The organism is Campylobacter concisus (assembly GCF_002914195.1).
GTDB lineage: Bacteria > Campylobacterota > Campylobacteria > Campylobacterales > Campylobacteraceae > Campylobacter_A > Campylobacter_A concisus_M.
In genome coordinates, this window is sequence record NZ_PPAU01000108.1 from 229,053 (window position 1) to 286,723 (window position 57,671).

The 57,671-nt window shown below is 38.8% G+C and carries 51 protein-coding genes (2 of these 51 cut by a window edge); 23 read left to right on the plus strand and 28 right to left on the minus strand.

What is annotated here, in order from left to right; genetic code table 11:
- Positions 1–561 carry the 5' portion of a 4Fe-4S dicluster domain-containing protein gene (locus tag CYP28_RS07205; RefSeq protein WP_021091760.1) on the minus strand. The gene continues 9 nt to the left of window position 1, outside the view, so the window shows 561 of its 570 coding nt (coding positions 1–561); it begins with the start codon at positions 559–561; its stop codon lies beyond the left edge, outside the window.
- Between the two features lie 414 nt (positions 562–975).
- On the opposite strand from CYP28_RS07205, the gene CYP28_RS07210 reads away from it, so the two are divergent.
- Positions 976–2,061: an MBL fold metallo-hydrolase gene (locus CYP28_RS07210; RefSeq protein WP_103593668.1), complete on the plus strand. Its 1,086-nt coding sequence runs from the start codon at positions 976–978 to the stop codon at positions 2,059–2,061.
- 44 nt (positions 2,062–2,105) lie between these two features.
- Complete coding sequence (locus tag CYP28_RS07215; RefSeq protein WP_103593669.1) at positions 2,106–2,393, plus strand: hypothetical protein; 288 nt, start codon at positions 2,106–2,108, stop codon at positions 2,391–2,393.
- A 711-nt stretch (positions 2,394–3,104) separates the two neighbouring features.
- On the opposite strand, the gene CYP28_RS07220 is transcribed toward CYP28_RS07215, so the two are convergent.
- From CYP28_RS07220 to mnmG, 4 genes are all read right to left on the minus strand, one after another.
- Positions 3,105–4,148 carry a c-type cytochrome gene (locus tag CYP28_RS07220; protein WP_103593670.1) on the minus strand — a complete coding sequence of 348 codons (1,044 nt, stop codon included), beginning with the start codon at positions 4,146–4,148 and terminating at the stop codon, positions 3,105–3,107.
- Positions 4,149–4,150: 2 nt separating this feature from the next.
- Entirely contained in the window at positions 4,151–5,395 is a 1,245-nt protein-coding gene (locus tag CYP28_RS07225) for a cytochrome b (RefSeq protein WP_084041924.1), read from the minus strand.
- A 10-nt stretch (positions 5,396–5,405) separates the two neighbouring features.
- Positions 5,406–5,909, minus strand: coding sequence for a ubiquinol-cytochrome c reductase iron-sulfur subunit (gene petA / locus CYP28_RS07230; RefSeq protein ID WP_021091707.1), 504 nt, complete (start codon positions 5,907–5,909; stop codon positions 5,406–5,408).
- Positions 5,910–6,083: 174 nt separating this feature from the next.
- Entirely contained in the window at positions 6,084–7,949 is a 1,866-nt protein-coding gene (gene mnmG, locus CYP28_RS07235; RefSeq protein WP_103593671.1) for a tRNA uridine-5-carboxymethylaminomethyl(34) synthesis enzyme MnmG, read from the minus strand.
- Between the two features lie 168 nt (positions 7,950–8,117).
- On the opposite strand from mnmG, the gene CYP28_RS07240 reads away from it, so the two are divergent.
- Positions 8,118–11,570 (plus strand): acyl-[ACP]--phospholipid O-acyltransferase, encoded by a 3,453-nt coding sequence (locus tag CYP28_RS07240; RefSeq protein WP_103593672.1) that lies wholly within the window; start codon positions 8,118–8,120, stop codon positions 11,568–11,570.
- Positions 11,571–11,673: 103 nt separating this feature from the next.
- Here CYP28_RS07240 and fldA read toward each other — a convergent pair whose 3' ends face one another.
- The 4 genes from fldA to CYP28_RS07260 all read right to left on the minus strand — a co-directional run bounded on the left by fldA (position 11,674) and on the right by CYP28_RS07260 (position 14,501).
- Positions 11,674–12,165: a flavodoxin FldA gene (gene fldA / locus CYP28_RS07245; RefSeq protein WP_103593673.1), complete on the minus strand. Its 492-nt coding sequence runs from the start codon at positions 12,163–12,165 to the stop codon at positions 11,674–11,676.
- Positions 12,166–12,176: 11 nt separating this feature from the next.
- Positions 12,177–12,890, minus strand: a complete 714-nt coding sequence (locus CYP28_RS07250) for a UDP-N-acetylmuramate--alanine ligase (RefSeq protein ID WP_103593674.1) — start codon at positions 12,888–12,890, stop codon at positions 12,177–12,179.
- A gap of 3 nt (positions 12,891–12,893) precedes the next feature.
- On the minus strand, positions 12,894–13,205 hold the full coding sequence (locus CYP28_RS07255; RefSeq protein WP_002939277.1) for a DUF2325 domain-containing protein: 312 nt from the start codon (positions 13,203–13,205) through the stop codon (positions 12,894–12,896).
- Positions 13,206–13,337: 132 nt separating this feature from the next.
- The gene (locus CYP28_RS07260) at positions 13,338–14,501 is read right to left on the minus strand and encodes a sugar transporter (RefSeq protein WP_103593675.1); all 1,164 of its coding nucleotides are present in this window, start codon (positions 14,499–14,501) and stop codon (positions 13,338–13,340) included.
- Positions 14,502–14,669: 168 nt separating this feature from the next.
- Here CYP28_RS07260 and nifJ point away from each other — a divergent pair, with 168 nt between their 5' ends.
- Entirely contained in the window at positions 14,670–18,272 is a 3,603-nt protein-coding gene (nifJ, locus tag CYP28_RS07265; RefSeq protein WP_103593676.1) for a pyruvate:ferredoxin (flavodoxin) oxidoreductase, read from the plus strand.
- Between the two features lie 133 nt (positions 18,273–18,405).
- Complete coding sequence (locus tag CYP28_RS07270) at positions 18,406–18,912, plus strand: DNA-deoxyinosine glycosylase (RefSeq protein ID WP_103593677.1); 507 nt, start codon at positions 18,406–18,408, stop codon at positions 18,910–18,912.
- Positions 18,913–19,057: 145 nt separating this feature from the next.
- On the opposite strand, the gene CYP28_RS07275 is transcribed toward CYP28_RS07270, so the two are convergent.
- Positions 19,058–21,583: a pentapeptide repeat-containing protein gene (locus tag CYP28_RS07275; protein WP_103593678.1), complete on the minus strand. Its 2,526-nt coding sequence runs from the start codon at positions 21,581–21,583 to the stop codon at positions 19,058–19,060.
- A 179-nt stretch (positions 21,584–21,762) separates the two neighbouring features.
- Between CYP28_RS07275 and CYP28_RS07280 the strand changes: the two genes are divergently transcribed.
- From CYP28_RS07280 to CYP28_RS10675, 4 genes are all read left to right on the plus strand, one after another.
- Positions 21,763–22,908: a toxin-antitoxin system YwqK family antitoxin gene (locus tag CYP28_RS07280; protein ID WP_103593679.1), complete on the plus strand. Its 1,146-nt coding sequence runs from the start codon at positions 21,763–21,765 to the stop codon at positions 22,906–22,908.
- 323 nt (positions 22,909–23,231) lie between these two features.
- Positions 23,232–24,626: a C4-dicarboxylate transporter DcuC gene (dcuC, locus tag CYP28_RS07285; RefSeq protein WP_103593680.1), complete on the plus strand. Its 1,395-nt coding sequence runs from the start codon at positions 23,232–23,234 to the stop codon at positions 24,624–24,626.
- A gap of 9 nt (positions 24,627–24,635) precedes the next feature.
- Positions 24,636–25,439: a hypothetical protein gene (locus CYP28_RS10670; RefSeq protein ID WP_258034138.1), complete on the plus strand. Its 804-nt coding sequence runs from the start codon at positions 24,636–24,638 to the stop codon at positions 25,437–25,439.
- A 19-nt stretch (positions 25,440–25,458) separates the two neighbouring features.
- Positions 25,459–26,352 carry a M3 family metallopeptidase gene (locus tag CYP28_RS10675; protein WP_258034139.1) on the plus strand — a complete coding sequence of 298 codons (894 nt, stop codon included), beginning with the start codon at positions 25,459–25,461 and terminating at the stop codon, positions 26,350–26,352.
- Between the two features lie 9 nt (positions 26,353–26,361).
- Here the strand turns inward: CYP28_RS10675 and CYP28_RS07295 are convergent, their stop codons facing one another.
- From CYP28_RS07295 to CYP28_RS07335, 9 genes are all read right to left on the minus strand, one after another.
- The gene (locus CYP28_RS07295; protein ID WP_103593681.1) at positions 26,362–26,784 is read right to left on the minus strand and encodes a Sua5 YciO YrdC YwlC family protein; all 423 of its coding nucleotides are present in this window, start codon (positions 26,782–26,784) and stop codon (positions 26,362–26,364) included.
- Complete coding sequence (locus tag CYP28_RS07300; protein WP_103593682.1) at positions 26,781–27,668, minus strand: DMT family transporter; 888 nt, start codon at positions 27,666–27,668, stop codon at positions 26,781–26,783. The genes CYP28_RS07295 and CYP28_RS07300 overlap by 4 nt, the downstream gene beginning before the upstream one ends.
- A gap of 5 nt (positions 27,669–27,673) precedes the next feature.
- On the minus strand, positions 27,674–28,351 hold the full coding sequence (locus CYP28_RS07305; protein ID WP_103593683.1) for a DUF799 domain-containing protein: 678 nt from the start codon (positions 28,349–28,351) through the stop codon (positions 27,674–27,676).
- Positions 28,341–28,745 carry a DUF4810 domain-containing protein gene (locus CYP28_RS07310; RefSeq protein ID WP_103593684.1) on the minus strand — a complete coding sequence of 135 codons (405 nt, stop codon included), beginning with the start codon at positions 28,743–28,745 and terminating at the stop codon, positions 28,341–28,343. Before CYP28_RS07310 ends, CYP28_RS07305 begins: the two co-directional genes overlap by 11 nt.
- Complete coding sequence (locus CYP28_RS07315) at positions 28,730–29,398, minus strand: CsgG/HfaB family protein (RefSeq protein WP_103593685.1); 669 nt, start codon at positions 29,396–29,398, stop codon at positions 28,730–28,732. Before CYP28_RS07315 ends, CYP28_RS07310 begins: the two co-directional genes overlap by 16 nt.
- Positions 29,399–29,445: 47 nt before the next feature.
- Positions 29,446–30,804: an MATE family efflux transporter gene (locus CYP28_RS07320; RefSeq protein WP_103593686.1), complete on the minus strand. Its 1,359-nt coding sequence runs from the start codon at positions 30,802–30,804 to the stop codon at positions 29,446–29,448.
- A 78-nt stretch (positions 30,805–30,882) separates the two neighbouring features.
- A complete protein-coding gene (locus tag CYP28_RS07325) occupies positions 30,883–32,214 on the minus strand; it encodes an acetyl-CoA carboxylase biotin carboxylase subunit (RefSeq protein ID WP_054197187.1) in 1,332 nt (443 codons plus the stop codon).
- On the minus strand, positions 32,214–32,660 hold the full coding sequence (gene accB, locus CYP28_RS07330; RefSeq protein ID WP_021091650.1) for an acetyl-CoA carboxylase biotin carboxyl carrier protein: 447 nt from the start codon (positions 32,658–32,660) through the stop codon (positions 32,214–32,216). The genes CYP28_RS07325 and accB overlap by 1 nt, the downstream gene beginning before the upstream one ends.
- A gap of 109 nt (positions 32,661–32,769) precedes the next feature.
- Positions 32,770–33,612 carry a DUF3737 family protein gene (locus CYP28_RS07335; protein WP_103593687.1) on the minus strand — a complete coding sequence of 281 codons (843 nt, stop codon included), beginning with the start codon at positions 33,610–33,612 and terminating at the stop codon, positions 32,770–32,772.
- Between the two features lie 123 nt (positions 33,613–33,735).
- Between CYP28_RS07335 and dcd the strand changes: the two genes are divergently transcribed.
- The 8 genes from dcd (at position 33,736) to CYP28_RS07375 (ending at position 41,671) form a co-directional block, all read left to right on the plus strand.
- Positions 33,736–34,296 (plus strand): dCTP deaminase, encoded by a 561-nt coding sequence (gene dcd, locus CYP28_RS07340; protein ID WP_002939953.1) that lies wholly within the window; start codon positions 33,736–33,738, stop codon positions 34,294–34,296.
- A gap of 217 nt (positions 34,297–34,513) precedes the next feature.
- On the plus strand, positions 34,514–35,509 hold the full coding sequence (pseB, locus tag CYP28_RS07345; protein ID WP_103593688.1) for a UDP-N-acetylglucosamine 4,6-dehydratase (inverting): 996 nt from the start codon (positions 34,514–34,516) through the stop codon (positions 35,507–35,509).
- Positions 35,506–36,618, plus strand: coding sequence for a UDP-4-amino-4,6-dideoxy-N-acetyl-beta-L-altrosamine transaminase (gene pseC, locus CYP28_RS07350; protein WP_103593689.1), 1,113 nt, complete (start codon positions 35,506–35,508; stop codon positions 36,616–36,618). The genes pseB and pseC overlap by 4 nt, the downstream gene beginning before the upstream one ends.
- Positions 36,619–36,621: 3 nt before the next feature.
- Complete coding sequence (gene pseF, locus CYP28_RS07355) at positions 36,622–37,302, plus strand: pseudaminic acid cytidylyltransferase (protein WP_103593690.1); 681 nt, start codon at positions 36,622–36,624, stop codon at positions 37,300–37,302.
- Positions 37,303–38,175: a UDP-2,4-diacetamido-2,4,6-trideoxy-beta-L-altropyranose hydrolase gene (gene pseG, locus CYP28_RS07360; protein ID WP_103593691.1), complete on the plus strand. Its 873-nt coding sequence runs from the start codon at positions 37,303–37,305 to the stop codon at positions 38,173–38,175.
- Positions 38,160–38,618 carry a UDP-4-amino-4,6-dideoxy-N-acetyl-beta-L-altrosamine N-acetyltransferase gene (gene pseH, locus CYP28_RS07365; protein WP_103593692.1) on the plus strand — a complete coding sequence of 153 codons (459 nt, stop codon included), beginning with the start codon at positions 38,160–38,162 and terminating at the stop codon, positions 38,616–38,618. Before pseG ends, pseH begins: the two co-directional genes overlap by 16 nt.
- A gap of 3 nt (positions 38,619–38,621) precedes the next feature.
- Positions 38,622–39,653, plus strand: a complete 1,032-nt coding sequence (gene pseI, locus CYP28_RS07370) for a pseudaminic acid synthase (protein WP_103593693.1) — start codon at positions 38,622–38,624, stop codon at positions 39,651–39,653.
- On the plus strand, positions 39,650–41,671 hold the full coding sequence (locus tag CYP28_RS07375; protein WP_103593694.1) for a motility associated factor glycosyltransferase family protein: 2,022 nt from the start codon (positions 39,650–39,652) through the stop codon (positions 41,669–41,671). The genes pseI and CYP28_RS07375 overlap by 4 nt, the downstream gene beginning before the upstream one ends.
- 264 nt (positions 41,672–41,935) lie before the next feature.
- Here CYP28_RS07375 and CYP28_RS07380 read toward each other — a convergent pair whose 3' ends face one another.
- On the minus strand, positions 41,936–43,441 hold the full coding sequence (locus CYP28_RS07380) for a flagellin B (protein ID WP_103593695.1): 1,506 nt from the start codon (positions 43,439–43,441) through the stop codon (positions 41,936–41,938).
- Positions 43,442–43,628: 187 nt separating this feature from the next.
- On the opposite strand from CYP28_RS07380, the gene topA reads away from it, so the two are divergent.
- From topA to crcB, 3 genes are all read left to right on the plus strand, one after another.
- Positions 43,629–45,746, plus strand: a complete 2,118-nt coding sequence (gene topA / locus CYP28_RS07385) for a type I DNA topoisomerase (protein ID WP_180997951.1) — start codon at positions 43,629–43,631, stop codon at positions 45,744–45,746.
- A gap of 666 nt (positions 45,747–46,412) precedes the next feature.
- The gene (locus CYP28_RS07390) at positions 46,413–47,252 is read left to right on the plus strand and encodes a biotin synthase (protein WP_103593697.1); all 840 of its coding nucleotides are present in this window, start codon (positions 46,413–46,415) and stop codon (positions 47,250–47,252) included.
- Complete coding sequence (crcB, locus tag CYP28_RS07395) at positions 47,252–47,605, plus strand: fluoride efflux transporter CrcB (protein WP_103593698.1); 354 nt, start codon at positions 47,252–47,254, stop codon at positions 47,603–47,605. Before CYP28_RS07390 ends, crcB begins: the two co-directional genes overlap by 1 nt.
- 666 nt (positions 47,606–48,271) lie before the next feature.
- Here the strand turns inward: crcB and CYP28_RS07400 are convergent.
- Positions 48,272–48,754 (minus strand): hypothetical protein, encoded by a 483-nt coding sequence (locus CYP28_RS07400; protein ID WP_103593737.1) that lies wholly within the window; start codon positions 48,752–48,754, stop codon positions 48,272–48,274.
- Between the two features lie 117 nt (positions 48,755–48,871).
- Here CYP28_RS07400 and CYP28_RS07405 point away from each other — a divergent pair, with 117 nt between their 5' ends.
- From CYP28_RS07405 to CYP28_RS07415, 3 genes are read left to right on the plus strand one after another with little or no spacing between them, the layout of a single operon-like run.
- Positions 48,872–50,035 carry a cation:proton antiporter gene (locus CYP28_RS07405; RefSeq protein ID WP_072595383.1) on the plus strand — a complete coding sequence of 388 codons (1,164 nt, stop codon included), beginning with the start codon at positions 48,872–48,874 and terminating at the stop codon, positions 50,033–50,035.
- A 2-nt stretch (positions 50,036–50,037) separates the two neighbouring features.
- Positions 50,038–51,315 (plus strand): citrate synthase, encoded by a 1,278-nt coding sequence (locus CYP28_RS07410; RefSeq protein WP_103593699.1) that lies wholly within the window; start codon positions 50,038–50,040, stop codon positions 51,313–51,315.
- Positions 51,312–52,118, plus strand: coding sequence for a 3'(2'),5'-bisphosphate nucleotidase CysQ family protein (locus CYP28_RS07415; protein ID WP_103593700.1), 807 nt, complete (start codon positions 51,312–51,314; stop codon positions 52,116–52,118). The genes CYP28_RS07410 and CYP28_RS07415 overlap by 4 nt, the downstream gene beginning before the upstream one ends.
- 3 nt (positions 52,119–52,121) lie before the next feature.
- Here CYP28_RS07415 and CYP28_RS07420 read toward each other — a convergent pair whose 3' ends face one another.
- The 7 genes in view from CYP28_RS07420 to CYP28_RS07450 are tightly spaced (at most 48 nt apart) and all read right to left on the minus strand, a layout consistent with a single transcriptional unit that may run on beyond the window.
- A complete protein-coding gene (locus CYP28_RS07420) occupies positions 52,122–53,678 on the minus strand; it encodes a class I SAM-dependent methyltransferase (RefSeq protein WP_103593701.1) in 1,557 nt (518 codons plus the stop codon).
- 8 nt (positions 53,679–53,686) lie between these two features.
- Entirely contained in the window at positions 53,687–54,184 is a 498-nt protein-coding gene (locus tag CYP28_RS07425; RefSeq protein WP_103593702.1) for a redoxin family protein, read from the minus strand.
- A 48-nt stretch (positions 54,185–54,232) separates the two neighbouring features.
- Positions 54,233–54,910 (minus strand): molybdate ABC transporter permease subunit, encoded by a 678-nt coding sequence (modB, locus tag CYP28_RS07430; protein WP_084109623.1) that lies wholly within the window; start codon positions 54,908–54,910, stop codon positions 54,233–54,235.
- The gene (locus CYP28_RS07435) at positions 54,907–55,764 is read right to left on the minus strand and encodes a sulfate/molybdate ABC transporter ATP-binding protein (protein WP_103593703.1); all 858 of its coding nucleotides are present in this window, start codon (positions 55,762–55,764) and stop codon (positions 54,907–54,909) included. The genes modB and CYP28_RS07435 overlap by 4 nt, the downstream gene beginning before the upstream one ends.
- Positions 55,761–56,156 (minus strand): TOBE domain-containing protein, encoded by a 396-nt coding sequence (locus CYP28_RS07440; protein ID WP_103593704.1) that lies wholly within the window; start codon positions 56,154–56,156, stop codon positions 55,761–55,763. Before CYP28_RS07440 ends, CYP28_RS07435 begins: the two co-directional genes overlap by 4 nt.
- Complete coding sequence (gene modA / locus CYP28_RS07445) at positions 56,153–56,908, minus strand: molybdate ABC transporter substrate-binding protein (RefSeq protein ID WP_103593705.1); 756 nt, start codon at positions 56,906–56,908, stop codon at positions 56,153–56,155. Before modA ends, CYP28_RS07440 begins: the two co-directional genes overlap by 4 nt.
- Positions 56,909–57,671 carry the 3' portion of a TOBE domain-containing protein gene (locus CYP28_RS07450; protein WP_103593706.1) on the minus strand. The gene runs 20 nt beyond the window's last position, so the window shows 763 of its 783 coding nt (coding positions 21–783); the start codon falls outside the window, past its right edge; its stop codon occupies positions 56,909–56,911. It lies immediately after the preceding gene.

Below are 57,671 nucleotides of genomic sequence, written 5' to 3' on the forward strand. Positions count from 1 at the left end.
TTGTCCGTTTAAAATTTTAGTAGCAAATTTATTCGCTGCTTCATAATCTATCCTCTTGCCAAGTTTATGTTTACCCTCTTCAGGATCAATCATAACAAGAGCACTCGTTGGACAGACATCAACGCAAGCTGGTCCATTTTCACGACCAAAGCACATATCGCATTTAACAGCGATATTTTTTGCACCTGATTGTGACTCTATCTCAAGGTTGTACTTTGGCTCGACAGCGTAATTTACTGAAGGCATAAGCTCTGCACTTGAGCTTATTGCACCGTAAGGACAAGCGATCGTGCACATCTTACAGCCTATACAAATTTCCTCGTGAAGCTCGATGCAATTATCATTAAATCGCAATGCCCCAGTTGGACACACATTCGCACAAGGACCATCGTCGCATTGTCTGCACTGAGTTGGCATAACGCCAGTAGCTTCTCTTAGCACACTTAGCCTTGCACGTGACAGCTTGCCGCGTTCATAAGCGCTCTTAAAACATGCAGCCATGCAGGTCGCACATCCTATACAGCGTTTATAATCGGCAATCACAAATTTATGTTTTTTCATAAATTCCTCCCATTAAACAAGGCTAAACTGCCCTGCACACTTTTAAAGTGATGGTTAGTCACCAAAATAGAGATAGTTAAATTTTTATTTAACATCTCAAACGCTCCTTCCTAATTTTTGTAATAATTCTATAACTTACAATGAATAAATTCCGTCATCTATCTGACAAATTTTGTATTTTTAGAATTAAATTTTTATTTTATATATCTTTAAGATTATCTACTTAATATCGATTTTTAGGTATGTTTATTTGCTAAAGGATAATATTTATTAATAAAATTTTCCTATAAAGAGTAAAAATATCTTAATTAAGTTTAAATTTACAAGTTAATTATTTAGGCTCGGGTTAATTAAATAAAGCTGAAATTTAAAAATCTAAAATATAATCCGACCTTTAAATTTAAAAGGCTTTTTATGGGAATTTTTATAGTTATACTTTTGCTTATTGTTGCAGTTTTTGTATTTATGAGATTTGCCCCAGTTTTTGGTGGCGTGCCAGATATTAAAAGCCAAAAGCTGATAGAATCTTCGCCAAATTTTAACGGCAAAGTTTTTATAAATTTAGAGCCCACTATTGATATGGTAAAGAATAATCCGCAAGCATCTATGTTAAATTACATTCCGCAAGCACTCTTTCCACCAAAAGGCAAGCTACCAACTAAGCCTTTGCCAAATTTAAAATTTGACGCAAATGCACTCAAAAACGGCGAGTTTATCTGGCTTGGACACGTTAGCCTCATCTGCAAGCTTGATGATAAAACTATCATCACTGACCCAGTTTTGCACCGAGCATTTCCACTGCCAATTGGCGGTAAGCCCTTTGCCTACGAGCATGCTATCACCACTAGTGACTACCCAGATGTGATCGATATCGCTCTCATCTCGCACGATCACTACGATCATCTTGATCATAAAACGATACTTGAGCTAAAGGATAGAATTTGTAAATTTCTAGTGCCACTTGGCGTAAAAGCTCACCTTGTAAAATGGGGCGTTGATGAAGACAAAATTTATGAGTTTGACTGGTTTGGTGATCAAAAAATAGGAAATTTAAACTTCACGTTTTGTCCTTCAAGGCACTTTAGTGGGCGCACATTTAAAAGAAACACGACGCTTTGGGGTGGCTGGGCGGTTGAAGAGACTGGCTTTAGCTTTTATTTTAGCGGAGATGGCGGATACGGCAAGCATTTTAAGATGATAAATGAGAAATTTGGCTCCTTTGATCTAGTTTTTATCGAAAATGGTGCTTATGGCGATGGCTGGCCTTACGTGCATATGAAGCCAGAGGAGTCAGCGCAAGCACTAAAAGATATTGGGGCAAAGCTTGGCGTGCCGGTGCACTGGGGCAAATTTGATCTATCTTATCACGCTTGGGATGAGCCGATCAAGCGTTTTGAAAAGGCAGCGACAAAACTTGGGCTAAACTATGCAACGCCGATGATTGGAGAAGTTTTCACTACCCAAAATCCGCCTAGAAAAAAGTGGTGGGAGAAAATTTAGGAATAAATTTTGCTCTAAATTTTAAAATCCAAAAGGAAATGCAGATGAAAATTTCTGAAAATTTAGCAAATCTAAAAAATGTCATCGATAAAGCTGCAAAAAATGATCTTGATATGAGTGCAACTGGAAGCTTTTTACAAAATTTAGAAAAAGCAAATAAAGAGACTGAAAAAATTTATAAACAGCTAGAAAAAGAGCTAAAAAGCGATGTGCAAATGTTTAAACAATTTGACTTCATGCAGATGATAACAAAGCTTCAATACGGCAACCTAAAGCCAAATGAACGTGAAAAACTACTCAATAAAATGAGCAAGATCGCTAAGGAAATTTAATTTTAAATAGACTTGATGCGGAGCTAAATTTTACTATTTTTGTGAAATTTGGTGGGTTTTAGTGAGTGATTTACTTAAAAATAAATTTATTTAAATAGCGACCGTTAAAACTCAGATATATTTCTATTTTCTACCGAAACGCTTATATATTCATAGCTTACATGGCAGCATAGACATACTACTGCTTTAGGTTTTTAGGCAAATTTTTAAAATTTCATAAACGAGTAATTTCGGCTTTGATTTTAGTAGCAAGCCTTGCGGGACCTAAAATCAATAGTGGATTCTTACGAGAAAATGAAAGTTTAAAAATTGTAAAGCATATAGACCATACAACTCCTATTCTTTTATTAAGGGAGAAGGGAGCTTAAATTACGGTCTGCTTGCAGTTGCGAGCTAGCAAAGCAAAAGAACTTCCTTCTCCCTTAACAATCCCTCTTCCCTGACACGTTCAAAGGGCATGCTCTAGTGCTAAAGCACTGCATGCAGTTTTGTTAATTTCGATCAAACTTTAATGAGTAATTTCGGTTCTAAATTTTGAGCTAAGCGGTAAGTGAAACCAGATTTTAGCAGTCAGCTCTTGCGAGTGAATGAAAGTTTTAAAATTTGCAAGACTGCTTGATTAAATTTTGTAAAAGAATAAATTTAAAGAATACCTACTGATATATGTAAATTTACCAGAGAAGATTTAAGAGCCAAAAAGGCTCTTAAATTTTAGTGTAGTTCGCTCCAAACTTTGCGTTTCCAAAGCCAAGCAAAAATTCCTAATATAAAGAAGTAGATCATCGTGTAAAGACCTTTGCTCTCGCGCTCAGCCTTTTTCTTGTCACCTACTTTTTGGATATAAGCTACCACATCGTCTTCAGCAGCTTTATTTAAACCAACTCTTGGCATTGCGGTACCTGGTAGCATCTTTTGAGTATCGTTTATAAATTTATGTAAATACTCATCGCCTTTTGAACGAATCATCATAGATAGATCAGGCGGGTTTGAGCCCATATAAGCGGCAAGGCTTACTTTGTTGCTAAATGCATATTTTTTGTCATATTTTATATCATGACATCTTTGACATGCATCAGCGAAAATCTTTTCTTCAGTGATCTTATTATTTGCCTTTTCATAATCAGCAGATACCTTTTTCAAATAAGCTACTATATCGGCAGTCTCAGCATTTATATCGCCACCAGCACCCATAAATGCGGTCATCGGAAATGGATGCTCGTCGTTAAATTTATGAGTTAGCTTTAAAGCCATATTTGGATTTTTAATGAGTGCAGCCAAGAATTTATCGTCATAAATTTTACCAGCGGTACTAAGATCTGGTGGCACTACCCCAAAGCTTTGACTAGCTGTCTCGGCATCCATACTAGCTGGCATACCTGCTGCCTCTATACCGTGGCATCCTGTACATCCAGCTGCTACAAAAGTGTCAGCACCCTTTATAGCGTCACCTTTTGTAAGATCGATAGAGTTAATGTCATTCCAAAATGCTGTATAGTCATCAAGAATTTTTTGTGCTACTTCTACATCTTTTGTAGCCGCATCTATACTTGCCTTATTTCCGCTAGCCTTAGCAGTCTCAAGTGCTGCCTTTTTTTGCTCTAAAAAGTGCTTTGCATAGTCAGTATCTTCTTTTGAGAAGTTATACTCAGCATTTGCAGTATGAGGGTGAAGCTTTGTGTGAGCATAAGGCTCGATACCCCAATATAAAACACCTGAAAGAATAACAACAATGGCAAAAATTTTAAGCTCTTTCATAATTAGCCCCTCTTTCTTTCAAGTATTGTTATAACTGGCAACGCAATTATAAATAAGAACAAGAATAGCAATGATGAATAAAATCCTATCCAGTCATTATAACCACCTGTTGGGAGTTTGCCATATATAGATAAAACGATAAGATCGACAACTAAGACCCAAAACCATATAAAAAATAGTGGTCTTTTGTGAGCTGGAGCTACAAGGTCGCTTCTATCAAGAAGAGGTATAAGCATAAATGCAACACCCGCAAATGCAAATGCGATAAGACCGATGTTGTAAGCTGAAATTCCAGCGATATCGAAGAAGAAGCCACGTAAAATTTCATATTGCCACAAGAAATACCACTCTGGATAGATATGTGGTGGGGTTTTTAGTGGATTTGCTGGCTCAAAGTTGATAGGATCCATTGCAAAGTTGAAGTGATAGCAAACAAGATAGATGACAAATATCATAAAGAATGATACATACATAAAGTCTTTTGCCAAAAATCCTGGCCAAAATGGTATAACTTTAGATTTTGCTCTATCGCCGTGTAGATACTCTTGTGCCTCTACTTCAAAGTCTATATCTTCGCTTGTTAGGTTATTAACATGCGGAACTCTTAAAGAGTAGAAGTGAATAACCAAAACAGCTATCGTTACAAGTGGCAATAAACAAACATGAAGCATAAAAAATCTAGTAAGTGTTGAGTCACCAACTGCATAATCACCTCTAATCCACTCAACTAAAGCGTCACCAATAACTGGCACACCGCCAAAAAGCTGAGTAATAACAGTTGCCGCCCAGTAGCTCATCTGTCCCCATGGGAGCATATAACCACTAAATGCCTCTGCTGAAAAACAGATAAATAGCACCATACCACTTATCCAAATGACCTCTCTACCTCTTTTGTATGAACCATAGTAAAGTCCAGTAAGCAAGTGAATATACATAATAAGAAATATCGTAGAGGCTGAAACTGCGTGAATGTGACGCCAAAGCCAGCCATACTCGACCTCTTGCATGATAGTATAATTTACACTATCAAATGCTAAATTTACATCTGGTTTGTAATACATTAAAAGTAAAAAACCAGTAACGATTAAGAGCATAAAAAGCGTTGTTAAAATAACGCCCATTGCCCAAAGGAAATTTATATTTTTTGGTATCCAGTATTCGCTAACTAGAACCTTCATAAGTTTTGTAAAAGCTAGGCGTTGATCAAGCCAGTCAATAACGCCAGTTGATTTATGAGCTAAAGACATTGCTATCCTCCTAAGCTTTTGCTACTAATTTTTCGTATTCTGGGCTTGTTTCGCCTAGAACTAGCTTGGTTCCATCGATCTTAAATGGTGGTATATCAAGTGGTCTTGGAGGAGGTCCGTATGTTTGCATTCCGTCGGCATTAAATTCGCCGCCATGACAGGCACATACAAACATTTGTTTACTTGCTTTATACTCAGGTATACAGCCAAGATGCGTGCAAAGTCCGATAAGAACTACGTATCTAGCATCCCCTACGACAACATCTCTTTTGTCATTTTTAGCCATATCAGGACTTTTTTTGAGGATGAAAATAGGCTTTTTACGCCATTCAACCTGCCTCATTTCTCCATCTTTGATCGGACTTAGATCAACTGTTGTAAAACCAGCAGCTTTTACGCTTGGAAGCGGATCCCAAGTCTTTTTAACAGCCACTAGTGACATAGCGCCGCCGACAGCTGCCACAGCACCAAACGCAAGGCCGATAAAGCTACGTCTTTCTTGCTTTACTGACATTAAATTCCTTTCTATAAATAAATTCTTAACGATTATACTCTCAAAAAATTAAAAAAGTATAATTTCTAAATATAATCTGCAAAAATAATGTTAATTTTAACTTAAACGTAAATCTTGATTCTAAGATAAAAATTTTTAGGTTTATGACTTCTTAAACTAAACCAAAAATTAAAATCAGCTAAGCCTTTTCTCATTCATCTTTATATAAATATGTAAGATATCAATCGCGGCTGGCGTGATACCTGAAATTTCACTCGCAGCAAAAAGCGTAGGCGGTGCAAATTTCTCAAGCTTTTCGACCACTTCATTACTAAGACCACTCACACCTCTAAAGTCAAAATTTTCAGGAATTTTTACATCCATCATATCTTTCATTTTTTCTATCTGATTTTTTTGCTCATTTATGTAGTGCTGATACTTGCACTCGGTTAAAATTTGATCCACACTCGTATCATCTAAATTTGCAAATTTCTCATCAAGCTTTCTTAGTTTCTCAGCTGTAAAGCTTTTGCGTGCGACAATCTTTTGAAGGCTCACATTTTGGCTTATTGGCTCTTCATCAAGGCTAGCTAAAAGCTCTAAATTTTGCTTGCTCGGCGTAATTTGAGTATTGTTAAGGTAAGCAAGCCCATCTTTTAAATTTTGCCTGATAGCTTCAATTTCATTAAAAGTCTCATCATCAAGAAGTCCAAGCTCATGGCCATATCCACCAAGCCTTAAAATGGCATTTTCCTCACGCAAAAGCAAGCGATACTCCGCCCTACTCGTAAACATCCTATATGGCTCTTTTGTCCCTTTTGTGACAAGATCATCTATTAAAACGCCGATATACGCCTCATCGCGGCGCAAGACAAGTGGCTCTTTATTATCAAGTGAAAGCGCTGCATTTATGCCAGCCATTAGCCCCTGAGCGCCAGCCTCCTCGTATCCAGTCGTGCCGTTTATCTGCCCAGCTAGATAAAGACCTTTTACCTTTTTTGTCTCCAGACTATGTTTTAGTTGCGTTGGCTCGACGTAGTCGTATTCGATAGCGTATCCATGCCTTACGATTTTTGCATTTTCAAAGCCCTTTACGGAGCGCAACATCTGCACTTGCACTTCATAAGGCAGGCTCGTTGAAAAGCCATTTATGTAGTACTCTGTAGCTTCAAGTGTTTGAGGCTCGATAAAAAGATGGTGTCTGTCGCGGTCGCCAAAGCGGTTTATCTTATCCTCGATACTTGGACAATATCTTGGCCCAATGCCCTCGATCTGACCTGTAAAAAGTGGCGCTTTGTCGAAATTTGAGCGGATTATCTCATGCGTAGTTTCGTTTGTATAGGCGATGTAGCATGGCAGCTGCGTTGGTGAGAAATTTTTAGTTCTAAAGCTAAATGCAACTGGCTTTGTATCGCCATCTTGCTTTTCTAAAATTTTAAAATTTATCGTTTTTGCATCAATCCTTGGACATGTTCCAGTCTTTAGCCTACCTAAATTTAGTCCAAGCTCTCTTAGACTAGAGCTAAGATCTTTTGCGCTTAGTTCGCCCACGCGGCCAGCTTCTAGCTTATTAAATCCAACATGAATTAGTCCATTTAAAAAAGTGCCAGTGGTGATTATCACCTTTTTTGCATTATAGATGTTATTTAGGTGGGTTTTAACGCCCGTTACTTCGCCATTTTCGCTTAAAATTTCAGTGGCGATCTCTTGAGAAATTTCTAAATTTGGCGTGTTTAAAAGCAAATTTCTCATATAAACGCGGTATCTATCCATATCGATCTGAGCGCGGCTACCACGCACTGCTGGGCCTTTGCTCTCATTTAGCACGCGAAACTGGATACCAACAGCATCAGTTGTAAGTCCCATTTGGCCACCAAGCGCGTCGATCTCTTTTACAAGATGTCCCTTTGCAAGGCCACCGATAGCTGGATTACAGCTTGCAGCGCCTATTTGCTCGGCTAAGATCGTGATAAGTAAAGTTTGCTTGCCCATTCTGGCAGCTGCAAGACTTGCCTCAATGCCTGCATGTCCGCCGCCAATGACGATTATTTCATAGTTCATGATAAAATTTTCCTATTTTTTGATTGCGTGATTTTATCCAAAAGCATATAAAATTTAAATTTTTTAAAAATTTTTATTACCAAATTTAATGTAGAGTTTTTTATTAATAATATTTTAAATATTTTGCTGTTAGATTTACAAAATTTTTAAAATCACAAAGGTATTTCTATGATGAGTTTATTAAAAGTTGCTGGCTTTTTGCCATATCTTGCGATCGCATTTTTAAATGCAAGCGTCGATCTAGCACACAAAATCACCATACAAAATGTTCTTTTAAAAACATACGATGGCGACATACTTTTTATTCTAACAGCCGTCATAAACGCAATGATCTTGCTACCATTTATCTTTTTATTTTCACCCTCAAGCTTTATAAACGACAAATTCGCAAAAATAAAGGTCATAAGAATTTGTGCCATTTTTGGCGTTATTATCAGCGTCGCGGTGCTTTTTAGCTATCTTGCGGGCGCTTTTGGCGTAGCCTTTGCTTTAACGCTCATACTAGCCGCTCAAAGTGCGATCTACTCACCAGCAAAATATGGCATCATCAAAGCCCTAGTCGGCCCTGAGCGCCTTGGCACAGCAAATGGCATCATCCAAGCGCTCACCATCGTTGCGATACTTTTTAGCTCATTTTTATTTTCATTTATATTTGAAAATTTATACATCCAAGGCGAAAACTCAGAAGAAATTTTAAAAAGCGTCTATCCTATTGGTATCTTTTTAGTGATCTTTAGCGCATTTGAAGCGTATTTTGCTTATAAGTTACCTTGCATCGATGAAAAAGACGAAACAAGCGAAAATTTTGATATTAAAAAATATATTCGCCTTAGCTATTTAAGAGAAAATTTAAAAGAGGTAAGATCAGATAAAAATATTTGGCTAAGTATCGCTGGACTTAGTATATTTTGGGGAATTTCTCAGATCATCATCGCAGCTTTCCCGGCTCATTACAAAGCCGTTTTTAACGACGACAGCTCGCTAGCGGTGCAGGCGATCCTTGCAGCAAGCGCCATTGGTATCGCATTTGGATCATACGTGGCTGGCTCTATGTCAAAGCTTCACATCGAGCTTGGTATCGTGCCGATGGGTGCTATGGGTATATTTTTCTCGCTTTTATTTTTCGCATTTGGCTCAAGTATAAGCGTAGTGAGCCTTAGTTCATTTGCATTTGGCTTTTTTGGTGGAATTTTTATAGTACCACTAAATGCGATGATCCAGTACTTTGCACCGCAAAAGACGACCGGCAAGATAATGGCGGCAAACAACTTTTTACAAAACGTCTCAATGTTGCTATTTCTAGCTATTGGCATAGGTTTAGTATATTTTAAAATTTCAACCACTGGGCTCTTTGTCTTTACAGCGCTTGTTTGCTTGATCGGTAGTTTTTACGCCATTTTGCAGCTTCCACACCTTTTTACAAGGCTACTTTTGTTGCCATTTTTAAAGACAAAGTACCGCTTTTTTGTAGAAGGACTTCAAAATTTACCGCAAAGTGGCGGCGCACTACTTCTTGGCAATCACATCAGTTGGATCGACTGGCTCGTGCTTCAAGCTGCAAGCCCAAGGGGCATAAGATTTGTCATGTATAGAACGATCTATAACAAATGGTATCTAAAGCAAATTTTTAAATTTTTTAAAGTAATCCCAATAGGCGCAGGGGCTAGCAAAGAGTCGATCGAGCTAGTTAGAGAGTGCCTAAAAAATGGCGAAGTGGTCGCACTTTTTCCAGAAGGCCACATCAGCTATAACGGTCAGATAAATGAGTTTCAAAAGGGCTTTGAGCTTATCATCAGAAATCTAGAAGAAATTTGCATCGTGCCATTTTACCTTCGTGGCCTTTGGGGATCTAGCTTTTCAAGAGCTAGTAAATTTTACAAAGACCTCACTTCTAAAAACTGCAGACGCGACATCATCGTCGCCTTTGGCAAGCCAATAACCACATTTATAAACGCTGCAAAGATGAAGCAAAAGGTGCTTGAGCTTAGCTTTTCATCGTGGGAGAGCTTTATCTCAAGGCAAAAACCGCTAACAAGCGAATGGCTAAGCAACGCAAAAGAAGAGAAATTTAAAGAGTGCGTAAGCGACAGTACTGGGCTAAATTTAAGCAACTTGAAATTTATAACAGCCGTTTTAGTCTTTATCAAAATTTTCAAACGAGAGCTAAAAGATGAGAAAAATATAGGTATCTTACTACCTAGCTCAAGCATCGCAACTATCATCAATATGGCGCTTCTTGCCATGGGCAAAGTAAGCGTCAATTTAAACTATACGCTTAATGTTACCTCGCTAAATCACGCCCTAAGAAAGGCAGATATAAACACAGTCATCACCTCTAGCAAATTTCTTGAAAAGCTCGCACTTAAGGGCTTTGATCTAAAAGATGCGATGAGCGGCAAGGCTAAATTTGCAGAAGATCTCTCAGCCAGCGTCTCAAAAAAAGAGAAATTTTTAGCGCTTTTAACTGCATTTTTTGCCCCAGTTTGGCTCATCAAGCTTTGCTATTTTAAGCGTGTAAGCTTAGAGGATACGGCTACAATTTTATTTAGTAGCGGCAGCGAAGGCGAGCCAAAAGGTATCGAGCTAAGCCACAAAAATTTACTTGCAAACATAAAGCAAATAAGCGAACTTCTAAATTTCAAAAAAGATGACGTGATCTTAAACTCACTCCCTGTTTTTCACTCATTTGGACTAACGGTCACCACGCTCATGCCACTTTGCGAGGGCATAAAAATGGTAAGTGTGCCTGATCCAACAGATGGAGCGACTATCGGCAAAATGGCCGCAAGACACAGCGCTAGCATCATTTTTGGCACCTCGACATTTTTTAGGCTCTACACCAGAAACAAAAAGCTCCATCCGCTAATGTTTCAAAGTGCCAGAATGGTCGTAGCTGGGGCTGAAAAGCTAAAACCTGAGATAAAAGATGAGTTTAGGCTCAAATTTGGCATAGAAATTTATGAAGGTTATGGTGCGACCGAAACGGCGCCTGTAGCTGCTGTAAATATGCCAAATATCCTAGAAAAAGAGAGCCTAAAAGAGCTTACATTTAATAGACCTGGTAGCGTTGGCATGCCTCTGCCTGGCACTATCATCAAGATAATCGACCCAGAAACTCTTGAAGAGCTAGAAACTGGCACCGACGGCCTCATCGTGATCGGCGGATCGCAGGTGATGAAGGGCTATCTAAACGACGAGGCCAAAACAAGCGATGTCATCACGCATATAGACGGCGTCAGATACTATAAAACTGGTGACAAAGGTCACATCGATGAAAACGGCTTTGTATTTATCGTCGATAGATACTCAAGATTCGCTAAGATTGGCGGCGAGATGATAAGCCTTGGAAGCGTCGAAGAAGAGCTTACAAAGGTACTTGGAAATGACGTCGTCTTTAGCAGTGCAAATGTACCAGATAGCAAAAAGGGTGAAGCGATCGCACTTTTAGTAAAAAGCGGCACAGAGCCCAAAAATTTAGAGCAAATTTTAAAAGAGAGTAGCCTTGCTCCTATAATGATGCCAAGCTATATCTTCATCGTTGATGATATACCAACGCTTGCAAGCGGCAAGGTTGATTTTAAGGGCGTAAAAGCTCTAGCAGTCTCACTTCTAGCGGAGTGAGGTCCTTTTTATTCAAATCGAATAATACTTTAAACAAAAAATATTTTGTTAAATTTAAAAATTGATAGAAGATTTAGCTAGAGTTTTTCTAGCTAAATTTGCATTAAGCAAAGTGAGGTTTTATCTGCTCTATCCAAGCTGAAATTCTACCCTCAGTTTTGTCACTTTGGTTATCAGCATCAAGCGCTAGACCTACAAATTTTCCATTTCTTACAGCATCAGAGCCATCAAATGTATATCCATCAGTACTAACCTCACCAACTACCTTTGCGCCAGCTTTTACGACCTCATCATAAAGCTTTGCCATGCCGTTACAGTATTCATCAGAGTAGCTCTCGCTATCACCCATACCAAAAACAGCAACTGTTTTACCACTTAAATTTAACGCTTTAAAGTCAAACGCATCCCAGTCATCTTGAAGATCGCCACTACCCCAGGTCGATGTACCAAGGATTAGCTTATCAAAGCTATTTAGTTTCGCTGTGTCTACATCAGCAACGTTTAAAAGCTCATTTTCAAGGCCTAGACCCTCACTTATAAGTTTTGCTGCATCTTCGGTATTTCCCATGCTGCTTCCATAAACTATACCTATCATTTTTATCCTTTTTAAAAAATTTTACTAATAATCGTATAAGGCACAAGCTTGATCAAACCTCTCGCACAACAGTGCCTAACCTCAACGTGTCGCCTAAATTCCTCATTTCTAGGAAAAACGATATAAACCATCTCGCACTCGTGACCAAGCACACCGACAGCTCTATCTATATCGTCGTTTAAATTTCTCATATCATCAAAGCTCACTTTTTTAAAGCTTGGCATGACGCTGAGCAAATTTTTACCATCTTTTTTGACCGAGATGACACCACCATTTAGCACGACCTCTTTATCTTGATGGCGGAGGCGTATTTTATCATAAACAAATTGACAAAACATCTGTGCCGCATCGATACAAAGCTCAAATTCTCCACTTGCATAAAGCATTTTTATCATCTTTGCAGCCGCCATTTTTGGCTCTTTTGCTATAAATTTTATCTTTGAAAAGTCACCTTTTAAATAAGCATTTATGATGATATTTGATGGAATACAAAAGCGATCTGCTGGCTTAAAATTTAGACATTTCTCACGAAGCAGGAAATTTATCCTAGCCTCAAAAATTTCTTTGAAATTTAGAAATTTAGCGTAAGAAAGTGGTATTTTTAGCTCACTTTCTACACCAGAATTATAAAGTGCAATAAAAATTTTTGCACGTGAAAGCCTATCAAGCTTTGCAAAAATATTTGGAGTTATTTCGCCAATATCTGATAAAAGCCCGAATCTCATTGATTATTCTTTGCATCCAAATTCCTTATCTAGCCCAAAGACCTTGCAGTACTCGCAAAATACGCAGCTAACGCTTCTTTTTGCACAAACAATTGGAATATTTCTCTTTTTTGCTTGAGTTTTAATAGTCTTCATAGTGTTGTGGTTTAAAAAACTAGTTAGCATCACCACGCACTCAGTATCTTGAGGGATTGGCTTGCGATTTACGCGGTTTTCATTTCTAGCATCCCAGTGTTCTATCTTCTCAGCTCCCAAATCATGTAAAACTGCCTTGATAGGCGTTATCTCATCTGCACCGATAACTAAAACTGACATAATAAGCTCCTAAAATTTATTCATTTTCTGATAATGATTATAAGGAAGCTTAACTAAAATTTTTCTTAGTTATGATATTTATTATCACTTATATGTAGAAATTTGTAACGTTTTACTTAGATATTTAAACATCTAAACTCTTTTAACCTTAGATACCGCAAACAAAAATATGATAAGTCCGCCTGCGGCAAAAAAACTACCAACATTACCGATATTTTGCTCGCCTAAATGAACTATCGTTTGATGCCCTATTAGCGCCCCTGCTCCGATACCTATGTTATAAATAGCCGAAAATATCGCCATTGCAGCATCAGTTGCGTTTGAGGCTAAATTTAGTACTTTTATTTGAAAACTCATATTTACACCAGCTATGCCAAGCCCCCAAATAAAAGCTAAGGTTAGCATTAAAACTTCATTTTTAGCAATAAAATTTAACAAAAGCAAGCAACATAAAATAAGCATGATAGAAATTGCTGAAAATGCATTTGGAATGAGCTTATAAAATTTAGAGAAAAGCAAGCTTGCAACTACACCAGCAACGCCAAATATAAGCAAGAATATTGTGATAAATTTCCCATCAAAGCCACTGATATCTTTTGCAAATGGCTCAATGTAGCTATAGGTGCTAAAATGCGCGCTTATGATAATTGCAGTTAGTAAAAATACGACCATCAAAAGGCCATTTCTTGCAAGCTCTGGCAAGCTTTTAAGCGAGCCTGAGTTTTTGCTTGGCAGAAGTGGCAAAATTTTATATAGCCAAACTCCAACACCAACAGCAAAAATTCCGATCAGTCCAAAGGTCACACGCCAACCAAGTGCGTCACCTAAAATTCTTCCAAGTGGCAGACCAAGTATCATCGCTAGCGATGTACCAAGAGCTAATAATCCAAGAGCTTGCGAACTTTTATTTATAGGAGCTAGCCTAACAGCAAGTGAAGCAGTGATAGCCCAAAAAATGGCATGAGCAATAGCTATCATCAACCGAGCAATAATTAAAATTTTAAAATTCCAAGCAAAGGCACAAAGCGTATGAGCTACAACAAATACGATAAAAACCTTTAAAAGAAGAGATCTTCGCTCTAAATTTGCAGTTAAAAGCATAAGCGGTAAAGAGAGTATAGTGACGCTCCACGCATAAATCGTGATGATAAGACCGGTATCAGCTGTGCTCATGTCAAAATCTTTCGCAATATCACTTAAAAGTGGCACTGGGACAAACTCAGTAGTGTTAAATATAAAAGCACAAAAAGCAAGAGCTATAACCCTTAAATAGGCCACCCTATGAACACTTATCAAATTTTATCCTTAATTTTTTCATTACGGTAATGGAATTTTGCTTAAAGTTAGTAATTTAAAAGGCAAAATTCTCAGAATTTATTAATGACATAGATTAATAGTAGATTTTGGAAACTATCTCTATAATAAAAGATTTTTAAAAATCGTAAGAAAAGTTAAGGCGGAAAAATGGCTAAAATAATGAAAACTATGGACGGAAACGAGGCTGCGGCGCACGCGGCTTACGGATTTACGGAGGTTGCGGGCATCTACCCGATCACCCCTAGCTCGCCGATGGCCGATTACACCGATATGTGGGCGGCTCAGGGCAAGAAAAATTTATTTGGCATGCCAGTTAAGGTAGTCGAAATGCAAAGCGAGGGCGGGGCTGCGGGCACCGTGCACGGCTCGCTGCAAGTAGGCGCACTAACCACCACATACACGGCTTCGCAAGGCCTTTTGCTAAAAATCCCGAACATGTACAAAATCGCAGGCCAGCTACTACCAGGCGTTATCCACGTGAGCGCCCGCTCTATCGCAGCTCAGGCGCTTTCTATCTTTGGCGATCATCAGGATATTTATGCCTGTCGCCAAACGGGATTTGCCATGCTAGCAAGCGGCTCCGTGCAAGAGGTCATGGATATCGCGGGCGTCGCGCATCTAGCAGCGATCAAGGGTCGCGTGCCGTTTTTGCATTTTTTTGACGGATTTCGCACTAGCCATGAGATACAAAAGGTCGAGGTGCTAGACTACGAGCACTTTGATAGGCTTCTTGACCGCGAGGCTCTGCAGAAATTTAGAGACGAGGCGCTAAGCCCCGAGAGTCCGAAGACTCGCGGTACGGCGCAAAACGACGATATCTACTTCCAGACGCGCGAGCTAGCCAACCGCTACTACGATGCGGTGCCTGATATCGTAGCGGAGTATCTAAAAGAAATTTCAAAAATCACGGGACGCGATTATAAACCGTTTAATTACTACGGCGATCCGCATGCTACGCGCGTCGTGGTCGCGATGGGCTCTGTTACGCAAACTCTCGAAGAAGTGGTCGATCACCTGCGCGCAAAGGGCGAAAAAGTAGGCGTGCTAAAAGTGCATCTATACCGCCCGTTTAGCCTAAAATACCTCTTTGACGTGATGCCTGAAACGGTAGAAAAGATCGCCGTACTAGACCGCACGAAAGAGCCAGGAAGCCTAGGCGAGCCGCTATATCTGGACGTCAAGGCGGCGTTTTACGGACGCAAAAATCAGCCCGTGATCGTGGGCGGTCGCTACGGACTAAGCTCAAAAGACGTCGATCCGGCTCAGATGCTAGCCGTCTTTGAAAATCTAAATTTAAGCGAGCCTAAAAACGGCTTTACCGTCGGTATCGAGGACGATGTGACCTTCACCTCGCTAAAAGTCGGCGAGAAAATTTCGCTAAGCGATGCAAGCGTGAAAGAGTGTCTATTTTACGGCCTTGGCGCGGACGGTACCGTGGGAGCGAATAAAAACTCCATCAAAATCATCGGCGATAAAACCGATCTTTACGCGCAGGCGTATTTTGCCTACGACAGCAAAAAATCGGGCGGCTACACGCGCTCGCACCTGCGCTTCGGTAAAAACCCGATCCGCTCGACCTACCTCGTCTCAAATCCGCACTTCGTAGCCTGCTCGGTCGCTGCGTATCTTGAAATTTACGACGTTATAGACGGTATCCGCGAGGGTGGGACGTTCCTGCTAAACTCGATCTGGGATGCCGAGCAGACGGTCGCTAAACTGCCGAATAAAGTAAAGAAAATTTTGGCCGCTAAAAAGGTAAATTTCTACATCATCAACGCTACCAAGCTAGCTCGCGAGATCGGGCTAAAAAACCGCACGAACACCATCATGCAGTCGGCGTTTTTTAAACTTGCAGACATCATCCCGTTTGCCGACGCCCAAAAATACATGAAAGAGTACGCGCACAAAGCCTACGCCAAAAAGGGCGAAGCGATCGTGGAGATGAACTACAAGGCTATCAATATGGGCGCGGACGGGCTGGTTAAGGTCGCGGTCGACCCTAGCTGGGCAAATTTGACGGATGACGTGAGTGCGGAAGAAAAATACGTCGGCGACGAATTTATAGAAAAAATCGTCAAGCCTATCAACGCCGCCAGGGGCGATAGCTTGCCCGTTTCGGCGTTTGTGGGCTTTGAGGACGGACACTTTAAATCAGGTACGACGCAATACGAAAAACGCGGCATCGGCGTGATGGTGCCTAAGTGGATCGAGGAAAATTGTATCCAGTGTAATCAGTGCGCCTTCGTTTGCCCGCACGCGGTGATCAGGCCGTTTCTCATCGACGAAAACGAGCTCGCCGCCGCGCCGCAAACCGTGCAAGATCACGTCCTAGACGCCAAAGGCAAAGAGGTAAAAGGGCTAAAATACAAAATCCAAGTTAGCCCGCTTGACTGCACAGGCTGCGAGCTGTGCGCTCAAATTTGCCCGAGCAAGGAAAAATCGCTCGTCATGGTGCCGCTAGCAGAGGAGATGGAGCGGCACGAGCAGGAAAACGCCGATTATTTATTTAAAAAGGTAACCTACAAAGACGACCTAATGAGCAAAGATAGCGTCAAGGGCGTGGGATTTGCGCAGCCGCTATTTGAGTTTCACGGCGCGTGCCCCGGATGCGGCGAGACGCCTTATATCGGGCTTGTTACGAGACTATTCGGCGACCGCATGATAGTGGCAAACGCCACCGGATGTAGCTCGATCTACGGCGGTAGCGCGCCTTCGACGCCTTACACGACGAACAAAGAGGGCAAGGGCGTAGCGTGGGCGAATTCGCTCTTTGAGGATAACGCGGAGTTTGGTATGGGTATGAACGTCGCGGTAGAGACGCTGCGCCACCGCATAGAAGACGTGATGCTACGCACCAAAGACGGCGCGCCAAATGCCCTAGCCGCGCTATACTCCGACTGGATCGCGCACAAAAACGACGGCGAGAAAACGACGCAAATCGCTAAAATTTTAACGCCGATTTTGGAGCAAAATTTAAGCGTAGAGGGCGTAAAAGAAATTTTAGAGCTAAAAAGATATCTCGTCAAAAAGTCCCAGTGGATCATCGGCGGCGACGGCTGGGCATACGACATCGGCTTTGGCGGTCTTGATCACGTGCTAGCTAGCGGCGAGAACGTAAACGTGCTCGTGCTAGATACCGAGGTGTACTCAAACACCGGCGGTCAAAGCTCAAAATCCAGCCGCGCGGGCTCGATAGCGCAGTTTACCGCTAGCGGCAAGCCGATGCAGAAAAAAGATCTGGGCTACATCGCGATGACCTACGGAAATATCTTCGTAGCTCAAATCAACTCAAACGCGAGCCAAGCAAACACGATAAAAGCCATCGCCGCAGCCGAAGCCTACGACGGACCTAGCCTCGTGATAGCGTATTCGCCGTGTATCGCGCACGGTATCAAGGGCGGTATGGCCTACTCCGGAGGTCAAGGCGAGCTAGCGACCAAATGCGGCTACTGGCCGACCTACGTCTACGATCCACGCCTAATCAAAGAGGGCAAAAATCCGCTCAAAATGACCTCAAAAGAGCCCGACTGGTCGCTTTACGAGGAGTTTTTGCTAAACGAGGTTCGCTACAACTCGCTCAAAAAGACGAATCCACAGCACGCAGACGAGCTGCTAGCTAAAAACAAGGCCGACGCGCAAAGACGCTACCGCCAGCTAAAACGCCTAAGTTTGGCTGATTTTAGCGATGAGGTCGAGTCTGGCGCGCCTGAGAGCGCCGAGGATGCCTCTGCCGATACCGTAGCCGAGTAAGGCGCAAATTTCTCTCGCCTAAATTTGACGGGCGAGGGAAAATTTCCGTAAATTTAGCCGCTCGTTCGGGCGGTTAAATTTGCTTTCAAATTTGAAATTTTAAATTTAACGCAGCAAATTTAAAAGGCGCAAAATGAGCCAAACCCATCCTTTTAAACCGATTTTCGATAAAAATTCTAAAATTTTAATCCTCGGCTCCTTTCCTTCCGTCGTTTCTCGCAAGCTGGGCTTTTACTACGCAAATCCGCAAAATCGTTTCTGGCGGGTACTGGCCAGGATTTTAAACGCTCCGTTACCTACAAGTACGGATGAAAAGATAAATTTTCTGCTTGACCACCGCATCGCTATCTACGACGCTGCGATCTCGTGCGAGATAAAGGGCTCGAGCGATGCTAAAATGACTGCCGTTGTGCCCGCAAATTTAGAGCCGATTTTTAGCGGAGCGCGCATAGCGCAAGTTTACGCAAACGGCGGCAAGGCGCACGAAATCTGCGAAAAATACCTAAAAACTCAAATTTTAAACGCTACAGGCAAAGAACCGATCAAACTACCATCGACTAGCTCAGCAAACGCAAATTTTAGTTTTGAAAGACTCGTGCAAGAGTGGACGGTCGTCGCCGAAGCGCTAAAAGACGGCTAAATTTTATCTATCTAAATTCAGCTAATTTACTTATCTGTTATCACAAGTGGCAAAATCTAAAATAAAGGCGCCTCCAAAATTTTAAGAAGCGAGCAAATTTAAAAAGGTTTGTTCGCTTTATTGCCGAAAATAGCGGCATAAACCGCTAGCTAGGTACTAAAGAATTTCTACGTGCAGTTTTTGTAAGCGAGTAAACAACAAGTAGCATAATGAAGCTATAGAGCAAGTTTGCACTTTTTTGCGTTGATTGCATTATTTCATCGTATTTTAGAGCATTTAGAGCCTTTGCATACGGCTTTTTGGTTATCTCTTGTTTTTTACTATTAGAGTTGCTATATGCGGTTTCATCGGTATTTTGGGCACATTTGTTTTTGGAGTTGATTAATAGCGTTTTTTCGCACTCTAACTCTTCTAAAATCATTTTTCTATTTTTGACTATAAAATCTAGTTTGTCGTCTTTTTTGGTGTTAGTGAGATTTGCATCTAGCAGCATATCGTCTAGGCCGTTTTCATTATATCTTGCGGCGTATTCTTTAAATTTGCTTTGAGCCGCTTGTTCTGACGTAAATACACCTATAAACGGCGCTATCAAAAATGGTTTGCTCAAAAATATAACTATGCAAATCAAGTAAGTCAAAATTTTTGCAAGTCTAAACTTGTGTAAATAAAAAAATATATAGTATAGTACTAGATACAAAAGTATAAAATCGATAGTAAAAATAGGATAATATTTGCTTATACCGTAAAAGACGCATATGAGGGTTGCTATCACTGCTACCGCACTTTGTTTAATGTCAAGATTCATATATACTATTAATCCGGCTATATAACATAGTATTATAGAAAATACTAGTGCTTTGGGATTGGCGACTATCGTTTCCAATAAAAAAATATCAAAAATATAAAAACATAGCCCATATGCTGCGATAGTTAAAACCATAAAATTTATAATTCGTAGTAAATTCGTATGATGGTCGCTGATATTTCTGTATAATTTTAGCGTTATCAAATCTAACAAAATCTCGATACGATTTTTGCTTTTAGACTTGGCTTCTACATTATCAGCAGATTTTACTTCTTTATCATTTTTACTATTTTCAGCGTCTGTACTTTTGAGAGCAAATTCTAGTTCCAACTCCTTGCAGCATAGTTCTATGCAGTGAAACAAGCTTGCGTCTAGCGCATTGCCTTTTTCGTTGAAAGCATGCTTAATGAGCCTAAAACTGTCCCTAAAATCATTTGCCGTGCTTATACATTCGTCTATATTTTTGCTTCTATTTTTGATATGCTTTTTAAGTTCTTCGTATGTAAAATCTATTTTTGCATTTATGAAATTTGAAGCGCCATTAAAAATGCTTGACGAGAAGTTAACTGGTTTTTTAAAAGCGACGCCATAAAAGCAAGCAATTTTTTTAAAATCTGTCTCATGAAAATCGACAAAATTCTCAAAAACTCTATTATTAAAATAAGCATTATCGTGAAAAGTTGCATTATTAAAATCTACATCTTTTCTGAAAGTAAGATTTTTGTCTGTTTTGAAGTCTGTTTTACCTTTAATTTCGGTATTTTCAAAAGTCGCCACATCTTTAAAGTCTGTATTGAAAAACCTTGCCTCATTGGCAAAAGTAGCAGATCTAAAGTCTGCATCTGCCTTAAAAACGGCATTTGTAAAATATGCTTTTTCGTTGACTACCGCATTTGAAAAGTCGGCTTTATTTTCAAAAGTTGTTTCTGTTAGTATTGCTCTGTTAAATTTAGTTCCGCGAAATTGCGCCTTTCCTTTAAATTTTGCTTTATCTAAATTTACTACGTCATTAAATTTGGTTTCTGTAAAAATTAAGTCACTCTCAAAACAAGCATCTTTGAAAAGCACTCCACAGTTGATTATGCTCCTATGAAAACTTAGCTTTTGGTTAAATGTGGCATTGGTAAAATTTATATTTATCCCATCAAACTGCCTTGCGTGCAAATTAAGCTCGCAATAAAATTTGGCGCTTGAGAAATCTAGAACACTAAATTTCCCTATATCCATAGCAAATTTTTGCTTAAAATGGGCGTCTTCAAATTTTACCTCTCCCAACTCATTTTTTGTATCTAATTTAAAAGATTTATTAAAGACACTACTTGCAAAGGATATATCTTGTCCAGAGTTTTGAGATATAAAATCACCGTTAAATGTGCATGAATGAAAATGTGCACGACCTTCTACGTAAACTTCTTTTGCAAATTCGCATCCGCTAAACGTGTTGCCTTTAGTAATATTATGTAAAAATACTTCATTTTCAAATTTACAAGAGCTGATGTTAGGAAGCCTGGAATTTACAATTATTACCTTCCGTTTAATCCTATTTAAATCTTCTATAGGTTTTGGATTATTTACGATATCACACAATAAAAGAACAATATTAAATTCGTCACTTTGCAGATATTTTTCTAAATTTACATGATTGATGGAGTCTGAATTTTGGTCTAAGTAAAAACCTTTAAAAAAGAAAAAAACTTGTCCATATTGCGTGCATTTTTCAATAAGACAATCTTCACTATTTTGCCCTGACGCATGCAAAGCATCTATATTGCCATTGAGAATCCCAATCTCCTGAAACCTCTCAAGTTCTTTTTGCTCGATTTCTTCTCTTGGCTCTTGCAAAATTTTATCTATATCTAAACCCATTTTTAAACCTCGCTATCATGCACATGCTAAAAATTTACGTTATGCGAAATACTATCAAAAACCAACTTGTAAATTAATTATAAATAAATAAAAACAAACAACGGATTTTATCCTCATCTTCACCTTAAATTTAGTTTCAAATTTTAAAATTGCCTAATTTAAACAAAACAGGAAAAACCATGAAAATCCTAAAATTTCTATTTTTACTTCCGCTTCTAGCCATCGGTGCGCAGGCGTTAGAGCCAAAAATCGTAATGAAGCCCGAAGCGAGCCTAAAAAACGGGCTTTACTACGTAAAAGGCAAGCTCTACGACGGCACGCTAAAGATGCTTCGATACAGCGTCGAGGACCTATATGACGTAAATGCGATGGGCATGGTCTATCCGAGGCTAAAACCTTTGCCGCCCACGCTCATACGCGAGATCGACGTGCAGGGCGGCACGGCGGTGCGATACAGGGACTATTTTGACGGCAGGGACAAGCCCTCAAACGAATACCCCCTAAAAAACGGCGTCCGCGAGGGTACGGCCAAGCACTACCACGCAGATAGCGGCGCTCTGATGGGCGAGAGCGAATACAAAAATGACGTCCGCGACGGGCGCTACCGCCGCTACTACTTTGACGAGGGCGGCGCATTAAAGCAAGAGGGCTTTTTCAAGGCGGACAAGCGAGAGGGCGTATTTACCGACTATTACGTTAGCGGCGAGGTTAGCGCACGCAGCCCCTATGTCGGCGGGCTACGAAACGGCGAGGACATCGACTACTACAAAAGCGGCAAAATCCGCGGCAAGCGAACGTATAAGGACGACAAGCGAGAAGGCGCGGAGACGTGGTACTACGAAAGCGGCGCCGTGGAGGAGACGGGCGAATACAAAAATGACAGCAAAAACGGCGTTTGGAAGCGATTTTACGAAAACGGCAAAACGCGCGTGGTAGAAAACTACAAAGACGGCGAAAAGGACGGCGTCGCGCGCGAATATTACCCAAGCGGCAAACTTAGAGGCGAATACGAGTACAAAGACGGCCGCCAAACGGGCGCGGGGTTGGACTACTACGAGAGCGGGGCGCTGGCGGCGAAAGTGATGTTTAAAAACGGGCGCTATCACGGACTGTACGAGGAGTATCATGAAAACGGCAAGCTAAAAGCCAGAGTGATGTTTGAGGACGGACTGGAGGTCGGCGAGGCGCGCCACTACTACGCAAACGGCAAACTAGAGGCCGAGGGGGAGTTTGAGCGCGGCAGGCTCATCCGCGCCAAAAAATACGACGAAGCGGGTAAGCTAATCAGCGATAAGTCTGATAAAAACGGACTGCCGAGGGAATAAATACCAAAATAAGTTGCTACTGGCATTATTTGAATTTTTACCAAACCAAATATTTGCATCTTTTATATTTTGAATATTTTAATTAGCTTTAAATCACACTACAATAGTCGCACTTAATATTAAAATTTTTATATTTATCTTTTGCATCTTAGCCATAAAAGTAGCGATCTCATTTATAAAATCGATAATATTTTTATAAATAAAAGCGAAATTTCAATATAACAAGTAGTATAATTGCAAGCATATAAATATTATTTTTTATATTTTAAGCGTATTTTTGATTTTTGTATTCTGGTTTTTAAATATCTTAATAAGGAGCAAAAATGCATACTCTTGGTCTAATCATAGCTCTACTTACGCTTTTTGTTGTAGGTTGGGCGATTTTAAAAGGCAAATACGCCACTTTCGTGCTCTTACTCTCTGGCATTATCATGCTTGTCTCTTCAGTCATTCTTGATACGGGAAAATTTTTACCAGAAAAGGTAAAGAGCACTGGAAATTCCTTACTGGATGTAGTTGAGTTTATCCGCTATATGCTCTCAAATAATTTTTCACAACTTGGACTTTTAATCATGTTAATGGTCGGTTTTGCAAGCTATATGACTCATATCGGAGCAAATCAAGCCTTTGTAGGCATCGCCACAAAAAGGTTTAAAGCCATAAAAAGCCCATATTTTATGATATTCATAGCTTTTTGCGTAGCAAAACTCATAAGCATGGTAATAACCAGTGCGGTTGGACTTGGCGTGCTTTGTCTTGCACTTCTTGGACCAGTTCTTATATCACTAGGACTAAATAAACTAAGCGTTGGTAGTATCTGTGCGATGAGTGGAGCTAGCTCAATGGTACTTCTTGGCTCATCGACAGCCGCTGCTGCAAAAGCAACTGAACTTGAGGTGCTTGATTATGTTTTTATCTATAAAATTCCAGCGGCTCTTCCAACTGCGCTCGTGATCGGCATTGCATTAGTTCTTTGGAATAGATACTTAGACAAAAAAGAAGGTTGGGTTTGTAGCGAGCATGTAGGAGAGAGTATTAGTTTTGACGATAAGTTAGATGTTCCAAAAGAGCAAGCACCTATGATCTATGCTCTTTTACCATTTTTACCGATGATTTTAGTAGTAATTTTTTCGCCATATTGTTTAAAAACCATAAAACTAAACATATCAAGCGTCATAATCCTTTCTATGATAATTGCTATGGTATTTGAAGCATTTAGATATAAATTTAGCTTTGAAAAGCTTGGTGAAGGGCTAAAAGTATTTTTTAATGCCATGGCAAAAAGCTTAAGTGGTGTTGTTATGCTAGTTGTAGCAGCTGGTATATTTGCTGAAGGTTTTAAAGCTCTTGGTATGCTTGATGCTATTGTAAATTTGGCAAAAAGCATAGGTTTTGGGGGACTTGGCATGTCTATACTTTTTGTATTTATAACAACCATCGTTACAATCATAGCTGGCTCAAATGGTGCAAGCTTTTATCCGCTTTTAAATATGGTGCCAAATATAGCTAAGAGCTTAAACATCAACTCTGTTATGCTCGTGCTTCCTATGCATCAAGCCTCCACAATAGCTAGACCACTTTCACCTGTCTCTGGCGTAGTGGTAGCCATTTCAGGCATGCTTCACATTAGCCCGCTTTCGCTAATTAAAAGATGTAGCGTGCCAGCTATTTTAGGTCTTATAAGCCACCATATATTTGTATTTTTACTATCATTTTAAGGAGAAAATATGAGATGGAGCTTTGATGATTCTTATGTAGATTTTGATAACGAAATTTTTACCTCATCGTTTGAAAATCTAAAAGCACAAAATGAAAATTTGGTTAAATTTTTAAACAATAGCGAGCTTACCAAAGCTATCATCTCATACGAAGAAGCATATAAAGAAGCAACCAGCCTACTCGCATTTTGTCGTTGCAAAAGTAGTGATAATACAAAAGATGAGCTAGCTAGTAAATTTGAGCTAAAAATAAAAGAGCAAAAAGCTAAACTTGATACGGCAAAGGAGCTACTTTTTGATAAATTTGATAGCCTAAAAAGTGATGATAAAATTTTTCAAAGCGCTCAATTTAAACATATAAAATTTCTATATTTAGAGCATAAAAATAGTAAGAGTAAAATACGAAAAAAGAGTGAAAGAGATTTTTTTGCAAATTTAGCGCTCACAAATTTTTTCCCACTTTTTACAAATTTTAGACATCTAAATAATTTAATAAATATCTCTACTACCAATAAAAATACAAAAACACAAAGCTATAATCTTGCAAAATGTATGGGTATATTAAAAGGATCAGATGATGAAATTTTACGCAAAAATGTGTTTGATGCTCTGAGTTCTCACTATGATAAATTTGCCGATCTTTATCTTGATATCTTAAATATGCTTCATGGATTTAGACTGGCTAAATTTAAGGCAGCAAAAGTTGATTTTTTAACTCCAAGCCTTGAAGAAAATAAAATGAGCCTTGACACTTTAAACGCCATGCAAGAAGCCATTAGAAAAAATAAGAGAATGCGTAAGAGTAAGAGCTAGCTTTTTAGGTGGCAAAAGTATGAGAAGTTGCGATCTTTTGGCACCTTATCCACTTAGCAAGCATAGTGAAATTTCTCATGACGATGCTATTAAAATCATCAAAAAAGCATTAAAGCCACTGGGCGAAGATAGTTTTATCGAGCTTATGATAGACAAACACTGGATAGAAAGCGATGTACGAGAAAATAAAGCTGGCGGAGCATTTTTTGTGAGTTTGCCAAAATTTAAGCAACCAAGAATTTTTACCACATACATGAATACTCTTTCGCACTTAATCCAGCAAGCTCATGAGCTCGGGCATGCTTGGCACTACTACTTGATGCGTGATCTTCCGGTTTTAAGCGCAAATTTTCCAATGAGCTTAGCCGAGAGCGCGAGTACATTTAATGAGACTCTTTTACGAAATGAGCTAAAAAAAGATGACTCACTTAGGGTAGAAATTTTATGGCAGGAGCTAAAAAGCGCTGCAAATTTTTTACTTCATATAAGCGTTAGATACGAGTTTGAGACTGGTTTTATAAAGCTGCGACAAAAAGGTCAAGTCAGCAAAAAAGATGCAAACGATCTTTTAAAACAAGCTTGGAATAAATTTTATAAAGACAGTACGAGCGATGTTGAAGAATTTTTGCCATATTTTAAGCCACATTTTTATAAAACAGATAATTATATCTACAACTATCCTTATAGTGTCGGCTATCTACTATCACAATTTTTTCTAAGTGAGTTTAAAAAAGATGAAGCAAATTTTTGCAAAATTTATAAACAATTTTTAATAGAGTGTGGCACAAAAAGCGTGGAAGAGCTAATGAAAAAACACTTTAAAAAAGATACGACAAAGTGCGAATTTTGGCTGATTGGCATAAATGAAGCGCTAAAAAATTTAGATGAGTTTAAAAAGGTAGTGGCTGTATAAATTTACTAGTTATCTTAAACGTTTTATTTTTTTTCGAGAAATTTTATAAATTTTTGATGGAGTATCTTCAAAAAAATGATCATCTACTATTTCATCAGCCACGCTCATAGCCCAAGCTTCGTTAAAATTTTGTCCATTTTTGTTTGCACTGCTTGAATAAAGCCAGTCAAATTTAGCTAAAAATTTTTCGTGCTCGCACTCTTTTACGACTCTAATAGCCTTTAAATTTGGATACAAAAATGTGGCTTTTCTTGAATGGCGTATAAAATTTTTATACTTTTTTGGCACTCTAACAAGCTCATTTAAAACGCTAAATTTCGCTGTCGTGATAAGGCAAGGTTTATTCTCATCACGCATTTTGGCTCTATTTATCTCTTTATAATCTTTACTCAAAAAGCCAGCTGTCGTATCGGTTTGTGCTAGAAATATCATAATTTTTCTCTTTTTGATAGTAAAAATATACAAGAGATTATTAGAGCAAATCCTAAAAAATCCCAAAATACAAATTTTGTCCCAAGCCAAAAGTAGCCAAAAAATGCTGCACTTAGTGGTTCTATGCAGGCTAATAAACTAGCTTTTGCTGCGCCTATGAGCTTAACACCTATCATATAAAAGCTAAATGCAAAAATGGTGCCAAGCGTAATAACAGCAATAAATGCCAGCCATTGATTTATACCATTAAGCCCAGCAAATTCCCAAACTCTCATATAGCAAGCAAGCACTACTCCACCCATAACCATGCCCCAACCAAGTGTGAGAGTGACTGAATATCTAGCATTTAGTCTTGCTGGAGCAAGATTATAAACACAAACGCAAACAGCGCTCACCAAACACCAAAACAAGGCCTTTGGTGAAATGACAAGAGATGAAATTTGAGCATGTGTGCTTAGGAAAAATACGCCAAGCATAGCTAAAAATAGAGCTAAAATTTCAAGTTTTCTTGGGGCGCGTTTTTCTTTTATACAAATGACCATTAAAATTAAAGCAGGAGCAGTGTATTGAATAACAGTCGCAACTGCGGCATTTGAAAGCTCGATGGAGTAAAAATAAGCGTACTGCGTCATCATAAGCCCAAGCAGGGCATAGACTAAAAACTCGCCAAGTAGCTTTATATCTTTAATCGGAGCAAAAACGGCACTTGGTTCTTTAAAAGCATAAAAAATCACAATAACAATGCCAGCTAGTATCAGTCTATATGGCACCAAAAAATCAGAACTTATACCAAGTGAAAATAGATACTGCCCACAAACCCCGCTAAATCCCCAAAGGATACCGCCAACTAAAGTAAGGAGTATCCCAAGACGATGAGTATTCATTAAATTTATCTATCTTTATGAAGCTGTGCATCTTTGCCATAATACGGCGAATATGGTCCATAAAGTATGCAGTTATGGCAATCTCTTGAAAATAAATAAGCATCTGCCATCACTGCTAGATCATATGATCTATCTGAGATGGTATTTGCCACCTGTGAGATGACGGCTGAGACTAACATGCCAAGTAGGCTGCTTTGGCCACTACTGCTATCTTCTGCTGCTATGGCACTGCCTTGCCAAAGAGTAGCGCCACTTTTTATATCGATAAGCTTTGCTTCAAGAATGACCTTTGTAGAGCTTGAGATGACTGCATAGCTCGTACCATAGTCTTTTATATTTATGTAAAGCACACTATCGGCATGGAAAATTTTATCAAGCTTATTTAGTGACACGGCTGCGATCTCGCTTGGCTCGGTTATACCATTTAGCTTAAAGGTATCATTTACAAGAGCCACTGGAAATACATAGTATCCTGCTTCACTTAGTGGTGCGACTGCATTTGCTAAAACAGCAGCTGGACCTGAAATTTCTGTGCTATCGTTTGTTGGCATAAGCACTAAGATAGAGTGAGGTCTTTTTTGTAAAAATTCTGAGTAGTCGTATGGCTCAGGCTCTTTTATAGAGCAACCCGTAAAAAATACTACCAAAAATATAGCGGCTATAAATTTCAGGCTATTTTTCATTATTTGCCCCCTCTTTTTGCTCTACTTTTTTTGGAGATAAATTTTTAGAGCCTTTGATGAAATTTATATACTCCCTTGACTCTGGAAAATTTTGCACTTCTTTGTCAAAATTTACATTTGCGGCGCCTAAATTTCCATTATTTAGATACAAAAGTCCAAGGTGTGCATATACGCCAGGAGCGATCTTGTAGCCCTTTTGTGTTGAGATCTGCACCAGATTTTCTAAGCGTGAAATTTGCTCGTTTGTATCGCCCTCTTCATTTAGATAACTATATAGTGAGCTACTATATGATCCATCCCAATAATAAAGTGATCTTGGACCACTTGAGTGGCCGCAACCCGCTAAAAATAGCGCAAAAAGCGCAAAGCTGGCAAGCTTTATTTTACTTGCCATGCTCCACTTTCTATGCCATTTACTAGATTATTTACCGCTTCAATAATAGCTAGACTTAAAACCTTGCCATTTAGCGTAGAGTCGTATCCTGCTGTGCCACCAAAGCCGATGATTTCTCTGTTTGAAAGGGTGTATTCGCCAGCGCCGCTAACTGAATAGACAACCTCAGCCGTTTTGGTATCAACGATATTTAAATTTACCTTTGAATAGGCAGTTTGTTGCTTGCCTTTGCCAAGTATGCCAAATAGCTGATGATCACCCGTAGTTTTTCGTCCAAACTCGGTCACATCACCAGTTATCACGTATCTTGCGCCTTTTAGATTTTGAGCAGTTTTACTTAGCTCGCTCTCTTGTTTGATCACTTTCATATTTGATCTATCAAGCACCAAAAATCTGCCACTTTGCTGTAAATTTGTGATCAAAATACTTTGAGCTTGGTTGCCAAGCCTATCCTCGCCATCAGCAAATACACCATTTTGGTAAGCTGATTGATTATTAAATCGACCTATCGAAACTGAAATTTTTTGGCCATTGTAAACTGTGCCGTAGCTTGCTACTTTTGGAGTCTCAACAACCCTTGAGCTCTCACTCGCACATCCAGCAAAAAGAGCTGCCGTAAGCAAAACTGCACCAAATTTAAATACATTTTTCATTTTTTATCCTTTGCGACAAAATCGCTTGTATATTACTAAATTTCTTTTTAAATAGCTTTAAATTTCATCCATGTGCCTTTTAAGTATCTAATCGTAAAAAGCACCGATTTTACAGCCCAGTCAGCAAACATTGCAAACCAAGTACCTATCATGCCAAGATCAAATGTAAGCGCAAAAATATAGGCCAAGATGACTCTACAAGCAAACATACAAACTAAATTTACAATCATTGGATATTTAGCATCCCCAGCTGCTCGAAAAACGGTCGGATATGTATAGGCAAGTGGCCAAACAAGGCACATCGCGATGCCGTGATACCAGACGATCTGCCTTGTTAAATTTATGGCTTCGCTTGAGAGATTATAAACAAGAAGCAATGGCTCAAGTAAAAGCAAAATTACTGCTGTGCTAAAAAGCTGGACAATATAGATGCTTATCATCGACTTTCTTACGTAAAATTTAGCCTGAGCAAAGTCGTTTGCACCAACGCACCTTGAGATAATTACACTAAGTCCTGTGCCTATCGCCATGCCAGGGAGCACTTGAAACATCACGATCGTCCCTCCCACGGCATTTGCAGCGATACTTGCTGTGCCAAAGAGTGAAACAAGGCTCAAAACGATGATGCGACCCACATAAAACATCGAATTTTCAAAGCCATAAGGCACACCGATATTTAAAATTTTCTTTATGATCTCATAGTCAAATTTATAGATAAAGCTCTTTCTTATGTGAAGTTTTAGCCTTATATCAAGAAGCAAATAGACTATGACAAAGCAAGCAAGCATCTTGGCTATAAGCGTACTGATGGCAATACCTAAAATACCAGTATGAAATGTATAAATACTAATGGCAGTGAGCAATACGTTTAATAAATTTGCAGCCGCCATAATATACATAGGTAGCTTCGCGTTTGACATTGTGCGAAAGATCGCAGCTGCTGCTGCATAGACAGCCAAAAATGGCGCGGAAATAGCTGAGAAAACAAGATAGTGACTGGCATCATGCCTCACTTGCTCTCCAATATCGCCAAAGACATAATCTAGGATAATATCTTTTAGAACTATGATGACCACTGCGATAAAAAGGGCAAAGATAAAACTAAACCAAACGAGCTGATTTGCTGTGATTTTGGCATTGCCACTTTGTTTATTACCAAGATACTGGCTAGCAACCACTGAGCCGCCAGTAGCGATAGCTGTAAATATGCTAATAAATAGCGCCATGACAAATTCCACAAGACTAATCGCACTTACAGCGCTTTCACTAACACTTGCTGCCATTAGAGAATTTGCAAGCCCTAAACTATACTCTAAAAACTGTTCAACCGCAATAGGGAAAAATAGCTTTGCAAGATCAGCATTTGAGAAAATTTTTGTATTTTGATCTTTGATTTTGTTTACCATGCTTCCCCTAAGATAAACTTAAAAAATTTTAATAGATTTAAGCCAAGATCTGCTTTTTGCAAATCCTGACTTAAAATTTTAGTGTCTTGAAAGATAATTTGTATCGTAGTTATTACTTAAAAAGTCTTTGTTTTCCATCATAGCGATGTGAAAATCTTTTGTTGTTTTTATGCCATTTATTATGAGCTGATCAAGAGCTACTTTCATCTTATGGATCGCCCTATTTCTATCGGTATCCCAAACCACAAGTTTGCCGATCATACTATCGTAATACGGTGGTATAGAGTAGTCTTGATAGATATGGCTATCCATTCTCACGTTGCGGCCGCCTGGGCAGACATATTTTGTGATCTTACCAGGACACGGCGTAAATGTATTTGGATCTTCAGCTGTTATCCTACACTCGATCGCATGACCTTTTAGCTCAATGCTCTCTTGTGATGGTAGTGCCTCGCCTTCAGCCACTTTTATCATAAGCTCGATGATATCAAGTCCGCTTACCATTTCGCTCACTGTGTGCTCAACTTGAAGTCTTGTATTCATCTCAATGAAATAAAAGTCTAAATTTTTATCAACCAAAAACTCAAACGTACCAGCTCCCTCGTAGCCAATCGCTTTTGCCGCTTTTATGGCAGTTTCGTGAAGTCTCTCTCTTGTCTTTTCGTCAAGCAGAATAGCTGGACTCTCTTCGATCAGCTTTTGGTGGCGACGCTGCATAGAGCAGTCACGCTCACCTATATGAAGTACATTGCCATGGCTATCGCCAATTACTTGAACTTCGATGTGGCGTGGGTTTAGGATATATTTTTCCATATACATTGTGCCATCACCAAATGCGCTCATAGCTTCGCTTTCAGCCGACCAAAATGCCTTTTCTAAATCCTCTTCACGTTCAACCACGCGCATGCCACGTCCACCACCACCTGCAGCAGCTTTTAATATGACTGGATAGCCTATCTTTTTAGCTAGCTCTTTTGCAGCTTTTGTGTCAGCCACAGCGCCGTCTGAGCCAGGGATGACTGGCACGCCAGCTCTTTGCATGACTTGTTTTGCCTTACTTTTATCACTCATCAAAGCCATCGCAGCGACACTTGGTCCTATAAATTTGATCTTGTGATGTGAGCAAATTTCAACAAAATTTTGATTTTCACTTAAAAAGCCATATCCGGGGAAAATAGCGTCTGCTTCGCTGATCTCAGCCGCACTTATAATAGCTGGGATGTTTAGATAGCTATCACTTGAGCGCTCTTTACCGATGCAAATGGCCACGTCGGCATATTTTACGTAAAGTGCGTCTTTATCAGCGGTTGAATAGACTACAACGGCTTCTTTACCCATCTCCTTTATCGTTCGCAAAGCACGAAGAGCGATCTCACCGCGGTTTGCGATTAAAATTCTTTTTAATTCCATTAATTTTTCTCCACGCCAAATAACGGCAATCCAAACTCAACTGGCTGCCCGTCAGAGACTAGCATCTCAGTGATCTGGCAGTCAAACTCAGCCTCGATCTCATTCATTATCTTCATAGCCTCGATGATACCTACTACATCGCCTTTTCTTACTCTTTGGCCTACTTTTACAAATGGAGCAGCGCCTGGGCTTGGAGCAGCATAGAAAGTACCTACCATAGGAGATTTTATGCTATCTTTTGGCGAGTTTGTGGCTGGTTTTACCTCTGAATTAACGACTACATTTACAGGTGCTGGAGCTGGTGCTTGTGCTGCTGGTTTAGCAGGCGCGCAATAATCTGAAAATTTTTCAAGCTCTACCTCAAAATCACCACTTTTTATTTTGATATGATTCATCTCCATATCATTAAAAAATTCGATAAGCTCTTTTATATCTTCTTTTTTCATAGAAAATTCTCCTAAATTTTTATATAAGCGTCTAATTGTAGCGAAAATTAGATAAAAAATTTTTTTATGAAGCAAAAACGAGAACTCAAAGTTACTCTTTTTTTCTAAGTTATTTTTCAGTAACAATTATCTTAATACCTTTAGTATCAACTAAATTTTCATCGATAATGATCTCATCTATCTTTGCTGCCCTTATCACGCCACTTTTTGGATTTTTTATGCTTTTTATCACTCCGCTTGTGCTCACATCGACACTTGAGTACTCAAACGCAAGACTCGTATCCATAAAAATGCAATCTTTTACGACCAAATTTTCTACATAGCAAAGGGCTTGCAAGCTCTTTATCGTGCAGTTTATAAGCGTCACATTTTTTGAGTTCCAAGCTAGATATTCGCCTGAGATGAGGCAATTTTGTGCGGTCACGTTTTCGCAGTTCCAAAAGGCGTCTTTTGAGATGAGCTTTGAGTTTGTGATGCGAAGATTCTTGCAGCCATCAAAGCAGTAGTTGCCGTCTAAGCTTAGCCCATCAACCTCCAAATTTTCGCTATTTGCCCCAAAGTAATCCCCTTTTGCAAAGACGTTTTTTATCTTCACGTCCGCACATCCCCAAAGTGTCTCGGCAGCGTCTGAGAAATTTACATTTTCAAGTGAAATTTGCGAGCTTTTTCTAAAGCTTTTTGGCGCATTTATGACCACATCTTTGAAGCTTAAATTTGTGCTGTACCACATGCCAGCCCTTGCTATAGGCTCCAAGTATCCGCCATTTAGCGTGATGTCGCTTGCGTACCAAAGTGGATATTTGTAGGCAAAAACGCACCCATTTAGCTTTAAATTTGAGCTGTGTTTTAGCGGTGACTCACCATCTTCAAAGATGCAGTTAGTAAAATTTATCCCTTTTGCCCCAAACATCGCGCGCTCGCCAGTGAAAATTTCAGCCTTTCTTTCTTGCATTTTTGTCCTTTATTAAATTTTTCTTTTAAAATTATACTGATTTTCTCAAAATTTATTACAAAGTGCCATTAAATTTACTTTAAAGACGCAAAGCGTTATAATCGCCCCAAAAAAGGAGCAAAAATGGGTTTAAAATCAGACTCTTGGATAAGGAAAATGTCGGTCGAAAAGAAGATGATCGTGCCATTTGCCGAGGAGCAAGTGGGGCGTGGCGTCGTTAGCTACGGAGTTTCTAGCTATGGCTACGATATCCGCGTGGGCGATGAGTTTAAAATTTTCACAAACATCGGCGGAACCGTCGTTGATCCAAAGAATTTTGATGAGAAAAATGTGGTTGATTTTAAGGGCGATGTCTGCATAGTGCCGCCAAATTCTTTTGCTTTGGCGCGCACGATCGAGTACTTTAACATGCCTGATAACGTACTAGCGATCTGTCTTGGCAAGAGCACATACGCAAGATGCGGTATCATCGTAAATGTGACGCCTTTTGAGCCTGGATTTAAGGGGCATATCACGATAGAGATCTCAAACACGACACCACTTCCTGCAAAAATTTATGCAAACGAGGGCATCGCACAGGTGCTATTTATCGAGGGCGATGAGCCTTGCGAGGTGACTTATGCTGATAAAAACGGCAAATACCAAGCCCAAGAAGGCATCACGCTGCCAAGAATTTTGAAGTAGTTTTTATGCCTTTGCGACCTTGCAAAGGCTAAATTTAAACGCTGCTTTTACAATTTCCTCTAAACATTAATTAAAATTTGACGAAATAGAATCTAGAAAGATAAAAAAATTTTTAATAAATTTTAAAATTTTGGCATAGCTTTTGCTTAAATTTTTATAAAATACAATTTAGATTTAGCTATTTATACCCCAAAAATAGTTAGTAAAGGGCGCAATAATGTTTAATGATAAATCAATACTAATCACCGGCGGAACAGGAAGTTTTGGTAAAAAATACACCGAAATTTTGTTAAAAAAATACAAGCCAAAAAGGCTAGTTATCTACTCACGCGATGAGCTAAAACAATACGAAATGGCACAAGTCTTTAAAGACAAGGCGATGCGTTTTTTTATAGGCGATGTGAGGGACTATAAGCGCTTAAGAACCGCGATGAATGGCATAGACTACGTCATCCACGCAGCTGCGATGAAACACGTGCCAATCGCAGAATATAACCCAATGGAGTGCATCAAAACAAACATTGACGGCGCTCAAAACGTCATCGACGCCTCTTTGGAGTGTGGCGTTAGCAAGGTAATCGCTCTCTCAACTGACAAGGCGTGCAACCCTGTAAATTTATACGGAGCCACAAAGCTAGCAAGCGATAAGCTCTTTGTTGCTGCAAATAACATTGTTGGGGACAAAAAGACAAGATTTAGCGTCGTAAGATATGGAAACGTCGTTGGCTCTCGTGGCTCAGTAGTGCCACTATTTAAAAAACTGATCGCGCAAGGCGAAAAAGAGCTTCCTATCACACATGAGAAGATGACAAGATTTTGGATCACGCTTGAGCAAGGTGTAAATTTCGTCCTTAAAAACTTTGAGAGGATGAAAGGTGGCGAAATTTTCATACCAAAGATCCCGTCAATGACGATGATGGATCTTGCAAAAGCCCTTGCACCAGAGCTTGGCGTAAAGATCATAGGCATTCGCCCAGGTGAGAAGATGCATGAGATGATGATCTCAAGAGATGATGCGCATCTTACATATGAATTTGATGATTACTACGTTATTAGTCCGTCTATTCAGTTTTTAACAGCCCAAAACTTCTCGACAAATGCTCTTCATCAAAAGGGCAAACCAGTGAGCGAGGACTTTGAATATAGCTCAAATACAAATAAAATTTGGCTCGATAGAGCAGGTCTTCTTGAGATGATAGGAGATGCTAAATGATCCCTTACAGCCGTCAGCAGATCACAGAAGAGGACATAAAGGCAGTCACTGATGCCTTAAAAGATGACATCTTAACAGGTGGCCAAAAGGTTAGTCAATTTGAAGAGGAGCTAGCAAAGTATGTTGGCGTAAAGCACGTAGTTGTCATGAACTCAGCCACTTCGGCTCTGCACGTAGCTTATCTTAGCCTGGGTGTAAAGAGTGGTGATGAAATGATTACAACGCCTATCACCTTTGCAGCTACTGCAAATGCGGCTTTAATGGCAGAAGCGCAGGTTAAATTTTGCGATGTGAAGATGGATGGCAACATTGACGAAGAGAAAATTCCAGCTCTTATCACACCAAAAACAAAGGTGATAACCGTGGTTGATTACGGTGGTAATCCAGTGGAGCTAGATAGGATCATAAATTTAGCCAAAAAACATGGCATAAAAGTGATAGATGATGCCTCTCACGCCCTTGGTAGCGTGCAAAACGGCGTAAAAGTGGGCGTTAAGGCTGATATTAGCATATTTAGCTTTCACCCAGTAAAGCCTATCACCACGCTTGAAGGCGGCGCGCTTGCTACAAACGACGATGAGCTCGCAAGACTTGCAAGACTTTATAGAAGCCACGGCATCGCTAAAACAAAGCTTTGGGATAGCGACATGAGCCTGCTTGGATACAACTACAGGATCACAGACGTGGCCTGCGCTTTGGGGCTTAGCCAGCTAAAAAGGCTGGACGGCTTTATCGCCAAAAGAAATGAGATAGCTAAATTTTATGATGAGAAATTTAGCGGGTGTGAATATTTTAAAACCATAAAAATCCCAGCAAATACAACTAGCTCAAGGCACCTATATCCAGTGCTTTTGGATGAGAAATTTTGGGATAAAAAAGAGCAAATTTTTGAAGCACTCTTGCAAAAGGGCGTTGGTGTGCAGGTGCATTACAAGCCAACATATAAATTTAGCTTTTATAAAGCGCTTCTTGGTGAAATTTCACTGCCAAATGCGGAGAAATTTTATAGCGCCGAGCTTAGCATCCCATGCCATCACGGCATGAGCGTAGATGATGCTAAATTTGTAGCTAGCACGCTATTTGATGTGCTAAAAAGCTTTAGCGAGTAAAAAATGATCTGCATCATCCCAGCAAGAGGTGGCAGCAAGAGGATACCTGGCAAAAACATAAAAGACTTTTTAGGCAAGCCCTTAATCGCATATAGCATTGAGGCCGCGCTAAATTCTAAAGTTTTTAGCGAAGTGATCGTAAGCACCGATGATGAAATGATCGCAAATGTGGCTAGAGAATTTGGAGCTAGCGTGCCATTTTTTAGAGATGCGAGCCTAAGCGATGACTACGCAACAAGCACTGACGTGATAAAAGACGCGATAGGGCGCGTAAATTCTGGCTTTAGTGATGTCTGCTGCCTTTATGCCACAGCACCGCTTATAAGGGCTGAAATTTTAAAAGAGGCTGCAGGAGAGTTTAAAAAGCAGGAGTGTAAATTTTTATTTTCAGCGACTGCGTTCGATTTTCCTATACAAAGGGCGATAAAACTTGATGAAAACGCTAGAGTTAGCATGTTTTATCCGCAGTTTGAAAATACACGCTCGCAAGATCTTGAGCCTACGTTTCATGACGCTGGGGCATTTTATTTTGGTAAAAAAGAGGCTTGGCTGGAGTGCAGTGCCTTGTTTGCGCCACACTCAAAGGCATATTTGCTGCCAAGAAATTTAGTCTGTGACATCGATACGCTAGAGGATTTTGAGTTTGCTAAGAAGCTTTATTTGATAAATAATGGAAAGATTTGATTGAAAGAATTTAAAGGACTCTCCCTGCTAAAAACGCTCGTGCGCGCTGATAGTAGCAGTAAGATAGGGCATGGGCACATCAGGCGAGACCTTTTGCTTGCTAAAAAATTTAATGACATCTCATTTGCATCTTTGAGGCTAGATGGTGACATTTTTGATGAGATAAACTACCCTAAATTTAGCCTAAGAAGTGGCGAGATAGATGAGCTTTGCGAGCTTATAAAAGATAATAAATTTGAGCTTCTTATCATCGACCACTACGGCTTTAGCTTTGAAGACGAAAGAGCTATAAAAGAAAAAACCGGCGTTAAAATTTTATCATTTGATGATACTTACGAAAAACATTTTGCAGACTACATTTTAAACGTAAATTTATATGCGCAAAAGGCAAGATATGAGAGGCTTGTAGAAAAAGGTTGTGAGGTATTTTGCCGAAGTGAGTTTTTGCTAGTTAGAGATGAGTTTTATGAAGAAGCGCAGGTAAAAAGGGAGAAAATTTACGACTACGCTATCATTCTTGGAGGTACTGATATCTCAGGGCTAAGTGCAAAAATTTCAGAAAAACTTCTTCTTAAAAACCAAAAAACAGCTGTCATAACAACTAGTGGAAATAAAAATTTGAGCGCACTAAAAGAGCTATCTAATAAAAACGAAAATTTCAGCCTTTTTGTAGATGGTAAAAGCGTGGCAAAGCTAATGAATGAAGCCAGAATGCTCATCATAACAGCAAGCTCGCTCGTAAATGAAGCTTACGTTTTGGGAGCTAAATTTAAAGCCATTTGCGTAGCGGATAATCAAAAAGAGATCTTTGCTTGGCTAAAAGAAAATGGATATGAAGCTTACTGGGGAGATGAGATTTGCTTGAGCTTATAAATTTTACCTCGCTTAATGACGAGCAAAAGCTGATGGTCTTAAAGTGGCGAAACGATGAGTGTATAGCTAAATTTATGAAAAATAAAAGCGTTGGCAAAGAGGAGCATTTTGCTTTTTTAGAGAGATTAAAGAGCATTCAAGATAAGATCTACTTTTTAGTAAAAGACGAGGGTGAATTTATCGGAGTGGTGAGCTTCGTTGATATAACGAAAGAGAGTTGCGAATTTGGCGTTTATAAAAACCCAGAGCTAAAAGGAGTGGGTAAAAAGCTGCTTGATCTCATAAAAGACTACGCTTTTTTTACATTAAAAGTTGGCTCGCTAAAGGCAAAAGCTTATAATAACAACAAAAAAGCGCTCGCACTTTATGAAAATTTTGGCTTTAGGATCTACGCAAAAGATGATGAATTTAGCTATCTTGAGCTAAAAAATAAAACGGACTAGCGGATGAAAATAGGAAATTTTGATACAGACAAAAAGGTCTTTATAATAGCAGAGCTCTCTGCTAATCACAGCGGTAGCCTAAAAACGGCGGTAGATACGATAAAGGCGGCTAAGCGCGCTGGAGCTGACGCGATAAAGCTTCAGACATATACGCCTGATAGCCTGACTCTAAATTCGCACCTAGACGACTTTGTCATAAAAGGCGGACTTTGGGATGGGAGAAATTTATACAAGCTTTACCAAGAGGCGCTAACGCCAAAAGAGTGGCATGCTGAGCTTTTTAAAGTGGCAGAAGAAGAAGGGCTTATCTGCTTTTCAAGCCCATTTTGCAAGGACGACGCCAACTTCTTAGAGCAGTTTAACCCGCCAGCCTATAAGATCGCAAGCTTTGAGGTAACGGACTATGATTTTGTAGAATTTATAGCTAAAAAAGGTAGGCCTATCATCATCTCAACTGGTATAGCCTATGAAGAAGAGATAAGAGATGTGGTGCAAATTTGCAAAAACGTAGGCAATAGCGACATCACTCTTTTAAAATGCACTTCAAGCTACCCAGCGCCGCTAAATGGTATGAATTTAAAAACGATAGCTGATATGAAAGAGAAATTTGGCGTAGAGGTCGGCTTTTCAGATCACACATTAGGCGTGACAGCCCCAGTTGTTGCGGTTAGCCTGGGTGCTAGGATAATTGAAAAGCATTTTATACTTGATAAAAGCGTAAAAAGCGTTGATAGCGCATTTAGTCTTGATAAGAACGAATTTGCTCTTATGGCAAAGTGTGTTAGAGAGGCCGAGGAGCTTTTGGGTGTGGTAAACTACGAGCTAGACGAAAAAGCAGCTTTAAACAGGAGATTTTCACGCTCACTTTATGCAAGCACAGATATAAAAAAGGGTGAAAATTTTAGCGAGCAAAATATAAGGAGCGTGCGTCCAGGGTACGGCCTGCACCCTAAATTTTTAAAAGAGCTGATCGGCAAAAAAGCAAAAAGAGATATAAAATTTAGCGAAAGATTAACAAAGGAAGATTTGATATGAATAACAAAAACGATAAGGCATCTAATAAAAAAGCGAAACCATCTAAAGACAATGTATCAAATATCCAAAATCCTATCTTTCAAAAAAACCTTCAAGCACTATTTCGGCAAGATGAAATTCTAGCAGCAAGGCTTTGGTCTATTGCTGGTAATGAAGACTATGAAATTTTTATAGGAAAAGACCCCATTGATATAAATTTAATAAACAAGCATACTTTTAAATATATCTATGAAAATCCTGGAGCAGACATTTTAAAGTTACTTGAAGATACAGAAAGTGACTATAAACGTTATCCAATGCTGTTTTTTTATGGATTAGGTAATGGCGTACTTTATAAAGCACTAGCAAAAAATGAAACACACCAAAAAATAGTAGTTATAGAGCCAGAGATTGAGATCATATATCTTGTTTTAAATGTTATTGATCTATCAAACGAACTAGAAAGTGGACAGATAATACTTTTTTATTCAAAATTTGTTACCTATACACATTTTTATTATCTGGTTACAGAAGCGAAACTAAACTCATATGCAAAAACTTATGATAATCTTATGATTCATATGCCTTTTTATGATCAATTTGAAGAAGACTACATAAGAATAAACAAAGAGATTACAAGGGCATTTTCTCAAATAGTAGTTGCTCACGGCAATAGCATAGACGATCTTTTATTAGGCACAAGACAAAATTGTGAAAATTTAGTGCCTATGATTAGCAATTATTGCTACACAAGTCTTGTTAAAAAAAGATATGGTCTTATGGATACAGCTATAATTGTATCAACTGGTCCAAGCCTAGATAAACAGCTTAATACACTTAAGAAATTTGCTCCATATGTTAGCATTATAAGCGTTGATGCCTCTTACCCAATCCTTGCGAGGCATGATATAAAGCCTGATTATGTAATGTCGATTGAAAGAATAGAACCAACTTCTAGTTTTTTTGAAAAAAAACATCCAAATATTGATGACAATATACACTTTATTGTTGCCTCAGTTACACACAAGCAAACTATTAAAAATATCTTGCCAAGAAAACTAGTGCTAACCATGAGACCTCAACAAGAGGAGTATATGTTTGGTCTAAAAAGATATGGATACTTGGGCGTAGGACATAGTTGCGCAAACATGGCCTACCAGCTAGCCTATGTCTTAGGACATAAAAATATTGTTTTCATAGGACAGGATCTAGCATTTGGTAAAGATGGAGCAAGCCATGCAAAAGGTCACGCCTTTGCGCAAGCGGATGAAAATATATTTGTTAAAGCTTATGGCGGAGAGGGAGAGGTTAAAACAACGTATGTTTGGACTCTATTTAAAAACCAGTTTGAAAATGACATCGCCCAATCAAGCCTAGAGAATATAAAATCATATAACTGTACCGAAGGTGGTGCTAGAATAGAAGGAACTATAGAAAGGCCGTTTTTAGAAGTAATGCATGAGCTTTGCAAAGACAAAGAGATTAAAAAACTGCCTAATATCAAAAAAGATAGCGAAACGACGATAAATAAAAACCTTTTAAAAGCTTATAAAGTTATACTTGCAAAAATAAAAGCTCAAAGTGAAGTCAAACAACAAATAGAAAAAGTCTTTTTAGAAGTAGTGCCTAGTATAGATAAATTGCTTGAGCTCAATAAAGAAAATAAAATAGAAAAAAAGCACTTTGATGAGCTTCTTAAAATAACAAAAAAGATAGATAAACTAAAAGACGTAATCGCAAAGCGTAATTATCAAAAATATGTAGATAATATATTGCAAATTTCAGTCTACTATCAAGAACTTGAGCTTGCAAAAATTTCTGTAGCACCAAGTGACACAACCATCCAAAAAACCAACAAGCTTCTTATGTGGGTAAATATGCACAAGTACTGGATGTTCTCCGCAGCTGGCGGACTAAATGCCGACATCGAAGTTACTAAAAAAGCTTCAAAAGCACTTGTTGCTGAGCTAAAAAAGAGAAAACTAATAACTAAAAATGAGATAGGAAAAGCAAAAGAAAATTTTATACTGAGTATATAAGCTAATTTGTAAGTAGAATTATTTTACTTACAGTCTTTTTATTTGGCTTACTAGTTTTAGTAAGCCTCTGTCACAATTATAAATTTATAACACAACCCATTATAAACCACTAGAGCAAAGATAAAATAGATACATTACTATTTATTTTTAGTAGATAAAGCCCCAAAGTTAAACTCTGGGGCGTGGGTTTGCGTATTGTAAAAGCATTAACACTCTTAAGGCCTTGTTACTGTGACAAAGCCTCTATCTAAAACCTTAATGAAACTATTGTAGTAGTTTCATTACGTTTTGTTGTACGCTGTTTGCTTGACTCATAGCATAAGCACCTGATTGAGCTAGGATGTTATGTTTTGAGAAGTTAGCAGACTCGCTAGCAAAATCAACATCTCTGATTTGAGATTCTGCAGATTTTACGTTAACTTGAGTTACAGTGATGTTATTAACTGTAGCTTGAAGTTGGTTTTGAACTGAACCAAGGTCTGAACGAACTTGATCAAGTGTTTTTTGAGCAGACTCAGCAATACTCATAACAGCCATTGCACCGCGAAGTGTCATAACACCAGCAGATTGAGCTACTGATAAAGCTCCACTCATTCTTTGGAAGCCCATAGCAGTTGCTAGGTTTTTATCTATTTGACCTCTTATGTCTCTTAGTGATACTGATTGTTGAGCACCACCATTAGCAGAGAATGCTAATGATAGTTTAGCAACGCCACCAGCATTTAGTTTAATATCTCTACCATCAAGGCGAACTAGGTTTAGTCTACCTACAAAACCAGTTAAAGATGTACCTTTTGCAGCTGCTCCTTTACCACCAAGACCCTTTGAGATGTCTTTACCAGAAGCTACGATAGCACGGCCATCACGGCTTGTTAGCACCATTTTACCAGTTTCGGCATCAACAGAAGCTTCAACGCCAGTTTGATCTTTTACAGAGTTGATAGCATTTACAAGTGCACCGTTTGCATCATTTGCTTTAACTTCTAGGTCGCCTATTTTAACGCCATTGATTGTTAAAGACTGAATTAAGCCGCCACCAATAGCAGCACTTGCTTTCCAAGTAACATCAGCTGTAGCTCTAACACCAGTTCTATCAGCAACTTTGTTGATATTCTCAGCTAAAGCACCAAGACCTTTACCGATACCTGTTGAGATAGTAGCAGCTGTAACGCCAACATCATTTACACCATCAACGTTTAAGAATTTAAGATTTACTGTACCCATAGCTGTAAGTAGTCTTGAACTCTCAAAACGTGTAAGACCGATCTTATCAGACGTAGTCGCACCAATACTTGCTTTAACAGTTTGGTTTGAGTAAGCACCTATTTGGAATTCTTTATTAGAGAATGTTCCGTTTAGTAGTTGCTGACCGTTAAATGAAGTAGTGTTACCGATATTATCAAGCTCTTCCATTAGACGAACGATATCAGCTTGCAATGCTTGGCGTGATTGAGTTGTTTGGCCGTCTTGAGCTGATTGAGTAGCTTTTGTCTTGATAGTATCAAGAATTTTTAGCTGCTCGTCCATAGCTTTATCGGCAACTTGAATGATACCAATAGCATCATTACCATTTGCAATAGCTTGACCTAAAGCTGAAGCTTGACTTCTTAAGCTATCTGCAATAGATAGACCTGAAGCATCATCTGCAGCTGTTTGAATCCTAAGACCTGAGCTAAGTTTGTTAAGTGACTTAGATAGGTCAGTGTTGTTGCTAACTGCGTTAGCGTGTGTGTTAAGTGCGTTTACGTTTGTGTTAATACGAAAACTCATTGTAAATCCTTTTAATTTTTTAGTTACGACTTCTTGTCGCACAAAAACTATATCGTGAAATTTTCTAAAAACTTTATAGGCATTAATGAAAAAATTTTTAAAAAATTAACATGGATTTGATTTTTATGTCTTGATACTTTAAAAATTATTTTTGCTACAATTACGCCAAAAAATACAAAGGCTATATATAATGAAAAGCTTAATCATCGTGGAATCTCCCGCAAAAGCAAAAACTATCAAAAATTTTCTAGATAAAAGCTACAACGTCATCGCCTCAAAAGGCCACATCAGAGACCTGCCAAAAACAAGCTTTGGTATCAAGATAGAGGATGATAAATTTACCCCAGAGTATCGCATCAGCAGTGATCACTCCGCTATCGTAAAAGAGATAAAAGAACTCGCCAAGGGTGCTGATGAAATTTATCTCGCGACCGATGAGGATAGAGAGGGTGAGGCGATCGCGTTTCACATCGCAAACGCTATCGGCAAAGAGCCAACCAGCCTACCTCGCATCGTCTTTCACGAGATCACCAAAAGCGCCATACAAAACGCTCTAAAAAGCCCAAGACACGTCGATATGAATAGCGTCAATGCCCAGCAAACAAGGCGCTTGCTGGACCGCATAGTTGGCTACAAGCTAAGTCCGCTTTTAAATTTGAAGATACAAAAAGGGCTAAGCGCTGGCCGTGTGCAAAGTGCGGCCCTAAAAATAATAGTCGACCGCGAGCGTGAAATACAGGCATTTAAGCCAGTTGAATACTACACTATCGACACCGTTTTTAAAAAAGACTTAGACGCTGAGCTAGTTAAATTTGAAAACCAAAAGATCGAAAAACTAACTATCCAAAATCCAGACCGTGCAAAATACATTATAGAGAATTTACAAAATGAGAAATTTAGCGTCCGTGAGATCGAGAGCAAGGATAGAAAGATCCAGCCAAGCCCGCCATTTATGACATCAACACTTCAGCAAAGTGCGAGTAATCGCCTTGGCTTTAGCCCTAAAAAGACGATGATGATCGCGCAAAGCCTATATGAAGGCGTGCAAACAAACGAGGGCTTCATGGGTGCGATCACTTACATGAGAACGGATAGCTTAAATTTAGCCAAAGAGGCTGTCGCGGCCGCTAGAGAGCACATCCTTCAAAACTACGGCAAAGAGTATCTACCGGCCAAAGCGATAAGCTACACGACAAGCTCAAAAGGCGCGCAAGAAGCCCACGAAGCGATCCGCCCTACAAATTTAAACTTCACACCGCAAATAGCCGCTAAATTTCTAGAAAAAGACGCGCTCAAACTCTACACGCTCATCTACAATAGATTTTTGGCCTGCCAAATGAGCGCATGTGTGAGCCAAACGCAAAATGTCTATGTCGCAAGTGAGAAAGGCGAGTTTAAGATAAGCGGCAGAAAGGTGCTATTTGACGGCTTTTACAAAGTTTATGGCGAGCTTGATAAGGATAAAATTTTGCCAAATTTAAAAAAGGGCGACGAGATGAGCTTGCAAAGCATAAAAAGCACGCAAAATTCCACCGAGCCACCAGCCAGGTACTCAGAAGCTGGACTTGTTAAGAAGCTTGAAAGTCTAGGCATCGGCCGCCCAAGTACCTATGCACCGACTATTACGCTGCTAACCTCAAGAGACTACGTGAGAGTCGAGAAAAAGCAGCTCATACCAAACGAGATTGCATTTAGCATGATAGGCGTTTTGGAGGAACACTTTAGCAATATAGTTGATAGCGAATTTACCTCTCATCTTGAAGAAAAGCTCGATGAAATCGCACTTGATAAGGCCGACTGGCAAAAGGTGCTAAGCGACTTTTACTATCCATTTATGGAAAAAATAAGCGCTGGCAAAACTGGCATAAAAAGCCTAAAAACAGCCACTCCGATCGGTGAGAAGTGCCCAGAGTGTGGAAGCGAGCTAGTGCTTAGAAAGGGCAGATACGGCGAGTTTATCGCTTGTTCAAATTTCCCAAAATGCAAATATTCAAGAAATGTCGCAAAAGATAATGAAAAGAGCGCAGAAACTGGCACTACTGCGGCAGCTAAGCCAAAACGCGAGCTTAAAAAGCTTGACGTGCCATGTCCAAAATGTGGCGGCGAGATCGTCGAGAGATTTAGCAGGCGCGGTAAATTTTATGGATGTGCCAACTATCCAAAATGCGACTTCGTCTCAAACTACGAGCCAGTTGAGCAAAAATGCGACGAATGTGGCGGCGACATGATCAAAAAAGAGCTTAAAAAAGGCACATTTATAGAGTGCACAAAATGTAAGAAAAAGACGCTTATTTCTGAAAACTAAAAATTTCTAGCCAAATTTGAGCCGTCTTGGTCTAAATTTGGCTTTTATAAATTTAGACTTTAAATGCCTGATACCACCGCTAAGCTTAGCCAGATAAAGGGCAAAAACCTTGTCATCAACTACACTTAGTCAGATGGTAGCTTCAAATCGTAGCACTCACTTTTTGGGCTTTTTGACGAGCTTAGCGCTTTGCCAAATTTAAAAACAGATCTTTTAAAAAAACGAGTAGAAATTTAGTAAGAGAAAGTAATGCCATAAAATTTAAGTTTTTCGCATAGTTTTTAATAAGTTTATATTGTGGAGCAAATTTTAAAATTCCATTCACTCGCAAGAGCTGACTATTAAAATTAGCTTTGCTTATAGTTTAGCTTAAATTTTAGAGCCGAAATTACTCGTTCTTGAAATTTTAAAATTTATAGATATACGAACGCATGCGGTGTAAAGTGCTATCACATGCACTTCTAACGTGCGAGGGATTTAGGGGAAGGAATGGCTTTGCTTCGTTAGCTCACAGCTACAAGTAAACCGTAACTCAAGCTCCTTTGTCCATCTTTGAATAAAAATAAATTTATACATTTCATCAAACTATTTTTGCAAATTTATAAACCATCCTACTTAAATTTTAAACCTATCAAAGCTATAATACGCCACAAAAAAGGATAAAAAATGAAAACAATCATGCTTTGTGCGATATGCTCCGTCACGCAGGGAAACTGCGCTGAGGACTGTGCTTATTGCACGCAAAGTGCCAAAGCTGGCGCTGATATCACAAAATTTAAAGAAAAAAGCGTGCAGCAGGTGGTGGATGAGGCCAAAATGGCATATAAAAACCACGCTCTTGGCTTTTGTTTAGTCACAAGTGGCGCTAGGCTAAACGACAAAAAGACCGACTACATCGCATCTTTAGCAAGAGCCGTGCATAAAGAAGTGCCAAATTTGATGCTCATCGCATGTAACGGTATGGCGACTTACGAGCAGCTTTGCGAGCTCAAAAATGCTGGCGTTTTTAGCTACAACCACAACCTAGAAACTAGCCGTGAATATTTCCCCAAAATCTGCACAACGCACTCTTGGGACGAGAGATATCAGACAAATTTAGACGCAAAAAGGGCTGGGCTCATGCTTTGCACTGGCGGCATTTACGGCGTTGGCGAGAGCGAGGCCGACAGGATGAGCTTTAGGGCGAGCCTAAAGGAGCTTGAGCCGTTTTCATCGCCTATAAATTTTTTCATAAAAAGTGACGCACTAAGGCTTGATCAGCCACCTCTTAGCGCGGATGAAGCCCTAAAAATCGTGCGCGAAACCAAAAGCGCACTGCCAGAAACTAGGGTCATGATAGCTGGCGGCAGGGAGAAGATATTGGGCGAGAGGCAGTACGAGATCTTTGAAAATGGCGCAGATGCGATCGTGATAGGCGACTACCTCACTGCAAAGGGCGAGAAGGCGAGCAAGGACATCGAGGAGCTTACAAAGCGCGGTTTTAGCTTCGCAAGCATCTGCCACTAATGCTAGTAAATTTACTTTTTGCAGGGCTTGGAGGCTTTATCGGAGCTGGATGTAGGTTTTTAGCTGGTGAGCTGCTAAAATTTAGCCACTTTCCGCTAGCCACGCTTGGCGTAAATGTGCTTGGCAGCTTCATTATCGGCGTTTTATTTTGCTTAAATTTAAGCCAAAGTGTGAGGGTTTTCTTAGTCGTTGGCATACTTGGTGGCTTTACCACGTTTTCAAGCTTTAGCCTCGATAGCGTTAAATTTTTACTAGAAGGCGAACTCGTAAAAGGCTTTTTAAATATATTTTTAAACCTTAGCCTTTGCCTGCTCGCAAGCTATTTTGGCATTTTGCTTGGTAAAAATTTGTGAGGTTTTTAAGGTACGCAACAAAATAACTTTATCTATGCCATTTTTAAATTTTAAAGCTTCACTCACTCGCCACTAAATTTAGAGCCGCGATATGCTCGCTTTAATTTACTCAAATTTATCTGATAACAAATCGCATGCAGTGCGTTAGCACTGGAGCATGTCACCTCTAACGTTGTCGGGGTTAGGGGATCGTTAAGGGGGAAGGGAGCGACTTCGTAATTCAAGCCTCTTCCCTCTTAACAAAGAAACAAAACTTTAAATTTCTAAAAACCTTAATTTATAAATTTTAAAATTCCATTCACTCGCAAGAATTGACTACTGATTTTGGGTCTTACAAAGCTTGCCACTAGAGCCGAAATTACTTGCTTATAAAATTTTAAAATTTGATAGAGTTTTACCCGCATGCAGTGCGCCAGCACTATTGCGTGCACTTTGAGCGTGTTAAGGGATTGGGGGATATAAAGGGGGATAAGGGGGCGACTTCGTGTCTGCCATGCAGTTGCGAGCTTACGAAGCAAAATTCAAGCCCCTTTGTCCCCCTTTAAGTAAATTTCATCAATCTATGTGCAAATTTTAAATTTCATTCACTCACAAGAATTGGCTAGTAAAATTTGATGAAATTTAACAAAACCGTATGTAGTGCAAAATACCACCTCATCCACCTTTCTACCTAGCTTCTACCTTTGGCATCTGAAGCATAAAATTTCTAGCCTCACTTAAAAGTACAGGCTTAAGCCCATCTACCAGAGTTTTTGAATCGTAAATTCTCTCATATGAAAGCATTAATACTCCATCTTTTTTTAGTAGAAAGTGGATTATTTCTATATTTTTACTGCTTATTTTATCTTTTATGAGAGCTAAAATTTGATCATTCTCTTCGCTATAAAGCACCTCTTTAGCCTCTTTTATCTTCTTTTTTAGCTCAGCAAGCATACTTTCACTTTTTATATTTTTATCAAATTTCACTCTAAAGCCTACAAAATGCTCATCAAAATTTTCATTTTTTAAAAAGTAAAAACTCTCATCTTTGGCTGTATTTTTCTTATAAAAAATGCTTCCATCAAATTTAAAACTTTGAACCAAACTTAGCTCATCTGCAAAGCTAAAAATTCCAAAAAACATCAAGACAAAAAATAGAAATTTACGCATAAATTTGCACTCCAAATTTTTAAAAATTTGTCGCCATTTTGCCCAAAAATCGCTTAGCTTAATCAAAAAATAACAAAGCTTTTTATACAATCAAACATTTTTAATTTAAGGATCTTTTTGCAGTTACATCAAGCTAGCGAGCTTAGTATTCTTGTCGTTTTGGCATTTATCGTCTTTGCTTCGCCTTATATTTCTAAAATTTTACGCATTCCTGTCGCTCCTGCTGAGATAATACTTGGAGCACTGGCTAGCTACATCGGGCTTGTCGGCGAAAATGAGATGTTTAAGCTAATTAGCGAAGTTGGCTTTTTCTTTTTGATGTTTCTAGCAGGCATGGAGATCGATCTTAGAATGCTTATAAACATTGACCGCAAAATTTTACGCCTGGGGCTTATCTATCTTGCCCTCATCTACTCGCTAGCAACTGCACTTACATTTAGTTTTGATCTTAGTTTGCTCTATATTATCATTATCCCGATAATGGCCGTTGGCATGATATTTACGCTATTTAAAGAGTATGGCAGAGATGTAAAATGGCTAAATTTAAGCATGCTTATTGCAACTATTGGTGAGCTTATAAGCATTACGCTTTTGACGTTTATAGCGGCCTATTTGCAGTTTGGAGCTAGTATAAATTTATGGCTAACGATTGGCTATTTGATCTTATTTTTGGCCATCAGCGTACTTAGCTTTAAAATTTTAGATGTGCTTTTTTGGTGGTATCCGGGGCTTAAAGTGATCCTTATGCCACACTACGACAAGGACGAAAAAGATATTAGGCTAAGCATTGCTGTATTTTTTTCGATGATTGCACTTATGCTTTATTTAAATTTAGAAGTTGCCTTTGGCGCGTTTATCGCGGGTATGTTTATAGCGACATTTTTTGATCATAAAAAAGACTTACCACACAAGCTATCAAGCTTTGGATTTGGATTTTTGGTACCGATATTTTTTATACACATAGGCTCAACTTTCAAGCTCTCAAGCCTAAGCTCAAATGAAGTGATAAAAGATGCTATTTTTATATTTTGTGCGATGCTTGCCACAAGGCTTTTTTCAAGTGTGTTATTTGTAGGAAAATTAGGATTTAAGGGGATATTTTTGTTTTCTCTCTCACAATCCATGCCACTAACGCTTCTAGTAGCAGTTGCTACTATCGCACACAGATCAGGTGAGATAAGTGATTATTCTTACTCATCTTTTATCCTAGCGAGCCTAGCTCAAGCTATAATAGGGACAATAATTATAAAATTTCTAATGCAATCAAGAAGTAAGGAGTAAAAATGTCATCAAATACAGCTACACTAACTGATAACAGAACCGGCAAGAGTTATGAGTTTCCTATACTAAAAGGCACTATGGGACCTGATGTGATAGACATCTCGACATTTTTTAGTGATACTGGAATGTTTACTTTTGACAGAGGTTATACTTCAACTGCGATGTGTCGCTCGGCGATAACTTATATAGACGGCTTAAAAGGTGAGCTAATGTATAGAGGTTATGATATCGCGTATTTGGCTGAAAATAAGACATTTTTAGACGTGGCATATTTACTCTTAAACAAAGAGCTTCCAACAAATGAGCAGTATATAAATTTTAAAACCGAGCTTAAAAAAAGAAGCTTTATACATGAAGGCATGATGAAGCTATTTGATGCATTCCCAGATAAAGCTCACCCTATGGCGATCTTGCAAGCAGCAGTATCAGCGCTAAGTGCCTTTTACTCAGATCATCTAAATATGGATAAACCTGAAGAGTATCACGAGATGGCTATGCGTATAATCGCTAAAATTCCAACAATAGCTGCATTTAGCTACCGCTACTCACGCGGACTTCCTATCATATATCCAAATTTAGATCGTGGCTTTACTGAAAATTTCCTCTACATGATGAGAGGCTATCCGTACGAGCACGTCGATCTTAAGCCAATCGAGATAAAGGCACTTGATACGGTCTTTATGCTGCACGCAGACCACGAGCAAAACGCTTCAACAACGACTGTTAGAACCGTTGGCTCAACGCACGCTCACCCATACGCATGTATAAGTGCGGGCATCGGCGCACTTTGGGGCTGGGCTCATGGTGGGGCAAACGAGGGTGTTATACGTCAGCTTGAAGAGATAGGCTCGGTCGCAAATGTCGATAGATACATCGCTAGAGCAAAGGATAAGAACGATCCATTTAGGCTAATGGGCTTTGGTCACAGGGTCTATAAAAATTTTGACCCTCGTGCAAAGGTGCTTAAGAAGATGAGAGATCAGCTTATGGATGAGATAGGCATTAACTCAGAGCTCATCAAGATCGCCAACCGCATCGAGGATATCGCGCTAAATGATGATTATTTTGTGAGTAGAAATTTATATCCAAATGTTGATTTTCACTCAGGACTCATCCTAAAAGCGCTTGGCATACCAAATAATATGTTTGCCGTCATCTTTGTCATCGGCAGGACTCCAGGCTGGATCAGCCAGTGGATCGAGCTAAAAGAGCAAGATACGATAAAGATCGTCCGCCCAAGACAGCTTTATGTTGGAGAGACAAACAGAACACCAAAATGAGTGAGCTTCTAAATTTAGCCATTAAAGCAGCCGTTAATGCTGGAGCGCAAATAATGAAATTTTACTCTGCAGATAATACGTCTCTTAAAGTCTGCCTAAAAGATGACAGCTCACCACTAACTAGCGCTGATCTAGCCGCAAATGAAACAATACTAAAAGTTCTAAGTGAAAGCGGGATAAAAATTTGCTCTGAAGAGAGTATCTTGCTAGAAAGCGTTAAAGACGAGTTTTGGCTCGTAGATCCTCTTGATGGCACGAAAGAATTTCTAGCTAGAAACGGCGAATTTTCCGTTTGTATAGCACTTATAAAAAAAGCTAGACCGGTGCTTGGCGTGATATTTATCCCAGTTAGTAAAGAGCTTTTTTACGCTGATGAAAATGGCGCTTTTAAAGAAATTTTAGATAACAATGATGAAATCATAAAGAGAGTTGATCTAAACGAAAAAGATAAAAATTTAGACAATCTAATCTTTTCAAGCAGAAGAGGCGACGTCAAAGAGATAGAATTTATAGGACAGAGCTTAAATTTTGAGCAAAGGTGCATCGGCTCAGCCATAAAATTTTGCCGTTTAGTTGAATTTGGTGGAGCTTATTTGAGATTTGCCCCAAGCTATCTTTGGGACAATGCAGCAGGAGAAGCGCTCGTAAATTTTTGTGGCGGAAAAGTATTTGACGCTAATAGCGGCAAAGAGATGAGCTATGAGCTTGTTCATCTAAAAAGTCCATTTTTCATAGCTCTCTCAAAAAATACACTAAATCTAAAAGATAAAATCACACAACTATATAAGCAAAGTAAAATTTAAATCTTAAATTTCTTCTAGTAGATAAAGCATGCTAGCTATTTTTGCTGTGCCTAGCACATAGCTCATTATGTTTGCTGCGACTTTATCTTTTTTAAGCACTTTGCCATTTATGTCAAATATATCTTCGTTACTCTCTTTGATAAATTTCAAAGCTTTTGCTGCGACATCTTCTAAGCTATTTTTACCATCAAGCAATAAAAGTATGTAATAATCGATATTATTAAGCTTCCTTGAGATGCTAAATTTATTAGCAAAAACAACATCGGCATTATTTTTATGATTTAAAAAATATCTTACATAATTTATTAAATTTTGACTAAGCCTTGAATAGCCGGGCCTATACTCGATATTTTTTTGCTCATCTTTTAAAATCATTGCATCAGACGAGTTTGTTAAAATTCTTACAAAAGCACTATAAACCATAAGCTTATCTTCTGGCAAAATTTCTAAAATCTGAGAAAGGTTTATGCTAGCTGGATACATCTTATAAAAGACCTCGCAAAGCCATGATATATCCTGTGGCATAGCACCATAACTATCTTGCCACTGGTTATCTTTCTTTATAAAATCTGCCACAACGTGAATTTTATTAATATCGCTTGGACCTATTTGTTTATTTGCTATGCTCTCATAAGTTTTGCTATGGACTATTAGGCTTTGTCTAAATACTTTGTTGCTAATCATATCCATGAATTGCTCTAGATCGATCCTGTCTTTAAACTTGTTATTTTTATATTCATCTACTACGGCTGTGCCAACATCTGGGGTAAAAATATCATCAAGCGTATATTCACAAAGATAGGTAAGATCATTTTTGGCAAGCATGGCATTAAAATCTTTAAAATAAAATGGATCATTTGTGTATTCTAAAAACTCATGAGCTATGTAAAAGTCATCTTTTGAGAGCACATGTTCAGTTACAAAAAGAAGCATCTTAAGAGGTATTTTTCCTTCATAAATTTCTTCATCTCTTGTTAGCAAATATTCTTTATAGACTAAAAGTGCTTCTTTGGCTGCTTGTAGCCTCTCTTGCATGCTCTCTTTATCTTTTGCGGCAAGTAGCATTATATCTCTTACGATGTCTTTTACTTTCCAGCCAGGATAAACATTATAAGAGATAAATGCCACGCCATTTGCACTTAAATTCTCTCTTACGACTTTTAATATAGCTTCTTTTACAAAGTCAGGCACCCAGCTAAAAACACCATGAGCGATGATATAGTCAAATTTCTCATCGCTTTTAAATTCGCAAATATCGCCGTGTATAAGCTCTAAATTTGTAAGCCCCATCTCTTTAACGATCTCTTGCCCACGCCTTATCTGCTCTCCACTGAGGTCTATGCCAACTACTTTTGCATTTTTGTTATTTACTGCAAATGGGATCAAATTTCCGCCAAAGCTACATCCTATTTCTAAAACTCTTGCATTTTCGCATGGCGGTGGAGTTATGCCAAGAAGTGTAGCACAAGCTTCAAGCCTATATGGCGACGATTGGGCAAAAGCTATTGATTTATAAGTTAGCTCATCATAAGACTTTTCGATTTTGCTATTTTGGCTCATTTTAGCTCCTAGTAGTCTTTTTCTTTGAGTTTTTCTAGCATATTTTTGGCATCATTCTCAGGATCATCCACTATATATGCGTGCCTTACCTTGCCATCTTTTATGATGAGCGTTTGTCTAAAGTAAAATTTATGGCCATTTGATGCAGAAAAAACCGGAAGTTCAAGTGCTCTCTCAAGCATAAACTCACTATCATTTAAAAACATAACTCCAGCAGAAGTTTCTTCTTGAAATTTCTTTTGAGCTACGATATCTTGTGAGCTAATGGCTACTACCATAAAACCAAGGTCGTTAAAATCTTTTAAAAATTTCTTGTAGTTTATCGCTTGTTTGGTGCAACCCTTCATGCCAGCTGTATTTTGCAGTTGCTCGCTTAAAAGACTAAAGTCCTCGCCTATCTTTGGGTAGATAAAAATAACGCAGTCGTGTGTCCTTGCAAAGGCAGAAAAATCAAATTCCTTACCGTCTAGGGTATTTAAATATATACTTGTAGGCACTTTTATCATACCTCATCCTTTAAAATTTTTTACTATTATATCTCTATAAGCTTTGTCTTAAGCTTTTTTAGAATTTAAAAGATAAACTACAAAAAGGACAAAAAAGCTAATTATTAACATCAAAAGTGCATAGATATGAGCCTTGGTGTAATCAAGCATTTCAACTGCTTCAAATATCGCAATGCTAGCGACCTTGCTCTCTCCAGCTACGCTACCGCCTATCATTAAAACAACACCAAACTCACCCATAGTGTGAGCAAAGCTAACGACAGTAGCTGTTAATAAATTCGATCTTATACTTGGCAAAATCACTCTAAAAATAGTCGTGAGCTTATTTTTACCAAGACTATAACTTGCTTCAAAAAGGCTCTTTTTTAGGCTGTTTAGTCCAGCATAAATCGGACCAAACATAAATGGCAACGAATAGATACAACTTGCCACAACAAGACCTGTGAAATTAAAAACCAACCTAACTCCAAAAATTTCTTCGATAAATTTACCAAAGGCCGAATAAGGCGAAAGAAAAATGAGTAAATAAAAGCCAAGAACACTTGGCGGCAAGACCAGAGGTAGTGAGATTACCGACTCTAAAAACGACTTGCCAAAAAATTTCTTTTGAGACATAAAATAGGCAAGTGCGATGCAGACAAAAAATAAAATAAAAGTTGTTATAAAAGATAATTTTAGTGATAGCCAAAACGGCTCGTAATCGATACTTTTTAACTCGTCTATCATGCTTTTTCCAAATTTACACCAAATGCTTTTGTGCTAACTACTACCATATCGCCTGCTTTTAGATTCATTGCTTCGCTGCTACTTAGCACCACTTCACAAATTTGGCGGTTTATTAATACATTTGCTACGAAGATCGCATCATGTTTTTTTATCTCTAAAATTTTAGCATTAAAGGCAAATTTCTGCGATCCTGCACTCTTTAAAAATATCTCACTTGCGCTACCTGATCTTGAAATTTTTCCATTCTCAAGGACAAAGACTTTATTGCAAAGCTTATAAATTTCAGCGATATCATGACTTACTAAAATAATGCTCATCTTAAACTCATCATGAAGTGCTAGTAAATAGTCTTGAAGTTTCTCACGCATGGCATTATCAAGCGCACTTAACGGCTCATCAAGTAGTAAAATTTCAGGCTTTCTCATAACCGCACGAGCCAAAGCAACACGTTGCTTTTGACCGCCAGAAAGAGTGCTAATCTTTGCGTTTTTTAGACTTATTAGGCCGCAAATATCAAGAAGCTTGTTCGCTAGAGCTAGATCATTTTTTGCAAAGAGCAAATTTTTAAAGACATTCATATTTTCAAAAAGTGCATAGTCTTGAAATAAAAAGCCGATATTTCGCTTTTGTGGAGCCAAATTTGTCTTTTCATCAAAGAAAACTTTATCTCCGACCTTTATAGAGCCACTTTGTGGCGTTTCAAAACCAGCAATCAATCTTAAAATAGTAGTCTTTCCGCCGCCGCTTGCTCCATAAAGTGCGACAAAATCACCACTTTCAAAGCTAAGGTCTGCCTCAAGCATAAATTTGCCGTCGCCACCATTTAGCTCTTTTTTGCAAGAAATTTCTATCATTTTTGAGTACTTATATGAATACTAGTAGATTTTATATAGGCAAAAACACTATCATTTTTACTCAAATTTAGCGCTCTTAAAGCGTGATTTGAGATAATAGCTTCGAAGTAAATTTCGCCACATTTTAAGCTAACAACACTTAAAATTTCACCAAAATTTATAGCTTCAATCACGCACTTTAGCTCGTTTTCAAGCGAGCTATTACTTAGTTTGTCTTTTGCCAAGATAACATCGGAGCTTTTAAAACCTAAGCCAATCTCATCATCTAAGGTGAATTTGCTAGCCTCATTTAAAACTAGCATAAATAAATTTGCCTCTAAATTTAGACCCTTTAGCTCAAATAAGCTAACGTCATCTTTAGTTAAAATTCCAACGATCTTTGCTCTTATCATTTAGCTGGAACGTTGTAACCAAATTTCTTGAAAATTTCTCTTGATTTATCACCTAAGATAAACTCATAAAATGCCTTCGCATCATCATTTTTTTCAGCATGTTTTAGAAGAACTATGCCTTGATCGATCGGAGTGTATAGCTCTTGTGGAACAAAGATGTAATTAACGCCCTCTTTGTATTTTGACATTTTCTCATCAAAAAGTGCGCTAGCAGCGATAAAACCTACATCAGAAGCACTTAATGCTTGAGATAGAGTTTCAGAAATTTTTTGAGCATAGACGATATTTTTTTCTACTTCGTCATAAAGTTTTGCGTTTTTAAGAGCCTCTATACTAGCTTTGCCGTATGGTGCAGTTTGTGGATTTGCGATAGAAATCGCCTTTAAGCTACGAACAACTTCGATACCTTTTTTGAAATCAACATTTCTAATAGAGAAAATAGCAACAGCACCTTGTGCATAAACTTTTGGAGCAGCTACTGCAAAGCCTGTGTCATAAGCTTTTTGAGCAAAGCCCATATCAGCAGCCATGAATATATCAGCTGGAGCCGAGTTTTGTATCTGCGTAACAAGACCGCCACTTGCACCAAGGGTTAAGTTGATCTTTGTATTTGGATAAAGCTTATTAAACTCTTTTATAAGCTCTGGAAATGCATATGTCGTATTTGCAGCAGCATATACATTTACTTCAGTACCAAATGCGTTTATGGCAAGCAAAGCCGCCACACATAAAAATTTAAAAGCTTTTCTCATTTAAACTCCTATAATAATTTGAGATGATTTTACTATTGCCAAAAGTGTATCGCCAACACCTATTTTCATCTGGATAGCACTATCTTTTGTGATGATAGCAGTTAAAGTCTGTTCATCGCTTAGTTTTAAAGTGATTTCAGCATTTACAGCTCCTATCTTTGCTTCGATCACTTCGCCTTTTAATTGATTTTTTGTGCTTATTTTTATATCTAGATCCTTAGCCAAAATGACAGCTGGAGCTTTAAAAATATAAATAACTTTTTGTCCAACTTTTAGGCCTAAATTTTTCTCACTTTCAACCGTGATGTTTGACTCAAGCGTGCAGCCATTACTTAGTTTTGCAACTATTTGAGAATTTACCGCACCGCGGTTTATGCTAATAATCTCACATGAGAGCTGATTTCTAGCACTTAAGTTCATATTCATTCTTTGAAGATTTATAATATCTACATCCTCAAAATCTACTTTTTGACAAATTTTTTGCAAAAAATCCTTTTGAGTCTCAAGAATGACATCATAAATTTTTATCAGTTTATTGGCATACTCGCTTAGCTCGGAGCCACTATTTTTTTTATTTCCATCAGCTCTAATAATAAGGGGCTTACTACTTTTATTATTTATCGTATCAAGACAGTCCCAAGCATTTTTATATGATATACCAACCAATTCTGCTGCTTTTGTGATACTTTTTGTCTTTTTTATGGCCTTTAATAATGTAATATGTTTAGCTAAAACCTGTGTATCTTCGCCTAAAAATAGTTCT

Bases quoted from the DNA above. Each gene is read 5' to 3' on its own strand.
- CYP28_RS07210 (WP_103593668.1), top strand. From the start codon at position 976: ATGGGAATTTTTATAGTTATACTTTTGCTTATTGTTGCAGTTTTTGTA.
- CYP28_RS07215 (WP_103593669.1), top strand. From the start codon at position 2,106: ATGAAAATTTCTGAAAATTTAGCAAATCTAAAAAATGTCATCGATAAA.
- CYP28_RS07220 (WP_103593670.1), bottom strand. From the start codon at position 4,148: ATGAAAGAGCTTAAAATTTTTGCCATTGTTGTTATTCTTTCAGGTGTT.
- CYP28_RS07225 (WP_084041924.1), bottom strand. From the start codon at position 5,395: ATGTCTTTAGCTCATAAATCAACTGGCGTTATTGACTGGCTTGATCAA.
- petA (WP_021091707.1), bottom strand. From the start codon at position 5,909: ATGTCAGTAAAGCAAGAAAGACGTAGCTTTATCGGCCTTGCGTTTGGT.
- mnmG (WP_103593671.1), bottom strand. From the start codon at position 7,949: ATGAACTATGAAATAATCGTCATTGGCGGCGGACATGCAGGCATTGAG.
- CYP28_RS07240 (WP_103593672.1), top strand. From the start codon at position 8,118: ATGATGAGTTTATTAAAAGTTGCTGGCTTTTTGCCATATCTTGCGATC.
- fldA (WP_103593673.1), bottom strand. From the start codon at position 12,165: ATGATAGGTATAGTTTATGGAAGCAGCATGGGAAATACCGAAGATGCA.
- CYP28_RS07250 (WP_103593674.1), bottom strand. From the start codon at position 12,890: ATGAGATTCGGGCTTTTATCAGATATTGGCGAAATAACTCCAAATATT.
- CYP28_RS07255 (WP_002939277.1), bottom strand. From the start codon at position 13,205: ATGTCAGTTTTAGTTATCGGTGCAGATGAGATAACGCCTATCAAGGCA.
- nifJ (WP_103593676.1), top strand. From the start codon at position 14,670: ATGGCTAAAATAATGAAAACTATGGACGGAAACGAGGCTGCGGCGCAC.
- CYP28_RS07270 (WP_103593677.1), top strand. From the start codon at position 18,406: ATGAGCCAAACCCATCCTTTTAAACCGATTTTCGATAAAAATTCTAAA.
- CYP28_RS07275 (WP_103593678.1), bottom strand. From the start codon at position 21,583: ATGGGTTTAGATATAGATAAAATTTTGCAAGAGCCAAGAGAAGAAATC.
- CYP28_RS07280 (WP_103593679.1), top strand. From the start codon at position 21,763: ATGAAAATCCTAAAATTTCTATTTTTACTTCCGCTTCTAGCCATCGGT.
- dcuC (WP_103593680.1), top strand. From the start codon at position 23,232: ATGCATACTCTTGGTCTAATCATAGCTCTACTTACGCTTTTTGTTGTA.
- CYP28_RS10670 (WP_258034138.1), top strand. From the start codon at position 24,636: ATGAGATGGAGCTTTGATGATTCTTATGTAGATTTTGATAACGAAATT.
- CYP28_RS10675 (WP_258034139.1), top strand. From the start codon at position 25,459: ATGAGAAGTTGCGATCTTTTGGCACCTTATCCACTTAGCAAGCATAGT.
- CYP28_RS07295 (WP_103593681.1), bottom strand. From the start codon at position 26,784: ATGATATTTCTAGCACAAACCGATACGACAGCTGGCTTTTTGAGTAAA.
- CYP28_RS07300 (WP_103593682.1), bottom strand. From the start codon at position 27,668: ATGAATACTCATCGTCTTGGGATACTCCTTACTTTAGTTGGCGGTATC.
- CYP28_RS07305 (WP_103593683.1), bottom strand. From the start codon at position 28,351: ATGAAAAATAGCCTGAAATTTATAGCCGCTATATTTTTGGTAGTATTT.
- CYP28_RS07310 (WP_103593684.1), bottom strand. From the start codon at position 28,745: ATGGCAAGTAAAATAAAGCTTGCCAGCTTTGCGCTTTTTGCGCTATTT.
- CYP28_RS07315 (WP_103593685.1), bottom strand. From the start codon at position 29,398: ATGAAAAATGTATTTAAATTTGGTGCAGTTTTGCTTACGGCAGCTCTT.
- CYP28_RS07320 (WP_103593686.1), bottom strand. From the start codon at position 30,804: ATGGTAAACAAAATCAAAGATCAAAATACAAAAATTTTCTCAAATGCT.
- CYP28_RS07325 (WP_054197187.1), bottom strand. From the start codon at position 32,214: ATGGAATTAAAAAGAATTTTAATCGCAAACCGCGGTGAGATCGCTCTT.
- accB (WP_021091650.1), bottom strand. From the start codon at position 32,660: ATGAAAAAAGAAGATATAAAAGAGCTTATCGAATTTTTTAATGATATG.
- CYP28_RS07335 (WP_103593687.1), bottom strand. From the start codon at position 33,612: ATGCAAGAAAGAAAGGCTGAAATTTTCACTGGCGAGCGCGCGATGTTT.
- dcd (WP_002939953.1), top strand. From the start codon at position 33,736: ATGGGTTTAAAATCAGACTCTTGGATAAGGAAAATGTCGGTCGAAAAG.
- pseB (WP_103593688.1), top strand. From the start codon at position 34,514: ATGTTTAATGATAAATCAATACTAATCACCGGCGGAACAGGAAGTTTT.
- pseC (WP_103593689.1), top strand. From the start codon at position 35,506: ATGATCCCTTACAGCCGTCAGCAGATCACAGAAGAGGACATAAAGGCA.
- pseF (WP_103593690.1), top strand. From the start codon at position 36,622: ATGATCTGCATCATCCCAGCAAGAGGTGGCAGCAAGAGGATACCTGGC.
- pseI (WP_103593693.1), top strand. From the start codon at position 38,622: ATGAAAATAGGAAATTTTGATACAGACAAAAAGGTCTTTATAATAGCA.
- CYP28_RS07375 (WP_103593694.1), top strand. From the start codon at position 39,650: ATGAATAACAAAAACGATAAGGCATCTAATAAAAAAGCGAAACCATCT.
- CYP28_RS07380 (WP_103593695.1), bottom strand. From the start codon at position 43,441: ATGAGTTTTCGTATTAACACAAACGTAAACGCACTTAACACACACGCT.
- CYP28_RS07390 (WP_103593697.1), top strand. From the start codon at position 46,413: ATGAAAACAATCATGCTTTGTGCGATATGCTCCGTCACGCAGGGAAAC.
- crcB (WP_103593698.1), top strand. From the start codon at position 47,252: ATGCTAGTAAATTTACTTTTTGCAGGGCTTGGAGGCTTTATCGGAGCT.
- CYP28_RS07400 (WP_103593737.1), bottom strand. From the start codon at position 48,754: ATGCGTAAATTTCTATTTTTTGTCTTGATGTTTTTTGGAATTTTTAGC.
- CYP28_RS07410 (WP_103593699.1), top strand. From the start codon at position 50,038: ATGTCATCAAATACAGCTACACTAACTGATAACAGAACCGGCAAGAGT.
- CYP28_RS07415 (WP_103593700.1), top strand. From the start codon at position 51,312: ATGAGTGAGCTTCTAAATTTAGCCATTAAAGCAGCCGTTAATGCTGGA.
- CYP28_RS07420 (WP_103593701.1), bottom strand. From the start codon at position 53,678: ATGAGCCAAAATAGCAAAATCGAAAAGTCTTATGATGAGCTAACTTAT.
- CYP28_RS07425 (WP_103593702.1), bottom strand. From the start codon at position 54,184: ATGATAAAAGTGCCTACAAGTATATATTTAAATACCCTAGACGGTAAG.
- modB (WP_084109623.1), bottom strand. From the start codon at position 54,910: ATGATAGACGAGTTAAAAAGTATCGATTACGAGCCGTTTTGGCTATCA.
- CYP28_RS07435 (WP_103593703.1), bottom strand. From the start codon at position 55,764: ATGATAGAAATTTCTTGCAAAAAAGAGCTAAATGGTGGCGACGGCAAA.
- CYP28_RS07440 (WP_103593704.1), bottom strand. From the start codon at position 56,156: ATGATAAGAGCAAAGATCGTTGGAATTTTAACTAAAGATGACGTTAGC.
- modA (WP_103593705.1), bottom strand. From the start codon at position 56,908: ATGAGAAAAGCTTTTAAATTTTTATGTGTGGCGGCTTTGCTTGCCATA.